This is a genomic window from Planctomycetota bacterium (assembly GCA_016207825.1).
Lineage (GTDB): Bacteria > Planctomycetota > MHYJ01 > JACQXL01 > JACQZI01 > JACQZI01.
Genome location: JACQZI010000007.1, coordinates 115343 through 173013 on the forward strand (window position 1 = coordinate 115343; position 57671 = coordinate 173013).

The window sequence follows — 57671 nt, forward strand, 5'->3', positions numbered from 1 at the left end:
GCTTCCGCCATCTTATGCACATTTTGCTTGGTAAGAATTGCTTCGCCTTCGCCTTTATAGGCAGCGGCTAACTCGTCGGCTAATCTCAGATGCATCGGCTTGCCTTTTTTCTTCCTGGTCGCCTGAAGGATCCATCTTAACGCCAAACTTATCTGGCGCTTCGGAGGAACGCTTACCGGAACCTGGTAGGTTGCTCCACCGATTCTTTTTGATCTGACTTCTATTTCCGGTTTTACATTATCAATGGCTTTATTAAATATATCCAAAGGAGAGGCATCGGTTATCTTTTTGCCCACCTCGTCCAGAGCCTGGTAAAATATTCTTGAAGATGTGCTTTTCTTGCCATCCCACATCATGGAATTAATGAATTTGCTCGCCAATTTTGAACTGAACTTGTGGTCCGGCTTAACAAATTTCTCGAATGATTTAAACTTCTTTCCCATAGTATATTATTTCGATTTCCTTCCGTATTTTGACCGGCTTTGCTTGCGGTTATCAACTCCGGCACAATCCAAAACCCCGCGCAGGATATGATACCTGACGCCCGGTAAATCGCGGACCCTTCCGCCACGTATCATCACAATAGAATGTTCTTGGAGGTTATGTCCTTCGCCCGGGATATAAGCGGTAACTTCTTTATTATTGCTTAAACGCACACGCGCTACTTTTCTTAAGGCTGAATTAGGTTTTTTAGGCGTCATGGTTTTAACTATAACGCACACGCCTCTTTTCATGGGATTACTGTCTAAAACCGGAGATTTTGATTTATAAACCGGCGCCCGCCTCCCTGATTTTATCAATTGGTTTATTGTCGGCATACTGTCTTTACCTCTTTTATCTTTTCTATATTAACCAAAACGTTTAAGTATACTACTTTTCCCTAAAGGGTCAAGAAAAATCACACCTCACTTAAAAATTATTTATACATTAAAGTTTTGACAATCCGCTAATCATCTGTTATCCCTAACAATTCCCCGGTGTGAAAACCGGGAAAATATCACTTTTATGGCAGGAAAAATATTCCCGTTTGAAGGCAAGGCAAAAAGGAACCTCGGCGCTTTTGCCGCAGGGGCCGCCTGCAACGATACCGGCGAGGAGATGTATTCGCCTTTTTTAAGCTATTACGCCGGCAATATCCTGGGCGTAACCCCGGCCCAATATGGCTTTATCGAAGGCATCTCGGAAGCAATCAACCGCATCCTTAAAGGGTTTACCGGCTCACTTTCCGACCGCTGGGGCCGTAAAGGCCCGGTCGTCCTGGGCTATATCCTCATCGTCACCTCGCGCCTCTTATTAAGCTTGGTAAGAGGTTGGGCAGGATTCGTTCCTGTCCGGGGCTTGAGGCAAGTCGGACGAGCACTGCGCGACCCGGCTCGTGAGGCTTCCATTGCTGATTCCGTCCCCAAGGAACAGCGCGGGCGGGCATTCGGATTCCTCAACGCCGTTGATACCGTTGGCTCAGTCTTCGGACCGTTCCTCGGACTCTTTATCCTTTATTCGGCTACAAATGGATTTATAGATTTTTCCTTTATCACCAACCTCTTCACCCCTTCAAAACTACAGAGTGAATTCACGCCGGAGGCCTATAAATGGCTTTTTATGTGGGCGGGCATTCCGACAATCATAAGCGGGTGGATTATCTGGCTCTTCCTTAAAGAAACAGTCAAGCCGGAACCACTCCTGAAAACGCCCCTCTTATACGAAAAGCCCTCTATTCTCGCCAGGATGATTTCCGTGTTTAAAAATCAATACGCCGCGGTCCGCACCTATTTCAGCCATAAAGAACTGCGTTTAGTCACCATCGCCCATATGGTCCTGGCAATCAGCGCCGTCCCCATGCAAATGATACTTTTCTATGTCTATTCCAAAGAATCGGGATTGGAAGCACCCATCTCCGTGGGCGCGTTGCTTTTCATCACCTTCTCACTTGTCGAATTTATATCATCCTATCCGGCAGGTATTATAGTGGATAAGCTCGGCAGGTTTAAAAGCCAGGTCCTGGCGAACGGCCTTTGCATCATCGCGCTATTCCTGCTTGCTTTTATAAAATCACCCGGCTGGCTTCTTTTACCCATAATACTTTATTCGGTTTTCCAGTCTATGTGGATGGTCTCAAGAAGGAGCATCATTGCGGATTTAGCACCGCAGCACGCCCGCGGGGAAACGCTTGGGACATTCTCCATGCTCTACGGAATAACCTCGCTTCTTTCCCCGATTCTGGTCGGCATATTATGGGATAGTATTTCAGCAACCTTTGCATTTATGGCAATGGCATTTATCGCAGTTGGCGCCACGGGATTGCTTTTCATGGCGGAAAGGAAGAAGCGATGAAACTACTCCGGAAATTCCTCAATTTGAGATTGTCACGCTCCTTCGGAACTCGTCCCGCCTTGCGGGAACGTCATTACGACCCCGATGGATATCGGGGGAAGCAATCTCAACTCGCAGGACGAAAACAAGTTGGGAAATTTCTCCGCGTAATCTGCATAATCTGCGTCACCGCCCTGCTTTTAGCCGCGCCCTGCTGCTGCAAGCGCGACCCTGCTGAATCGCTTAAAGCATATCCGGACCTGGTACAGCCTCAAAACGATATAGCCGGCTTAAGCAATTTCGCAAAGTTATCGGATAATGTCTGGCGCGGCGCCCAGCCGGAAGAAGAAGGCTTTATCCAGCTTAAGAAAATGGGCGTTAAAACCGTCATTAACCTGCGCAATTTCCATTCGGATAAAGATGATATTGCCGGATTAGGACTGCAGTATGTCGAAATACCCTTAAACGCCGGCGATACGGACGAAGCCAACGTGGTTAAATTCCTCAAAGCCGTAACGAATTCAGATAACCTGCCCGTCTTTTTCCACTGCCAGCACGGCAGCGACCGGACCGGCATGATGGCCGCCATCTACCGCATATATGTAGAGGGTTGGGATAAGGAAAAAGCAATTGCCGAACTGCCTGTCTTCGGCTTCCACGAAATATATGACGATATCCGCGACTACATAAATAAGCTTGATATCGAATCGCTCCGCAAAAAGGTAGAAGCCGCCCCGCCGATTAAGGCGAAAATTATCCCTTAACGCCAGATTCCCATCACAATAGCTCCGGAAACTTATTATAAGTAAAAACATTTTGCTTGACCACGAAAGCTTATTCCGTTATAATCTCTCTATAAACACAACAAGAGTTCGCCTGCTTTGAGATGACAGCAACCGATCAAATACTCTTTAAGGAGCAGAATATCTTATGAGGAAAATTTATCTCTGCCTGCTGGTATTGATTGTTTTATTGCCTGTCGCTGCCCTTGCAGAGCAAAAAGATCAAGTGCAAAAGGCGCAGCAGGAAAAACTGGAAAAGCTCTGCGCAGATGCGACCGCACTCTATCAAGAGCAGAAATATAAAGAAGCGTCCGAACTATATCAACAAGCCGGCAAACTGCAATACACCAGAAAAGATGACGTCACCGAAGCTTTTTATAATTTAGCCTGCTGCTATGCCCTACTGGATGAAAAGCCCAAAACGATTGATTCTTTAGCTAAGGCGATTAAAAACGGGTTCGACGACCTTGACAGGATAACCGATGAAAAAGCCTTCGAAACCATTAAAGATAACGAGAAGTTCAAGGCGCTCCTGGAAAAACTCCCTAAACCGATAGTCGTATCGGACATAAAAGTGACCAAAACCAAGAAGCTGGAAAAAGACCTGGCGAATGACCCCTGGGAAGAGGCATATGAACTGGAAACGGAGCATTTTAGGATAGCCCTTGATTTGCCAGAAAAAGACGGGATTGCCTTGGCTCAACAGATGGAGTATCTTCTTGAAACAATCTGCCGGGTTTTTAAGTTTGACAAAGCTCTTTGGAAGAAAGTCAAAAGGAATTGTTATTTATTCAAAGACCTGGAACACTTTAAGAATATCAGGGATAAAACCAATGGTGATAAAGGTGCGGCCGGCGGCTATGTCGGTGGAGAAACCCTGGTGGCCTGTTCGACGGTCCATGGTTACGGTTTCCTCGACTTGATTCCCTTGCACGAGAGCACACATTTAATCATGAATGTAATGCTGGCCGGTGGCAATCGCGGTATAAATAAAAACTTCTGGGCGGTTGAAGCCATCGCGGTTTATATGGGAAGCATGAAAGATGAGGGAAATAATAAATTCAGCTTCGGCAACGCTCCGCTTTGGGAATTGAAAAAGGTCTTCAAAGAAAGAGGAAATGAAGTGGCGGACCTTATCGATTGGGATAAACAAACCCTTTACAGCGGCGCCAATAAAAGCAACGCTTTCATATTGTCATACGGGGTCTGCCATTACCTTTTCAATGCGGAAAGAAAACGCTACCGGAATTCTTTTTGCGAATATATCAAGCTGGTTTATAAGAAAGCCACTATCGATAAATCTTTTGAGGACATGGTAGGCATTACGCCTAAGGAATTGCAGGAAAAGGTAACCGCGCATATAGACAGTTTAAAATAACCACAATCAGGCGCCGCAAATTAACCCGTAGCCATCGCCTCTGCTGCTAATTCTTCCTCAACGGGAAGCGGCTGACCACCACCGCCTCCTCCGGCACGATTACCTGGTCGCCCTGGCTCAATTGCCGCTTCTGTTTTTCCGGCTTCTCTTTTTCTATCGGCGGCAAGGGATAAATACGCAGGACCGTCCCCTTTTTGGCGTCATCCTTGTTATTGACTAGGACCAATCCGGTCTGGACAGTCCCAACTAATGTGCAGGAAGTGACCACGCCCAGGTATTCGCCCCTGCGGCTGACCACCGGGTCGCCCGGCTTTATCGAACGCGCGCCGGCAGAGGTAATCTGGAACCGGGCAATCCTCCGCTTGGTCTTGGCTTCCTTTTCCAGATAGGCCTTGCGCCCGATAAAGAACGGCTTGTGGCGCTTGACAAACGAGCCGTAAACCGCCTCGGTCGGTATTACATTATTGCCTCCGGACAGCTCATGCCCGTAAAGCGGCAGACCGGCTTCTGTCCTCAATGAATCGCGCGATGCCAGCCCGCATGGCTTTAATCCGAACGGTTTCCCCGCTTCCAAAAGCATCTGCCAGAGTTTTACCGCCTGGTTATAATCCACAAACATCTCAAAGCCGATGTCTTCTCCGGTGTATCCGGTCCGCGCCGGGGTTATCTTTACGCCGCCTTTCAGCATAAAATCGGCGAATGAAGAACGCTTAAGATGCACCAGCCGCTCCTTGTCCTTCTCGCTTTCCATCAAAGACTGCAGAATCTGTATCGAGTTCTTTCCCTGCAGAGCGATATTGGTCAGTTTTCCGTCCCGTAAATCGGCAAGCTGAACCGTTCCTTCCAGCTCCATATTCGGGTTATCGCGGTCGATTATCACCTTGCGCTCATTTACCGCTTTGAACCACTGCATAATCTTTTCCGCATTGGAGGCATTGACCACTATAATGTAATAATCCTCTTTGACCTTGTAAAGGAAGGCATCATCCAGCACATCCCCGTCCGGAGAAAGTATGTAAGAATAATGCGCCTGGCCATTACGCATCTTCGGTACGTAATTAGTCGTTACCAAATCCAGGAACCTCGTGGCATAGGGTCCTTTGATTTCAATCTTCCCCATATGGGAAACGTCAAAGAGCCCGGCCGCCTCGCGGACTGCTTGGTGCTCTTCGCTCGCGCGCGTGTACCAGACCGGCATGGACCATCCGGCAAACGGAATCATAAAGTTCTTCTTGGTAAGCTTGAGGTGCTCCTCATAAAGCGCCGTCTTTCTCTCCCCTTCATAAGGCTTCTCCTGGAATTCCGACTTTTTACTTGTTACTTGTGACTTGTTACTTTTTATTAGCTCCTTCTGACCGATGAAATAGGGCTTGTTCTCATTAAACATCAGGTTAACTTTTGCACCCTCAACCCTTAAACTCTTAAACTCTTCATCTCTTAAACTCTTAATGACCACCGGTCCTTCCACTTTTGAATAAATATCCGCCTCATCAAAGAAGATATAGCCGTCTGACAGGCCCTTTAGCAAGGTCATCAGCTTATCCGCCTTGGAGCCTTCCGGCTTCACGAGATAATGCTGGTAGCCTTCGGGCGTATCAAGCAGGCGCTGGATGGTGGAATCGGAAATCGTGGCGCCTTTTTCATTAAGGAAGGATGCCGCGACTTCTGCGTTTTCCTTCAACTCATACATATTAATGCCCACCAGGCTCTGCAGGAACGCCGTGGCGCGCTCCCCGATAATTTCTATCGCCTCTGTCTTATGGGCCTTTGAACTGCCGGCTTTATTGACCGGGAACTTCCTGGCCAGCTCTTCCACTTCCTTCCGCGCCTCTTCCATTATTTCCAGCTTTATCTTTCCGCGCGTTATCCTGCCGGAAGAACAAATAATCTTAAACGGTTTTATATTGGTCAGGACTTTATGGACAATCGCGGCGACCTTTTCCATCTCCGCTTTGCCCATCCCGCGCTGGGAAAGTATCGGCGTCCCCAAGCGGATGCCTCTGGGCCTGGTGCCGGTCTCGTCTCCCGGCAGGGCGTTTTTATTACAGGTGATTCCGCATAAATCAAGAATGTTGGATGCCACATCGCCGTCAATGTAAATATCGCCCGGCATTTTGGATAAATCAATCAATAGCAAATGAGAATTCGTCCCGCCGTAGGCAAGCGTAAAGCCGAGCTTCTGGAGCGCCGCGGCAAGCGCCTGGCAGTTATCCACTATCCGCTTCTGGAGCTCCTTGAATTCCTTGGTCGCGGCAAGCTTGAAAGCGACTGCCTTGGCAAGTATGTTATTAAGGTGCGGTCCGCCCTGCTCTCCCGGAAATACGCCGAAATCTATCCGCTTGGCGACTTCTTCGCTGGTGGAAAGGATGATGGCGCCCCTGGGCCCGCACATCGTCTTGTGAGTGGTCAGCGTGACGACATCAGCGTGCCCGACCGGATTCGGGAAAAGGCCGGCAACGACCAATCCGGATGGATGCGAGATATCCGCCAGGAGCACCGCCCCCGGACGGGAGAAATTCGGTATCTGGACCGGCACCGCGCGCGCGATTTCCGCCAGCTTCTTCCAGTCTATTGACCATGGATACGCGCTCGCCCCGGCGATAATCATCTTTGGCTTGTGCTCCATTGCCAGTTGTCTTATAAGTTCATAATCCATCTTGCCGGTTTTCATATCCACCGTGTACGGCACCACTTTATATTGGCGTCCGGAACGGTTAAAAGGGCTTCCGTGGGTCAGGTGCCCGCCGTAGGAAAGCGCCATGCCCATGACTGTATCGCCCGGAACGACAAAGGCATTATAGACCGCGTTGTTGGCGGCCGCGCCGGATAATGACTGGACATTCACGGATATCTTATCCGCCGGGACATCGCTCGTGGCGAATATCTCCGCCGCCCTTCTTTGGGCAAGGACTTCGACGATATTGCAGAATTCCGCGCCCTTGTAAAAACGCCTGTCCCCGTAACGGCGGTGGAAGGCAAGGTAGCGGTCGTGGTCTTTATCTATCAGGTTACGCTCGTAGGTAGTCATGCGGATGGAGGGGTAGCCTTCGGCATATTTATTGGAATAAGGGTTATTGAGCGCGTCCAGCACCGGCTGGGGGCAGATGCTTTCGGAGGCAATCATAATGAGCTTATCCTCCTGCCGTTTGGCCTCTTCGCTTATCAGGGAAGAAACCTCGGCATCCAGCTTGGAAAGCTCCTCATCAAACAGGAAATTGTCTTTGGTCTTCATGGCTTTTTTTCTCCCGTCAATTCGTTGCGTTGTTGATTCCATTGTGTATCTCCTAAAAGCGGATACTATACACCGATAATAATTTTATATCAAAATATTTCGGGGATATTTTATGGGTTATCAAAAACTTTTCTCTTGACTATTGATTAGGAGAAGATATAATCGGCGGAAAGGATGATGCTACCAGCGAAAGAAAAATAGAGCCCAAATTAGGAAAATAAATTATGTCAGAACCACAGGATGATATTAAGAGATTGTTACAACAAAACGGCTTAAGCTCGAGCGACTTAGTAAATTTAATGTCAAAAACAAGGCAGCTAATCGAGAAAAATAATTTTAAAAATAAGCACCAAACTTTAAATTTATATTGCAATTGGTGTTTACATATTAAACTTTCAGAATCTATAAATGGTTATCGCATTTTAGAAGGCATTGCCGATGCTTTTTTAGAACATGACAAGCATGGTAGCAATGTTAATGCGTGTGATCGCATATGTGAAATTATATCACTTAAAGAATTGAGGCATGAATTCATTTCTTTGTATAAAACGTTTGGGATTAATCTTTCCTTATTTGAAAGTAAGCAAATATGGAGAGGCTTTTGCGGGTTGCTTTTAAAAGAATTGATAGAAAAACCCATTGAATTTCCTGATAAACAAAAAATAGACAAATCTCCTAAAATAAAATCAATCCTTGATTCCATTATGAACAAGACTAAAGGAACCGATTTAGCACCAACTAAACTTTATTTGTCTTGCGACGCAGACCATTTATACTGGAATGTAGAATTACTAACTAAAAAACATGTGACAATTAAAGGGCCTCTTGCGTTGACAGAAAAAGATAAAGATTTTCGCAACCCATAAAAATGACTCTTTTGTAGTCAGTGACTCTAGGTGAGTGCCTCACACCGCCCGATAAAAACCGCTGTTTTCTTCCCCCCTGTTGGCACCTTTGAGGACCCAATTATCTCCTCCGAAGGGGTTTTTACTACCTTGAAGGGGGTTTTTACCCGCCCATAAGGGCGATATTTCCCTGAATATAACCCATATTCACTGGAATATGACTCATATTCACCGGAATATAACCTGTATTCACTGGAATATAACTTATATTCACCTAAATATAGCTTATATTCACTCCCCTTCGGCTTATATTTACTTCCCTACAACTCGTAGGTATGCCCCCAGACTTTGGGGATAGATACCTTTTCTTTTGGGATGAATACCTTTCGCTTTGGTATAAATACCCTTTCAGTTGGTATCTATACCATTCCTATCGGTATGAATACCTTTTCCGTTGGGATGAATACCTTTCACTCTGGTATGTATACCTTTTCGGTTGGTATCGATACCTTTTCAATAGGTATGAACACCTTTTTCGTTGGTATGTATCCCGATACTGCCGCCTCGCTCCCCGCTTGGTTCAGGGAGCTTAGTCTATCCGGGCGAAAAGGACCACGTAATTCTTACCATACGCCTTGGCGCATTTCGGGCAGGTGGTGTAAGAGAAATACATTTTCTTAAGCGTCTTGCCCTTGGACTTGACATACTCCGCCATCTCTTTCGCCCACTTGCCGGCATGGTGATACGGGCCTTCAAATACCTTTGTCATAAACGTCCCGGAGAGCTTCGCCATCTCGGCACCCGGAACATCCCCGGCAACATCAATATAGATATCCGCTCCCCAAAGCGATTTCTCATCCGTCAGCATCAATTGATGCGGCGCCTGCGCCTTGGCTTTCTCAATCAGTTCCAGATTCTTAACTATCTTTTTGCCCATGTTCAAAGGGATATGCAGGAAGCTCGTGACATGGTCTTTGACGAAGGCCTTGTCGCGCCAGCTGATTTCTTTATCCTGCCACGGTTCGGGATTAAACGGTTCGCAGCACCCGGTTGGTTTTATTGTTTGCGTTTCCATCTTTTATCCTCCCGCCTTACTTAATGTTTAACAGCGACTTATGATACTGGCAGAAATCACAGTCTTCCGTGTAATCCGGAATCTTATCTCCGTCCAGGCACTCCTTCGCCTTAATAAGCTCCTTTTCCACCCAGCCGTCATCGCCTTTATATGAGTGTATCTCTATCACGAATTCCAGACGGCAGTTGAACGCCTCTTTTTCCTTCTGTCCGTTGCAATAGACAAAGTATCCGGTATCCGCCACCTTAAAGCCGTTCTTCCGGAAAAGCCACTGGTAAATTTCCATCTGCCGCTTCCAGCCCGCGTGCCATTCCTCATTCAAGGAAAGCTCTCCCTTTTTCGCGGTTGATTTGTAATCGACGATGCTTAACTCGCCGCCGTCATTCGCCCAGACATCGTCAATAGCGCCGAAGACCAGGAAGTTTGTCTTGGCGTGGTGGTGCTGGATGCCCTTGAAATTATTGCGCCAGTCGTCCATATCTTCGTGGCGGAAGGGAATCGCCTTTATGCCGTATTTTTCCATCAGGGGATGGGCTTTCGCATCTTTGCGGTAGATATCGAACTCGTTTTTCAGGAGCCCGTCCACCGCCGTATTTAATGTAAAGGGGGGCCCGTCGGGCTGTTTTACCCCCAGCCGCCGGTCCAGATAAAAACACCGCGGGCAGGACATGAAGTTTTCCAGCTTGGTCCGGCTGAATTTAAACGGTTCCTTTGATTTCGGGTCGTAGAGACTTGATTTCCTCGGCATATTATTTCCTTCTATTTTATTTAATTCGCTTAATCACCAAAGCAGATGCCCAGTTCCCTGCCGGACTGTATCACGTCGGAGTCCAGAGGCACGGTATTAAGCGCCTTGACCGCTTCTTCCAGCGGGACCGAGGTGATATTGGGCGGACGCAGGCAGACCATCTGCCCGAATTTGCCTTCGGCAATTAATCTCACCGCGGCAGTGCCGAAACGGGTTCCAACTAATCTATCAAAGGTAGTCGGGTTTCCGCCCCTTTGCAAATGGCCCAAGACCATTGAGCGTGTTTCACGTTTGGTGCGCTTGGCGATTTCTTCCGCGACATAATTGCCCATGCCGCCTAATAATTCAACGCGCTCTGCTGAGGCACCGGCTTTGACAATCCGCTGCCCGCCGGTCGGCTTGGCGCCTTCGGCAACGACCACGATGCAGAAATTGCGCTTGGAGGCGTAACGCCGTTCGACCTTCTCGCAGACTTTATCAAAGCTGAACGGTATTTCCGGTATGAGTATGATATCCGCCCCGCCGGCAACTCCCGCGTTTAAGGCTATCCAGCCGGCATATCGGCCCATCAGCTCCACGACCATCACCCGTTTATGGCTCTGGGCGGTGGAATGGAGTTTATCCAGCGCATCGGTCGCCGTGGAAACGGCCGTATCGTATCCGAACGTGATGACGGTGGCTTTTAAATCGTTATCAATGGTCTTCGGGACGCCGACAATCGGGAGACCTTTGTCTTTAAGCTGTTTGGCAATACTCAAAGAGCCGTCACCGCCGATAGCCACCAGCGCATCCAGCTTTAATTTATGGAAATTCTTAATGATTCTGTTGGAGACGTCTTTGACGACGTATTTATTACCGACTTTTACTTTATGCTGGAAAGGGTTGCCGCGGTTGGTCGTGCCCAGAATGGTGCCGCCCATATTCAATATGCCCATGATATCCCGGTCCGTAATCTTTTTCGCCTTTGAGGTATGCAAGAGCCCTTCAAAACCTTCCTGTATGCCGATAACTTCCCATTTGCGGTTAAAGGCGCTTTTCACCACGGCGCGGATAACGGCATTAAGCCCGGGGGCGTCTCCGCCGCCGGTCAGAACCCCGATACGTCTTATCTTTTTCATAAAGACTCCCTTTGTAATGTTATAATGTTGCAGTGTTTTAATGGTACTATCGCTGAATATCTTTGGCAAGAAAATTAGGATTGGTCTATTTAAAATATCCCTCATATAAACGTCGGGAGATTTCGCCGGCCCCATAAATATCTTGACCCTTTGCCGGTAAATGTTTAAATAACATCTATTGAACTATTGAATCCTTGAACGATTGAACTTTTATTTATGGAATCTTTATCCAAGATACTGATTAATTACGGCTACCAGGAATTGGCCAAGCCGAAATATCCGCGCGTCCGGCACTGGCCCAGCGACGCCGGCAAATGCCTGCGCGCGCTCGTCTACCAATGGCGCGGGGAGAAAATCAAGTCGCCCAACGGCAGACTCTTCTTTATCTTCGCGGACGGCAATCTCCACCACGAGTTAATCGTCAAACAACTCGAAGAAGCCGGCGTAACCGTAACCATGAAAGAAGCGCCCCTGCGGGATACGGAGCGTAATATCTCCGGAAAACTCGACGCCCTTATAAAAATGGACAATAATTACTACGTCCTGGAAATAAAAAGCATCAGCCGCCGGGGATTTGACGAAGTCATGCGCTTGGGGGCAAAGGAAGAACACGTCCTCCAACTCCAGCTCTACCTTTATTACGTCCAGAATATTTTCAAGATAAACGCCAAGCAGGGAATTATCCTTTATAAAAACAAGGATACCAGCCACTTTGCCGATTTCCCGATTGATTACGACGAAACTTACGTCCAGGGATTTTTCAACCAGTTAAAGGTCCTGGAAACACATGTTAAAGAACAGTCTCTGCCGGACCGTCCTTATGAACGTGATGACTGGCACTGCAGTTATTGCGATTACCGGGAAACCTGCTGGGCGGGTATTCCGGCCAGACAAATCGAGGAAATCAAGGATGAAGAATTGGTCACGCTTTTGGGAGAGCTCCTATTTGCCAAGGAACAGAGGAAAGATTTCGAGGAAAAGGAAGAACTCCTTAACGAAAGGGTGAAACAGATATTGAAAGACCGCGGATTTACCGAAGGCAACCTGGGAAGCTACCGGGTGAAGTTCGAAGAAATGGTCATGCGCAGATTAAACCAAAAGAAACTGGCCGAGCAGCTTGGGGAAGATAAACTGCGCGAGTTTTATGAAGAGAAATCTTATCCCAAACTGACTATAAAAGAACTGGAGTATTAAAATATGCGCGCACTAAATATTACCATGTGGGTTATTCGGTTAGGGGCAATCCTGATAATCCTTTTCTGCCTTTTCGCCTTACTGACAGATAGAACGGAACTTTTAAAAAAGATGGCGGATTATTTTGTCCCGTTCATTCTTGTTTACTTCGTGGGGAGCATCTTCCAGATGTACCTGCGTTACCGGAACGCCGGTAGGTATCCCCCGCCTGCCGGTGAGGTAGGCCCGGAATTAAATCCGGACGACGAAAAAGGGTGTCCGAAATAAAACAGGAAACATGAGCGCGATAATCCGAACAATCAGGTATTTTACACTCTCCCCCCTGGAATACTTATTCCTGATGCTGCTAAACACTTACACTGTTCTCAAATCGGTTCTGGTGGAAGGGCATCACGGCAAAAGATTAATATTCCAGAATATAGCCCTGCAGATATATTTTACGGCAATCCAGGCGATGTCCATCATCATCATCACCGGCGTAATAATCGGCACGGCCGTCCTGGTAGAGCTGGCAATCATCCTACCGCGTTTCGGAGCGGAATCACACATGGAACGGATGTTTGTCATCGTAGTGGTGCGAGAACTTATCCCGATTATGACCGCACTTATCGTCATCGGGCGCTCCGGGACAGCCATGGCAACCGAGTTGGGAAACATGAAACTCAACAGGGAACTGGAATTAATGGACAGCGTGGGAATCAACACGGATTATTTCCTGGTCCTGCCCAGGCTTATCGGCATAATAGTTTCCATAATGTGCCTTACGATAATTTTCAACGTAAGCGCCCTGGTCGGCGGATTCCTTTTTGCCGGGATTTTCAAGCCGACCGCTATCGGTATTGTTTTCAAAGACCTGCTTCTGACCGTAGATTACCGGGATATTATTATTTCCATGCTAAAGGCGTTTTTGTTCGGATGGGTAATTGCGATTGTAAACTGCTCGCATGGCCTTTCGGTCAAAAGGTCTTTTACCGAGATTCCACAGGTAACTACAACTGGAGTGGTAAATTCAATTATATTTTGCTTTGTCATCAATATATTTATTTCGTTATACGTTTATTCCTCGTTTAATATATGACGCAACAAACAGAATGTTTCCTGGAATTTGAAAGAGTCTTTTTCCGGAGGGATATGGCCGTTATCCTAGATGATTTTTCCTTTAAAGCGAATGAGGGCGAATTCCTGGTGATTGTCGGCCGGGAAATCAGCGGTAAGACCACGCTCCTCAAATTATGCGCCGGCCTTTTTAATCCTGGTAAAGGGAAAATCAAGATAAGGAATAAACCGCTATCCGATTCTTCCTACCAGGAAATGCAGCGGTTCAGGCAGAAAACAGGTTTTGTATTCGAAGGCGGGGTTATGGTTAGCAATCTCAGCGTCAGGGAAAACATGGAATTACCATTACGGTACCATTCGTCTTTGAACGATAAAGCAATAAATAAAGAGGTAGAGAAATATCTTGAATGGTTAAAAATAACAATGTATGCTGATGAACGTCCGGCTGGCTTGCCGGAAGAAATAAAACTGCTGGCAAGCCTGGCGCGGGCGCTGGTAACGGAACCGGACCTACTCCTGATGGATGATGTTTTCAATTCGTTGAGCAACGTCAATGTCCAGAACGTTATTGATGTCCTTGAAGAAATACGCAATAAAAAACGTATGACCTGTTTATCCACAACAGGCCTGGTAAACCTTATGTCCGCATTTTTGGAAGAACCGCTGGCTGATTCGCTGATGTTGATAGAATCCGGGAAAATCACCCATCACGCCGGTGCTAAAGAAGTCTACGAAACTCTTAAAAAAGGAAACTGGTAACGAAGATGCAATATAAAGTCTCCAACGTAGAAAAAATGATAGGGGTTTTTGTCTTCATCTGCCTATTATTTATAGGCGGCTTTGTGGTCTTAAATATCAAGGAAGGCAAACTCTTTTCCAAAAGGATAAAACTTATCACCATTGTGGACAAAGGCTATGGTTTTACCGAAGGTTCGGTAGTAAAAGTCAACGGCATTAATGCCGGAACGGTGGAAGATATCAGGCTGGATGATTACAACAAGGTCTGGATTACCATGAGCCTTCCTAGAGAATTTGCTTATAATATCCATAACGACGCGGTAGTGGAAATAATCGAACCACTCGCCTTGGGAAGCCCGGAAATAAATATCCTGCCCGGCTCAAAAGATAAACCGCTCGTGCAAAACAAGGAAATACTCCCGGTCCATACCTCTGACGGCCTGGCGGCAAAGGTGGAAAAAAGCTTTACCAAGATAGAAAAAGTTATAGAGGATATCCACCAATCAATGGGCCCGCTCAAAGAAACCATAGAAAATATCAATAAGATTACGAAAAATATAGAATCAATCACCGCGAAAATAGATAAAGGCGACGGGAGTTTAGGACAAATGGTCAATGACAAACAATTATATAACAGCGCCAAAGACGCGGTGGATTCCACACGAACCATTGTGGAAGGCATTAAATCCACCAAAATCTATGTGGGCGGCGATTCCGATTATTATATCGGCCAGGACGTGGCGATAAGTAAATTACACTTAAGGGTAGTGCCCAGGGAAACCAGGTATTTCTGGCTGGGCGGCGCCATATTCAACCCAACCAGCGACAGCAAAATCACCATAAAAAGAGGCGACCTGAACTATAAAATTGTCCCGGAAGCCATTATCGCCCAGAAAATATTTGACCAGCGTCTGATCATCAGGGGCGGCCTCATGGAAGGGAAATTCGGCGGAGCATTAGATTATGTCCCCATCCCGGAAATAGGCGAAAGCCTGCTTTTAAGCATAGAGGTGCGCGATACATTTGACGATGATGATTTTAACGAGAATATAGATACTTTCCTGGTAAGGGTAAAGGCAAAGGTAAAACTGCTTAAATATTTCAGCCTGGAAGTGGGCGGAGACAACCTGATGGACGATGCCGGATTCTTTGCAGGCATCGGCTTTGAATATATGGATGAGGATATTTCCAAGATAGTCGGTCTTATCGGCGCGGGGAAATAGTTACTTGTCTTTTTTCTCCTCCAATTCAATCACCTCGGCTTTCTGGTTATAATAAGGAATTTCCCGGCGGATGAATTTGCCGTCTATCACAAAAGACGATTCCACCCCTCCGGCAACGGTTCTTACCCAACGCATTGTATATCCGCCGCCTTTAAAATTATCAGGAAATGTTTGCGAAACTTCTTCGACAAAAGCGCTCATCGGACCGCTTAAACAATCACGGAGAATAATTTTCCCGTTATCCGCAAAAGCGTTTACCCAATGGCCGCCTGAAAGATTTACACCATAGGCATTTCCGTAACCGGCATTAGCAAGCAAATATGCGCAGATATTGGTCACATTACAGCAATCGGCTTTTTTATCCTTAAAAACATCCGCGACTGTAGGTCTGTTTTTATCATAAGACATTTTGCCATACCAGGCTCTTGTTATTTCCATGGCGTTTTTGAATGCTTCAGCTGGCGACATTCCATCAAACCTAGGAATTTGTTCCATAAAATGCGGATCAAACTGATCTTTGGCTGACTCGCTGGTTATCGGCGTTCCCTGGCGGTAATTAAGAACCTCCAACAAAGAAACTATATCCTGAAAACTTCCGTCCTCTTCTTTTGATTCAGGATTAACTTTCGACCAGTTCTTCATTACTTCAACTAAAAAGTCACCAGCCTTTTCACGGCCATATCTATCCAAAAGGCAATTAAGATAAGTCAAGTTGTAAGGGGTTTCCAATGATTTCCGCAGAGTATTAATAATACGGGAAAATTCTTTCAGTTTATCTTCAAGTGAAATATAAAACTTCCGCTGGGATGGCGCGGCAAGGTAAACGGATTCGGACAAGCAAGGTTTTCCTAAAACGCCTTTTTCGGCATCGGTAAGGCATAAAATATCTTCTATTTGTCTTTGGAATTCAACCCAATCTTTATGAAACCACTCTATGCTTGCCACGCAAGGCAATCCCCCGGCACCAAACCGGTGCTCTTTGATTGCTTCCGGGTGTTTATTGATATAATCCAAGGAAGTATTTATATTCTCTTTTAACCAGGCAAGCTCTAATTTGACCCAGCCATTAACATCATTAATTCGTTTTAGAATGCTTTTTAATTCCACTAAAAACAAAGATGCGGATTTTTTATCAGGGCTCTTTTCTATCAGGCTTTTTAGAATATAGGAAATTTCATCAGGCGTCCTGCCTAATTGTTTCAATAGGCCGTTTTTATTGGGAATCGTAAATTTATCATCCTGGTTCAGCGCCGATTGGATGCCTTCCAATTGTTTCTGGCAATTATCCAGCTGGGCGAACAACGGTTCAATCTTCTTGGATTGCTCACCTATCCATTTTTCATATCCGGCGCAGGTTTTAATAAACTTATCGTTATCTTTAGAAACAAGGCACTGTTGCAAAGGGATTATAATTTTATCCAGATACTGCCAGAAAATCTCCCCCTGATTTATACCCTTGACACCTTCGTTGGTAATCCTAATGGAAGAGTTTTGCGAAGGGCTTCTTTTGCCCAGGTAGTATTCCTGGTGGAGCGCAGCCAGCTTTTGCCACTGCGCGAGGTCAATAGTAATTTCCCCTTCGGCCAATCCATACGGCGATAAAACAAGCATACTTAATAACAGAATTGCTGTAATAAATAATCTGCTCATTATTTCACCTCGCGATATTCGATGGAAAATAAGTTTCCTATTTCTATTGTTTTTATACCATCATCGGTCACCAGCAAAAAATCACCCTTGTGGTAATTAAGATAACTGCCTTTGACAACGGAATTATTTTTCAGGGTAATAATGATATAATTCCTTGTCTGCACGAACGGCTGAACATTTTCGGTAAGGGGGTTTTCTTCTACGGCAGGGATGTTTTCCACAGCACGAGCATTCGGTTGCGCGGCAGGCGAGTTTTGAACAAAATCTTCCGGCTTATCATTTTTAGGTTCGACAGGCGTTTCCATTGGTTTCATCTTTTTAACCGGGGTAATCTCTGCCCGGAGCGCTTTAGTTGCCCTCTTCAAAAACAATACGGCAAAACAAGCGTTAACCACATCGCCGCTGGCCCCACTCCAACTGCCGGATGCATTTTGGGAATTGACCAGTCTTTTCGCACCTTCCAGATACCAATCATACCTGCCGAATTTATCGACTTCGGCTAAAATCCCCGCCCGCTCAAAAGAATAATACGTGTATAAAGCCCAGCCAACCCGCAGGTCCAGGGTGGTGGTAAAACTATTTTCCATCCATCTAACCGCCCTTTTTATCCGCTGACAATCTTTATATTTTTCCTTCATATAATATTCCAATATAGCCAGGCTGCTGATGCCGCCGGCTGTCATAGAAGCATAACTTGCTTGTGTCCGCAATGACCCATAATTCCACCCGCCATCCGGATTTTGAGCACTTTCCCACCATTTTTTCGTAAGGGTAATAGTATCTTTAGGCAAAGCTATTCCGGCATCCATGCAAGCACGCAATCCCAATACCGCATATTGAGTATTTGAGTTGTCTCCACTGGGGACACCAACTATGGTTTTTCTTTTTATGATAATATCCGCTTTTATTCCGTTGCCAGTAATATACTCATCTTTTTGGGTTGTAGAAGGGGTAACCTGCGGTTTATTGCGGGGTGTTGTCTGGGCGGCAAGCTGGTTATTACCCACGTAACTCCATTGCCCGTTCTTACACTGGGCATCCACCAGCCATTGGGCACATTCGGCAATCCGTTCCTGGTACTTCTTAGCATCCAGTTTTTCCAAAGCCATCGCCTGGAGAGCTACATTATACGTGCGGTCAAGCGGGCTTTCAAGCATATTATTCAAAAGCCCCTTAAAAATATCATTAAAAGGAGATACTTCGCCGTGTATTAAGGTTAATAATATCAATTCGCGTGTGTTCGGCGGAAGAGGCGAAGTCAATAAATACCCGGTCCCTTTCGCAATCGCCTCGTCAATCTTCTTCTGGAGTTCTTTATCCGCCCCGCTCCCTTTATCCGCCGGGTAAACAAATGACGCATTAGTCAAAATCAAACCCAAGGCAATAAATGCAAAAACAATCCTCAAATACCGCATAAATTCACTTCGTTATTATTTATTAAAAGATACCTTCTTTATATCCTCATCAAGAATCAGGCTCGGCCCGGATTCACCTTCTATTTGTATAATATAACGATGGTCCTGGTAGCCCAGGAATCCAGCTTTTATTTCCGATCCGTCTTTCATATATATCGTTATTTCAGGCGAAACGTTATTTTCCGGAGTCTCCGGGTCATGTTTATCAGTTTGGCTCATCGCCGGTTCCAAAACTGCTGTCGCATTATTTTCAACCGGTTGCTCGGGAGTTTTTTCGCCCTCAGGACGCAAATAATTAGGCCCAAGCAAATAATTATCCTCCTCCAGTAAAGGAAAAAGCGACCATTGATTTTGTTTTGTCATGTCGTTCTGCCGGGGCGGATTATTAGCTCTGTTAACGGGGTTAGTCACAAGTATCCGATTAGTGGCTGATGCTTCCTGATCCAACTCAGGATAGATGATAAAAACCGCTGTCACACTGAGGATGATAATCCCGATAAGCACCCACAAAAACGATGTGAAAATAGCCTTGTCGTATGGTGGGGTTTTACGGGGCAATAATGTCGCTGGATTAATATAGGATAATTTACTGTAAAACCCGGAAAATATCTGTTTCGGGAATGATTTTTTGGTTAAAAGTTCGCCGGCCGGATTACCTGCAGAAACACCCGCAACAACCGGCTCCAGTTCTTTTGCTTCCTGACCATCCGGAATGAAACTGAATTCAATTACCGAATCGCCCACTTTTATCTTGGACTTATCATCCAAGCAAATTGTCTCGCCCGGTGTCATTTCCTGCCCGTTAAGGATGGTTTTATTACGCGTGCCCAGGTCTGTCAGGTAATACCGCCCGCCGCTTTTTTCTATCATGAAATGCTTACGAGAAATAAAACGGTCTTTTACTTTAAGGGTATTGGATGAAGAACGCCCCACGGTAATTTTGCCCTTATCAATTACCGAAACGGAAATACCCTCTTTTGTCAATACCAATAATTGGGCTTTCATAATTAACACGGAACCACGAAAGAGAATAAGGCACGAAAGTTTTTATATATTCCGTGTTTTCCTTTTCCATTTTCGTGATTTCGCGTTAATACCTCGCCGGGTCGTTTTCATCAAAGTTCAGGAGATACCGGTCAATAAACCGATGGATATCCGACATATCCTGCCATAGCGCCCTGAGGTGCCGTTTTTCATGGTCGTATTTATTGGTCCATGAAGGTTCCCAATTCGTGCTATAACCGATGCAACCTACTACGCTTGACAAAACGAACGTCAGCATGATAAAAACCCCTCCATAACGGCTTGTTTTACTATTCTTCATTTTCATCCACTCCTCTTTAAATTTATCTCTTAACCGCCCTTAAGGTGTTCAATACCTCTATCACTTTTTTATGCACGGATTTTGTGTGGGTAACCACCAAAAATTGGCTGGTCATGGTAAGCGAAACCTTCTTGTTATCTTCCCATAGTTTGGCTCCGGTTTGCGATTTTATAGCCTCTTCAATCTCCTCCTTGGTAACATTTTTCTGCTCTTTCGGAGGCATTGCCGGAGGAATCGGGAATGCGGCGCCTCCAGCACCTTGTAAGTTTGAATCCACATCCGGCCCTTCAAAATCCTCAGGAGGAGGTGCCAAAAGGTCGTCAATCCGGTAAATGACCGTCACATATTCTCCGGCAACCGTTTCATCCGGAGCCATTATAACCAACCCGCCGTCATCATAAAGGCATTTCAAATCATACATACTTATAGCCAAACGCAAAGCCATTTTCGCCTGAAGATTCTTAAGGGAAACAGAAACGATTTTTGTTTTGTAATCGCTGTAAACCTTGGAAGTCAGGCGGAAACGGATGAGCAAAGAATCCTGGAAATATTCCACAGCTTCGAAGATGGTTTTATCTTTAAATTCAAAGTTCATCTTAACGGATTCCAGGCGGTTTTTTATTTCCTGGTATGTTTCCGCCCATACCCTGTTAGTCTCTTTCGCATCTTCCTTTGGCTCCTCCTTTTTAACCTCATCCTTAACCTCGTCTTCACCCTTGTCCTTTCCCTCAATCTTTTCCTTCTTAACCTCATCCTTGCCCTTGTTTTTCTCTTTCTCAGTCTCTTCTGCAACTCCTAAGATACCGGTAAACAGGAAAATAAAAACAATCAACCAATTGACTTTAAATATTTTCATATCTATTTCTCCTTCGTAGCAGAAACGAAGTCCCCTAGCAGGATCTCGCATCCTACTGTTTTCACTTCTCCTTTTCCCTCTCCTTCTTTTCCCTATCTATTGACTTAATCCAATTCTCAAACCATTTTTTTATATCCAATCCGGGAAGCCCTAGATTCTTGTTATCTAACGGTTCTGTTACTATTCCAGCACCTCCGTCGGGGAATGTCAAATCATATTGCATATCCCGAAATGCCTTAAAAACGATACGACGGCTTTTGTCGTATTCATAAACGAGCACTTTTTTCTCTGCCGTATCAAGCACCCATAGGATAGTTTCCTGTAACGGAGTGCCAATAGTCTGCGCGACCATCCCGTTTGCGCATCCCAGATTTACGCCGCCGCTTTCGGCAATGGTGTATTGAACCGGCGCACGGCTCAAAAGCAAAAAGAGAATCGCCCCGCCCATAAATCCCATTATCGTGTACACCCATTTCTCTTTCCCCATAATCCACCTCCTGTAACACGAAAGCACAAAAGGGACGAAAAGACGAAAACACGAGAAAGTTTCGTGTCTTCGTGCCTCGTTTTCCGCGTTTTCGCGTTTATTTTCGGTTATCCATTACACAAACCATTTTATCCACTAAAGTAAATAGAATATCCAATTTCCGGTCGCCATCAATATCCGCCACGATAGGAGAAGATACAAACTTAAGAGGGCCGTGATTACTGCCGGCAACAGTCAGGTTAGAAAATTTAATTTCAATACGATCAACGCAAATACCCTCTTTGCCGTCTAACGCGTATAACGAACCGTCATCTGAGCCTATAAATACATCCAGCCCGCTTTCTGATTTCTTATCATAATAACCTGTCCGGCCGGAAGAATTCCTGAACATCGCCCACTCCGACTGATATGACCCCACGCGATCCTTGGTCGCCAGTGCCGGCGAGGAATAAACCCGCCCTTTAGTTTGGAATACCCACTTCGCATTGCCGTTACGGCTGTCCAGACAGTATATCTTCCCGTCCAGCGAACCGAAAATCACCTCCATGATATTATCCCCGTCGCAATCGCCGACTGCCGGACTGGAATAAATGAACCCGCTCGTTTCAGCTGTCCAGAGGACTTTCCCGTTGCGCCCGTTGAAGGCATATAATTTATCGCCGATGCCGATTACGATTATGGGGTTGACATTATGCGGAATAACCGCAGGAGACGAAACCTGGACGAATCCCCATCCGGACTGCTTTGTATCCCGCAGAATATTCCCCTCCCATTCGGTGTTTCCCGTCTTGCCATCCAGGCATTGTATCAGCGAATTATTCTTATTATTACCCGCGGTGATTATTTCCAGGTCGCCGTCGTTATCGACATCATAAGCCAACGGAGTGGCAATAGCCGGAGGCGCGGAAACGTATTTTGACCAGATTTTATTTCCCTTATGTGAAATGCAGTAAAGGTTCCCGCTAAGGTCAAGCGCGATAATTTCCGGCCCCTCAATCGCATCGTTCGTATCCACCGCCACAGGCGAAGCAATAAAGTTAGCCTTGCTTTCGCTTTCAAATCGCCAGATTCTCTGCCCGTTATCCTTAAAAAGATGGACCATCCATCCGGAAGTGGAACCGCCCACGATTTCTGTTGCCCCGTTGTAATTTATAATATTTGCGGAAGCCCGACCGGCATTATTATTTGTCTCGTATTGCCATTTATGCTTTCCGTTTTTCGTAACGCAGACATACCGGCCGGCGCTTGAAGTATTAGCATTGCCGCGGCTGAATTCGCCGGAGCCTTCTTCGGTTCCGCTGACGATATCCATCAAACCTTTGCCGGCAATCACGGCTGGAGATGAAATAAGCCACGGCGCAGTCTGGACGGATTGGTCTCCATGGCCCCAACCAGAAGGCTTATACAACTGGACCCCGTGTGTCGCTAGGAACCGGTATTCCCATTTAATCTTTAATACTTTCTGTCCGTTGGTAAGCGCACGCTTACCCGTTAATAAAACGCTTGAAACCAGCGGTGAACTCTTTCCTTTGGCGCCGGGGAGCTTTTTATTCAACCCCACAAGCGGAAGGAACGAGTTAAATTCTTTAACATATTCGGTCCGCTCCATATCAAGAGAATTAGCAACATCGCCAAGTGATTCTTCTTCGCCATCCTGATCGGCTTCAAGGGATTTTGATTCGGTTTCTTGGAGGATCGAATCATTTGCGGTGATTTTGGTCTCGTTAAGCAGGCTCTGGAGCAAGGATTCCATATTTGAGGAAGCCTCCAATGCCTGAGGAGCTTCCACCCGGTCGGATACAAACCGGATTCCCACAGGGCCCGCATGAAGTTCCGGCTTTGGCATGGTATGGAAAAATATCAAAAGCCCTATGGCAAAAACATGGATAACCAGGGAAGCTATCCAGAATAAGAAGCTTGAAAGCATACGCCTTATCAATTGTTTTATCTCTTTATGGATATCCGGGAAATAAGAAGGATGCACCATGACCAGCGCGCCAGCAGCGGAAACGCCCTCGCCTATGCCGTAATAGGATTTGAAAAATACCGGATTAGGCGCCAACGCTTCAAAAGTAATCTTCGGCACGGATAGCTCTTTAGGCGCGGCGATTTCTTTGGCAGGCGCTTCGGCTTCCGGCTCCTCTTTTGCCTCATCGGAAGATGGCGCAAACGCCAGGATAATTTCACCCAGCTTTATCTTGTCGCCTTCTTTAAGGGGATATGGACAATTGGATTTAACCGGGTCGCCGTTTAAAAGCGTCTGGTTTTTCCTGCTCAGGCTAACCAGGGAGCAAAAACCATTGGAGCACTCGATAATAAGCTGCTTGCGGGAGATAAAGCGGTCTTTTATCTGCAAATCAGCCTTGGAAGAGCGCCCGACTATGACGCGCTCCTTTTCTATCGGATATACGCTCAATCCCTCTTTACCAATAACAGTCAGTTGGTATTTCATAGTATTATTTTATTTATAGGCTCGGACTTTTGCTTCCCTTGGCTTATTGGTCCGGTTGTTCGTAAAGGTCAATATCTTATATTCCTTGGGAAAGCCCGCGCTGGTATCTATAAAGCCTTCCACTTTGCTTAAGGTATAATTGGTGCCTTCAATTTTATCGCCTTCCTGGACATTGAATTGCTTGGAGAAAACTATCTTGCCGTTCGCGGCGTATTTCTTAATCCGGACGGTGAATTTACCGGTCATGTTATTGTAATTAACGCCGCTCTCGTTATCTTTGCCGCCATCGCAATCGGGATAAGCGATTTCCGGGGTTAGGACGGAGAGCTTTCCGGAAGGGGCGCTTTCCGGATTGCCGCCTTCAGCCTTATCTTTGGTTAGAGAAGTCAGGTAATATTCATAAGTTGTTTCAGGCTGAATCGCGGCATCCGTATAATTTTCGGCATCAGCCGAAAGCTCGGCTAAAAACTTATAAACTTGCTCATCCTGCGCCTTACGGTAGAGTTTATAGCCAATTACCGTAGCCGTAGACTTGCTTGGCCCCCAAAAAATAACCACCGTATCCGGCTGATTGGAATTGACTTTAAGCGCCTCTATCGCGGGGGGCAGGATAATTGGGAGCGGCTCCTTGGGCGCTTCCTGATAAGTTACGGTATGGATGGTGTTTTTGTACATGAGGCTATTGCTCATTTCCGGGGCTGGGGGCAGGGTCATCCAGGCCTTTTGGAGGCGTTCCAAGTAATCGATTTTTGGGAGTTCGATTTTACTATCTGAACTAAGCACTGCTTCCATTTCCTGCAATTTGGCATCAAAGGCAATCTTTTCAGCCGGTTCGGCGGAATTAACCGCCTTTAAGGTTATGAGGCACAAAAGAATAACGGCTATTGCCAAGGCGCCTTTTTCCAGCCACATCTTTTTCATACTGCACCTCCTTTATTTATTAGTACACGGATTTAGAGGATTAATCTGTTTCATCCGCTTAATCAACCCCATTCTGTTTACAATCTCTATCAGTCGGGTGTCTCCGAATCTCGTCCCGCAAGGCGGGATGGGATGAGTGGAGCATATAAACGATCCCCCTATCGAATATTAAGCAAATACTATGCCAAGAAGCTTAAAAATAAGGAGTTAGGGCTAAAAAGCGTTTAAATCTATTTTAAAGCGGTTTTATTTCATTTTTGTTATAAAACTCAATATAAATGGGTTTTGGGAGTAAACAAACTTTGCGACATGTCAACAATCTTTACATTATAATACGGTAGGCAGAATCAAGGGTTATTGCCATCAGGAAAAACAGAGAAAACGCGGAGCAAAGCGACGTCCCCGCAGAGAGGATATACCGAATTATCAAACTGCTAAAACACAATCTCTGTCTTTACGTTGGAATGGCTAAAACTCATATATTGATTTGAAAGGATTCCCTTTTCTCTTTTCCACATCCAACGAGTAACAAAACAATCAGGCAAATAAATAATCCGATTGCTTTACCACAGTTTCTATTAATTGATTCATTCCGAAATGCGGTATAAATAAAGATAGATATCGTCCTTCAGAGATTCCGCCATCTGACGCTCGGAAAGCGCGCTTAAATCGCCCATCACCCAGATAAACGCCAAGTGGCTAAACGCATCCAGAAAATAATCCATTTGCACCGTCTTGCCTGTCAGCATTTCTTCATACGCCGTGTTTATCTTTATCCGGGCTTCCTGCAAATGATAGCTTCCATTAAATATCACATAATTGGGTTGCTGCATCTGGCCCAGGATATCCTTTTCACCCGATTCCGTTCCGGCATCCATTGTTTTAAGATACTTGATGGTTTCAATATACTGGTTATATTTATCCAGGAAATATTTACGGAAAAACTCGTTCCTTTCCATGTAGCCCAAGGCACGGGTCGCTGAAGCCAAAGACCACAGGTTTTCATCCAGCCGCTCTTTAGCCAGTTCCACCAGCCAACTGATATCAGCCCTTGGATAATCCTTCATGAACTTTACCGTTTTACTCCGGGCTTCCAGGTAGAATATTTTCGCCGATTCGTAAAAAGCAAACTGCTTGATATTATTAACAAAAGGCTCGGAGGTTAAAGAGATGATTTTCCCTGTCTTTTCAGATTTATCCGGAACGCCCGCCTGGTATGACATGATATCGCCCATGATAAGATCGCGGACGATAAGAAGCCAGCGCTCGGTTTCCGGCACGGTATTATTCTTTGATGCGGTTTCCGAATCAAGCGCTTTCCGGACAGCCAAGGCAAGTAAATCCGGTTTATCCGTAGCGTTTTCCTCCGGAATAAGCTTTTTTATATGGGATAATCTTTCTATCACGGAATATTCTATCTGCCGGCGGAGCACCGAAGGTCCTATCGAATAAAGCCTGTGGTAAACGGCCGCCTGCATGAACTGGTGTAACGCGTAAGGAGGGGCTTCATCCAAAGCGTTTAAGACGGCATCATATTCGCCCAGCGCTTTGCCCCACCTTCCTTCATCATAAGCATCATTGCCGGCATGGAAATGCTTCCTGGCGAGCTTATAATGCGTGGCGCAGTTTAATGAAAAGAGAAGGGTACACGCGATGAAAACCCATATTTTTCTATTCATCACTCCATCCTTCCTTCCCTATAAGCTTGACAAACACACATCCGGTAAGATTTTCGGCCCTTATTTCCGAACCGTTTTTGTTTACCCTGAAAAGTTTCTGGGAAAACTCATCTCCCACAGGCACCACCATTATACCTTTATCCGCTAATTGGTCAATAAGTGAATGAGGAATATCCGGAGCCCCGGCGGATACGATAATCCTGTCAAAGGGAGATTTTTCTTTCCAGCCGATTGAACCGTCAGATATTTTAAAGGTAATATTACTAAATCCAAATGTCTTTAAGATTCTTTCGGCGCCTACAGCCAATCCGGAAAGGCGTTCTATGGTATAAACTTCGCGGACTAATTCCGCGAGCAAAGCCGTTTGGTAACCGGAGCCGGTGCCTATCTCAAGGACTTTCTCTTTACCCTTTAGGAATAATTCCTGCAGCATATAAGCAACCATATACGGCTGTGAAATGGTTTGCCCGCAACCTATCGGCAGGGGACGGTCGTCATAAGCAGAATCCAAATGCTTTTCAGTAATGAATAAATGCCTGGGCACGTGCCGGAACGCGTCGATGACCCGTTGGTCGGTAATATCGCGTGAAACGAGCTGTTCCTCTACCATCCTGTGCCGAAGCTGAGTGTAATCGTGTGGCAATTATAAAAACTACCTCCTGGGAAAGCTTTATTTAATGGCAGGCAATCCGTTGAAGTATTTGTAAGTCATCCCGCCTATTTCAATAACATCGCCGTCTTTAAGGCGCTGGTCTTTGATATCGCTATTGTTTACCGTGCCGCGCGCATGGCTGGCGAAATTAACGAACCTGAACCCGCTTTCATCCCTCAGGATACAGGCGTGTTTGGGCATCATGGCTTTTAGGAAAGAACCTTTCAGGTGGAAATCGCAATCTTCATCAGCGCCGAAAAAGGTGGCGGTTTTTAAAAGCGAGAAATTACGGGTGCCGCGTTTGGCATCTTGAAAGACCAGATAACCCCGGATAGTGCTGCTTCTTTCCTTTTGCTTCAAATCGAGCTGGCGGCTGTCGATGGCAATAGTCATATCCATATCAAGTTTTTTGGGAGGCGGAGGCGGTGCGGCCGGTTTCTCTTTTGCCTCGGTAGGCGGAGTGCACGGTTGCGGAACACATTGCTGGGGGGCGCATGCCGGGACTTCATCCATTATTTTAAATAATATGGAATAATTCCACAAGCCTATTTCATCGCCGTCATTAAGGTTATACTGATTAACTCTTTTCCCGTTTACGTAAGTGCCGTTGCCGCTGGCCAGGTCTAAAACCACATAAGCTGGTCCGCGCTTTTCTATCCGCGCGTGGTGGCGTGAAACGCCCACGTTATCAATCTGGACATCGCAGGTCGGATCGCGCCCCAAGAGAACCGTATCTTTATTGAGCTTAAAGGTCTTGATGGGCTTGCGCTCAAAAGAAAGAGTTAATTCGATCATAGCTCCCTCCCTAATATAAACGGGGTTAAATTTTATTTATACGGGATAAACGCTTACGCGCCTACCGCCTTCAAATTTGACCTTGCCGTTAATCATCGCGAAAATGGTGTTATCGCGCCCGATTCCGACATTGCGACCGGGTTTATAGAGGGTCCCGCACTGGCGCACGATAATCGAACCGCTATTAACCGCTTCCCCTTCGAACCTTTTTATCCCGCGCCGCTGCGACTGGCTGTCGCGGCCATTCCGGGAAACACCACCGCCTTTTTTATGTGCCATAATTTCAGTCTCCTTAAGTTAAGTTCCCTGTTTGGGTTGCATATAAATTTATGATAAAATGGCGAAATTGTCAACTAAAATTCGGAATATTTCTCCGATTTTATTTTTATCACGGCCGGCGCATGCCCAGAGCGGAAAACACCCCTGCCTGAAGGAAAAAGGCTTCCGGCTAAATATGCCTCTTATTTTATATTTTTTATTTATTTATTTGACAAATCCGGCTAAAATAGTATAAAGTAAAAGATTACGTTATGAAGGGAGGAGTTTAAAGAAAGGAGGTAAAACAATTACTATTTAAACCGGCTTCCTTTATAAAAGGTTACTTACCAAAAACAGGAGAACAACTATAAAAAGGAGAAGGTTACATGGAACTTGCAGACAAAACATTGAAATGCGGTCTTTGTGGAAACGACTTTGTTTTCACGGCGGATGAACAGAAGTTTTTCCAGGAAAAAGGATTTCAGAATGAGCCGAAACGTTGCCTGGCTTGCCGTAAGGTAAAGAGACAGGAAAGGCGCAGGAGTTTCGGCGGCCGTGAAGGAAAATTCACGAAAACCGAAGTAACATGCGCGACATGCGGTAAAACGACAGAAGTCCCTTTTAAACCTGTACAAAATAGACCCGTTTATTGCAACGAATGCTTTGCCAAGATGAAAGCCGAAGGCACAGGCAATCAATAAATAAACGGCATTAAAAATAAAAACTATGGCTGGTATCAGAGTAAAAGTTGAAGGATCAATAGATAGGGCACTCAGGCAGTTTAAGAAAAAGTGCATCGATTCCGGGCTGTTGATGGAGCTTAAACGGCGCGCCTATTACGAAAAGCCAAGCGAAGAGCGCCGGAGGCTGCAGAAGAAAAAAGAACGGACTATCAAAGGGCCGAAGCTCTTTCTGAAGAATAAATTTTCTTTTGACCGCCCCAAAAGTTTTAGCAGGTAAAACAAAACCGCGTCCCGGTGTCATGTTGGGACGCGGTTAAAACTACTCGGATTCCGGTCTTTTTACACTGTCACCAATCTGAAACAAGCTGATGTCTTGGGCGGGAATACTCTGTGCGGTGGACCAGTCTTCCTCCACCCCATCCACTTCTATTTTCCCTATTGACTTTCTACCGCGGTAGATTTCCAGTTTCATTCCCTGATAAACCATATCTTTCCGCCCTATGGAAATGATTACTATGTTATTCTCCTTATTAACGGACCTGATTTCCCCTGAAATGCTTTTAATGGACGATGGCGATTCCTTGGGTTTTACTTTTAAAGGTTCGTTTTCCAGGTTATTTAATTCGGTTTCCAGCTCTTTGAGTTTTCCGCCTAATTCCTCCAACTCTGTTTTGATTTCGGCGTTTATCCGCAACTCTTCCTTTAGTTGAAGTTTTAGCCTGTCGCGTTCGTCAGTAAGCGCTTTTATCTCTTCCTCGTAATTCCCTTTAATGCGCTTTTCAGTCCTATTTAAATCCTGGCTCGAATTACGGCACCCGATAACCAAGCAGCAAACCGTTAAAAGAATCAAATCCAGTAAATTCATTTTCAACATACCCAGCCTTTTATCTATCAATAAACAATTCCGACTCGAAGTTCTGGAAATAAAAAGCGCCCTGAAATCCCAAGATATTTCTTATCGCGTTTTCCAGGGTGAATTCACCTTTCTTTACAGGATTACCCTTGAAATCATACTGGTAAGTGGAGCCGTTCTCCATAAAAAATCCGGACAGGCGCAGCGAAGCATCCATGATATAACATATCTTTTTAGGGGTTGGGTTGCCGGAAAAAACTATCGTGCTTTCTTCCAGGTAGCCGATAATTTCATGCTGCTTGGAATCAGCCAAGCGGATTTCCTTGCAAACCACATCGCGCTCCTCGTGCTTAATTTCCTTTTTCGAATAAGTCCTTTGCGGCTGGGTAATACAGGAAATATTTGCCAGTAAAACCATGGTAACAAACGCTAATAATATATTTTTCATGGTTATAATTCCTTTATCTCGTAAGCCCTTGAACCCACCCCTTTTCCTTCACCGTATTCCAGTTGGACATTGTAATCAAGATTCGGCCAGTGTTTCTTGAACACATCCTCGCCGGCATCCTTATTAACCAAATCTATGGTCGCCTGGTCTATGGCAATCGGGTCAAGTGACGCCAAAAGTCCCAAATCCTTGGCCATCGGCTCCCCGGTATTCGCCCCCATGCAATCGCATTGCTTGGTTATATAGAGAGCCGCATTCATGAATCCGGATTTTTTGCCTTTTAAAATCTCCGCCACGTAATCGACCATTTTCTTCTGGACATTTATGGATGATTCATCCCATGATATTTTAATCGCCCCTTCGGGGCAAACGCTGAAGCATTCGCCGCAGCCGACGCATTTGGCCGAATCTATTTTCATTTTGTCGTTCTTCATAAGTATGGCATCCGAAGGGCACCACCCGGCGCAGGTCCCGCAGCCGGAGCATTTTTCTGTAATAGTCTGCGGCTGCATCCCGGAATGCTGGGCGAGTTTTCCCCCGCGGCTGGCAAAGCCCATGCCTAAATTCTTCAAGGCGCCTCCGTAACCGGTTAAAAGATGCCCGGTCGGGTGCCCCATCCCGATAATCACGTCGAGGAAAGGAACGAGCCCGGCCAGATGGACATAGGTCAAAAACAAGCTCTTTGCCTTTACCGATACCTGATGCTCTCCCTTTAAGCCATCGGCCATGATTATCGGGCATCCGGTATTTTCCGGAGTGAAGCCGTGCTCGTATGCCATCTGGAAATGATCGACCGCGTTATTACGTCTCCCAGCATACAAAGTGGAAGTATCGGTAAGGAACGGTTTCCCTTTTTTCCCCTTAATTGCTTCGGTAACGGGCTTGACAAAATAAGGCTTGATATACCCTTTCCCGCCTTCTTCCCCGAAATGTATTTTTATGGCGGTAAAATCATCTTTCTTGATTAGCTTGCCGAAGCCTGCTTTATCCCACAGGAGACTGGTTTTCTTGGCAAGAGTTTCCCTGGGTTCGTTTTCCCTTGCCCGCACGAAATAAACAATGCTTCGCATCCTGCTTAACCCCCTGCGTTTTTTGCTACCAGGTTGCTTGCCCGGATAAGCGAATCGAACGTGCCCGCATCCGTCCACCAGCCGTCGAGGATATCATACCGCAGTTCTCCGCGTTTTAGATACGCGTTATTGACATCGCTTATTTCCAGTTCTCCGCGGCCTGAAGGTTTTAACGTTTTTACAATATCAAAAACCCGTTCGTCATACATATAAATGCCGATGACCGCGTAATTGGATTTAGGCGATTTGGGTTTTTCTTCTATTTTAATTATTTTCTTGTTCTTAAAAACAGGCACCCCGAACCGTTGCGGATCAGGCACTTCCTTAAGTATGATACGCGCTCCTTTTTTCTGGTGCTTAAAGCTCGTGACAAAAGGCTTGATGGACGATTCTATCAGGTTATCGCCTAATATAACCACGATTTTACCACAATCCGCGAAATGTTCCGCCAATGCCAATGCCGCGGCGATTCCGCCTTCGCCTTTCTGGTAAGCGTAATTTAAGCCTTTAAGCCCGAATTCCTTCCCGTTTTCCAGGAGCTTCAGGAAATCCCCGGCATTATTTCCTCCCGTAACTATCATAATATCTTTTATCCCGGCTTCCACCAGTGTTTTTATCGGGTAATATATCATCGGTTGCTTGTAAACGGGAAGCAGGTGCTTATTGGTAACCTTGGTCAAGGGGTAAAGCCTGGTACCTAATCCGCCTGCCAGAATGATGCCTTTCATAAATCACCTTTCTAAAATATTTATATAGACGTTTCTGCTGCGCGGGCCGTCAAACTCGCAGAAGAAAATCCCCTGCCAGGTTCCCAGAGCCAGTCGCCCCTCCTCAACCGGGATAAACTGCGAAGTTCCCGTCAAACTCGATTTAACATGGGCATCAGAATTGCCTTCCGAATGGCGGTAATTGCCGGATTCCGGGATTAACCGGTTCAGTGTGTTTATAATATCTTCCCGGACGCTCGGGTCGGCGTTTTCGTTAATCGTCACGCCAGCCGTTGTATGCGGAATATATACATGTGCCAATCCGTTTTTTATCTTGGTTTTAGCCAGCGCCTTTTGGATTTCTCCGGTAATATCAATCATTTCTGTCCGCGCCCTGCTTTTAACACTTATCGTTTCCATTTTATCAGCCACAGATTTCTCAGATTTATCTGACAACTATAAACTAAAAACTAACAACTACTCTATTTCCCCTTCGGTCGGGCTGCTTGCGCTTGCCGTTAAATACTTCTTTTCTATCCGGCCGGCGGAATATGCCAGATGCCCTGCCTCGCAGGCGAGTTTCATGGCGCGCGCCATCCTGACCGGATCTTTGGCTAAGGCGATTCCGGTATTAAGGAGCACCCCGTCCGCGCCCAGTTCCATGGCAACCGCGACATCGGAGGCCGTCCCGACCCCGGCATCCACAATCACCGGCACTTTCAGGCGGTTAATAATAATCCGGATATTATGTGGATTAACGATGCCAAGCCCCGAACCGATGGGAGCCCCTAAAGGCATGACGCACGATGCACCGGCATCCTCAAGCCTTAAGGCAGTAATCAAATCATCCGAGCTGTAAGGCAGGACGGTAAATCCTTCCTTGACAAGTATCTTGGTCGCTTCTATCAACCCCGATAAATCGGGATAAAGCGTCTGCTGGTCGCCGATGACCTCGAGCTTGACCATATCGGAAAGCCCCACCTCGCGCCCCAGCCGCGCAGTCCTGACCGCCTCATCAACCGTATAACAACCGGCGGTATTCGGCAGAATAACGTATTTCTTTTTATCTATGTAATCAAGCAGGGATTCTTTGGATTTATCATTAAGGTTAACGCGCCTGACGGCAACAGTAACACATTCAGTTCCGGATGCCTCAAGCGCCTCGGCCATCAACTTGAACGTGGCGTATTTCCCGGTGCCGACAAACAGGCGGTTCTTGAATTCGTATTTGCCTATCTTTAAAATATTGTGTTTCATATAAAATCTATTCTATGAGTGATAATCTCTTGCGTCAAGAAAATTTCGTTGCCACTAAGACACGAAGACACTAAGAATATATTTTTCTCCTATTTGTGCCTTAGCGCCTTTGTGGCTATTTATCAACATAAAAAGTATTTAATAACCCTATCAACTATTTCACCCTTATCAACACCCTCCGAAATATCTATCCATTCGACATCCTTAAACGACCTGAACCAGGTCATCTGTTTCTTAGCGAGCGCGTGCGTGCGTTTCTTGGTCAGCTCTTTTGTTTCCTCCAGAGAGATTTCGCCCTTAAGATGTTGCACAACTTCCTGATAAGCAATTCCCTGGATGGACTGTTCTCCGAGCATCTTTTTAGTCCATAATTCCTTAACCTCTTCTATCAATCCGTCTTTAAACATCTTATCCACTCTTTGGTCAATCCGCTTAAGGAGTGTTTGTTTTTCCCATCTCAAACCGACCAAGATTGCCGGATACTGCTCTTTTTTATCCTGCCCGGGTGCCCAGTGCGTCTGGAACGAGGACATGGGTTTTCCGGTTATTTCATATACCTCCAGGGCGCGGACGATTCGCTTGCGGTCGTTTTCGTGGACACTTTTCACGCGTTTCGGGTCAACTTTCTTAAGGCACTCGTAAAGAAAAGTCAAGCCTTTGTTATTGGCCTCTTCTTCCAGTTTTAGCCGTATCGCTTTATCTGCCGGAGGGCCCTCGAATATTCCGTATAAAAGGCATTGCAGGTATAACGGCGTTCCCACAACCAGAATAGGTTGTTTATCCTTTTTCCTTATATCCTTAATGGCTCCCTGGCAATCCATTAAAAACCGTGCTGTATCGTAGGAGTCTTGGGGAGAAACAATATCCACGAGGTGATAATGATATTTCTTTATCTCAAGCTGTGTCGGTTTAGCCGTGCCGATATCCATCCCTCGGTAGATTTTCATCGAATCCAGCGAGACGATTTCTGCACCGACGTAGGTCGGGGCATCCCCGCAGATTCGGGTGGAGGGGGCGCGTTGCTCCGAATTAATCTTATCGGCAATTACTTGGGTGATTTCCTTCTTGCCGGAAGCCGTCGGCGCTAAGATGCAAAAAAGCCTGTTCTTCTTCATAAGGGAAAGATTATAACATCAATCCCCTGCGGAGTCAATCTATGGAAACAAAAACACCCCGTTCCATTTTATTCCCCGACGTTACGTCGGGGTTAATAGGGAGTCCCTGCCGGTAGGCAGGGGGCGAATCACACCAATGAAACGAATAGGACGAATAAATCTAAGGTGTAGTTTCTTATTCGTGTGATTTGTTTTATTAGTGGCATTCGTGATTAAAAACCCTTAATTAACTAATTAACTGATAAACTGAGGTTTTTAATCATTGACTATTTATAAGGAAAAAGTAGAATAAAGTTGGTTAAGGAGTTTTTCTAAGTCTCGCATATTATGATAAAATCAAATATTTTATTATTTTTAACGGTGTTCATAGTATTTCTTATCCCCGGTAATTATTGTGTCACCGAAGAAAAGGCGGATAAAGAACAACAGGCGGAAATCGAAAAGCTGATTAGCCAGCTTGGGAATGACGATTATAACACACGGGAAGAGGCGCAAAAGAAACTGGAAGATATCGGAATACCTGCCGAACCGGCGGTAAAAGAAGCGACTAAAAATTGGGATAAAGAAGTCAGCATCCGTGCTAAACACATTCTTGAAGTAATCGAGATCAAGAAACGGTGGAAATTTTCGCAAACGTTCCTGAAAGAATACCCTAAAATTTACGGGGATTTATTAAGATTTAATACCGATGAGAAGTTTGATTTTATTATGAGGATAAGGAAAAGCGATGATAAGGGGGAATGGAAGGGGAAAGATATTATAACGACTCAGGATTTAGCTTATTTGATTGGTGAAGTTTTATCTCAGCCGGAAAAACTAGATTCTAATCAAAAAGAAAAGCTGGTTGATATATGTATGGGAGCAGTAGGCAATGAAATGTTTTATAAATATCCTGTTTATGAATCTGTTCCGTATATTGCCGTTTTGCTCAAGGATAAAGACGTGTCCATCAGGAAACGGGTGATTTCTTTTTTTGAACAAGCGGCCTTTGAATTACCAGAGCAGGATCGATTAAAAGAGATACTCCCTGTGTTATTGGATGCAACAAAAGATGAAAATATTGATGTTTGCCTTGGTTCTATTAAGCTTATTGATGACCTTTGCATTACAGAAGCAACACTAGAAACAATAAAGTTGCTGGACAGTAAAAATCCTGATGTACGGGCAAACGCTGCCATCGCCATTAGTGATTTTAGTGCGAAAGAAGCAATTCCCAAGCTTATAGAATTATTAAACAATGAGAATGATTCGGTTCGAAACTCCGCGGCTGAAGCGCTAGGTAAACTTAACGCCAAAGAATCCATTCCGAAATTAATAGGTCTATTGAATAATAAAGTGACATGTAAAAGTGCCGCTATTGCACTTGGTAAGCTAGGCGCAAAGGAAGCAATTCCTGAATTAATTAAACTATTAAGCTCAAAAAATGATTCTATCCGTGAATCTGCAGCGATAGCGCTTGGAGAACTTGGCGTAAAAGAAGCCATTCCCGAATTGATTAAACTATTAGATGAACAAGACGACTTTGTGCGAGGTTCTGCGGCTGAATTACTTGGAAATCTTGAGGCTAAAGATGCAATCCTCAAGTTAATTAAATTATTAGATGCTTCCGAACCTTTTGTGCAAGGTCGTGCCGCCGAATCACTTGGTAATCTGGGGGCAAAAGAAGCAACTCCTAAACTAATTAAATTACTAAGAGAACAGAATTATTTAGCATGCGCTTCAGCCATAGAGGCCCTTGGTAAGATGGGAGCAAAAGAAGCTATCCCAGAATTAATTAAACTATTAGATTCAAAAGACGGTTCAATACGCCCTTTAGCAATAATTGCACTTGGAAATCTTGAGGCAAAAGAAACGACTCCTAAACTACTCAAATTGTTAACTGACAAAGACTATTGGGTATGCGCATCAGCCGCGGAAGCCCTTGGTAAGATGGGAGCAAAAGAAGCTGTCCCGGAATTAATTAAACTATTAAGTTCAAAAGATGACTCAGCACGAAAATCCGCGATAATTGCTCTAGCTGATATTGGAGCAAAAGAAACTTTATCAGAATTAATCCTATTATTAAACGATGGAAACACAGAAATTCGCGGTATTGCAGCAATCGCAGTAGTTTCACTAGGGGGGAAAGAGAAAATATCAAAAGAAATAATAGAAGACATAAAACCGATTTTAAAATGGCGCGAGGATTACGCTAAACGTGCGTTAGTTGCATTAAAGAAATTAGGTGTATCTGAAGAAGATTATAAAGACTTAATTGAACCCTCCTCAAAGTAAAATTTTACCCATCTTTAAATTACGGGACACTACTGAATTCAAAATTTCCTTATCAGGCAAGTAAATACGAAATCTGGATTAATTTAGCCTTGTGCATTCCCTGCTTTTTACCGGGTGCATTTTAAAATTCATACCCGATTTTTCAGTTTTTCGATGGGGGTAGATAAATTTCTGGGAGGAGGCATATTATATTAATATAGGAATCCTACTACGTCTATATAGGAGCCCTATTACACCGGTATAGGAGTCCTATTACTTCAATGTAGGAGCCCTACTACTTCGATATAGGAGCCCTATTACTTCGATATGGGAGTCCTACTGCTTCGATATGGGAGTCCTACTGCTTCGATATAGGAGTCCTACTACGATTTTATAGGAGTCCTATTACGATTACATAGGAATCCTATTCCGTTTATGTAGGACTCCTATTACGGTGATATAGGACTCCTATAATAACTTAATATAAGGGATGATAATAATTTAATTCGGGAGGATAAGTTCTTATAGTAGGCAGGGGATAGGGTATCTATACCCCCCTCCGGTTATTTTGGCCGGATTTCCTGATAATTTAAACCAGCGTGATTAACCGGCTATTTTCCCCGAAACGCATTTAAACATAGATTCATTTCACTATATAGATATTTGGCTTTTTTTAGTTGCATCACCTCATATCCTGATTATAATAACTGCGATAAGTAATATTAACAGGTTTCCGGTAATAAATGGAAGTTCCGGATTGTGAAATCAGAATGTCTATGTTGCGAAAATAGAATGCCTGATTTGTGATTACCGGAAGATTAAAGTTGTGATGTTATGGCAAGGCGAAATGTTTTTATCGTATTAGACCGCTCTGAAATAACCACTCTTGAGCATTTTATGAAAAAGGCGGATTTCCGAACGCGCAAGCGCGCCCAGGCAGTCTGGCTTTCCCATAATATGAAAACCGTTGAACAAATCTCAAAGGAATTAAACTGCTCGGAAAAAGCGGTTTATACCTGGCTTATGAAATACAAAAAATACGGGATAAAAAGCCTGTCTGCCCGGGACAGGAAAAAGAAACTGGCTCCCGAACAGCTTGATGAATTGATAAGCTTAAGCGGATGGTCATTCATCCACAGCAAGGGCAAATCCAAGCAATGGGAAGCCCGGTGGAGTTTTAAAAAGATGTCTTTGTGGATAAAAGATAAATGGGGTATCACCCTTTCCCCCGAACGCGTCAGGCAGATAATTCACAAGAAGCTGGCGGGAATATAATTTCAATTCGTCCTTATTCGTCTTATTCGTGTTCATCTTTTTCTTGACACCGACCGCTTGTTTTTGATATAGTCTGTGGTTTTGGATTATATATGAAAACCACTTTAGCGAGAAACGAAACCGTTAAGCGGGATTGGTATATCGTTGACGCCGCGGATAAAATCCTGGGGCGTTTAGCCAGCCCCTTGGCCATGATTCTGATGGGCAAGCATAAGCCTATCTACACCCCGCACGTTGATACCGGTGATTTTGTCATCGTGGTCAACGCGGATAAAGTCAAGGTGACCGGCAAGAAATTCAACCAGAAAACCTATAAACATTATACCGGTTACGGCGGCGGTTTAAAAGAAGTGCCCATGACCAAGATGATGGCGAAAAGGCCGGAAGAAATAATTTTCCAGGCGGTCAAAAGAATGGTGCCTTCCACCAAGCTGGGAAAAAGCATGATTATGAAACTTAAGGTTTTTAAGGGACCCAAGCATAACCATCAGGCGCAAATGCCCAAGCCGATTGAAGAATGCGCGTGGTGGAAAGGCATGCAAACCTTGAAAACCGCTAAACATAAAACAACACAAATAGGATAAAATATGACAGAAGCATTTACATTTCACGGGACAGGACGCCGCAAATCAGCCAAGGCACAGGTAGTCCTTAAAAAGGGCACCGGTAAAATAATGGTTAACCAGATGGACTACAACAAATATTTTACCACCATGCAGGAACAGGCAAACGTCCTGAAACCGTTGCAATTGCTTGACCTGGTAAACCGCTACGACGTAATTGCCAAGGTGAACGGCGGCGGCAAACACGGGCAGGCAGGCGCTATCGTCCTGGGTTTGGCACGCGCCCTGAAAAAGGCGGATGTAACTCTTGAACAAAAGCTTAGGCATGAAGGGCTTCTGACACGCGACCCGAGGATGAAAGAACGCCGCAAATACGGCCTGCGCAAGGCGCGCCGGGCTCCTCAGTGGACTAAACGCTAATCATCGCTTTCATATCATTGTAGCGTTTTTGCAATTGGGCGTAGCTTAATCTCTTCAATCTTTCCAGCCCGAAATCTTCTATGGTGAATGAAGCGACCGAATTGCCGTAGAGAAGAGATTTCTTTATGTTGCGGATGGAAATATCATCAGTCTTAGCCAGGTAGCCCATCATCCCGCCGGCAAAAGAATCCCCCGCGCCGGTCGGGTCGCAGACCGTTTCCACTGGATAGCCCGGTATGGCGAAGAAATCTTTCTTAGTGATAAGGAGAGCGCCGTGCTCGCCCTTCTTGATAATCAAGAGTTTCGGCCCCCATTTCAATATCTCGCGCGAGGCGGCAACCACATGATACATTCCGGTAAGTTGTTTCAACTCGTCGTTATTCAATATTAAGCCGTCTATTTTCTGAATCAGCTTGAGCAATGCTTTTTTCTCGCGCTCTATCCAGAGGTTCATGGTGTCCGCGATGACCAGTTTCTGGCGTTTCATCTGCGACATAACTTTCATCTGCAGGACCGGACTGCCGTTTGCCAGGAATAAGTATTTGGAATCCTGGTAGGATTTCGGTATGACCGGATTGAATGTGCCGAAGGTGTTAAGGTCAACGGAAATAGTTTCCGCCGCGCACATATCGCCGACATACCGCCCGTGCCAGCAAAAGGTCTTGCCTTTTTCCACCTGCAAGCCTTCAAGATTGATTTTACGTGCCTTAAGGAACTCCAGCTCCTGCTCAGGAAAATCATTCCCGATAACGCCGACTAACCTGACCGGACAAAAGAGGCTGGCGCTGTAGGAAAAGTAAACAGCCGAACCTCCCGCGATATCGCGCTTCTTGCCTAACGGGGTCTCCAAAGTATCCAGGGCTATCGAACCGACAACTAATAATGACATTTTTATATCCTTCTTTTATTACTCGATTCACATACTCTGCCTCATCACACCGCTATTGTCAATAATTTTAAATAGATTTCATTATTTGACCTTATTTATAATCATTGTATACTTGAATCAATATGATATTTTTACTTCCCGGAATGGGCGCCAACCATAAAATGTATACCGAATCCGAAGGCTGGAAAGAACTTAAGGATGCTGTCTTCCCTGATTGGCCCAAATATAACGGCGAAACTAATTTCGCCGCAGTGGCGCAAAGGCTTATTAAAGAGCATAAAATTACATCTTCCGATTATGTGGGAGGTTCTTCATTGGGAGGCATGATTGCCATTGAAATCGAAAAGATATTAAATAACCCGAAAATCATTTTATTGGGAAGCGCCTTAAATAAATCAGAGGTGAATTCGCTGTTGATAAAATTATCCCCTATAGCGGAAATCACGCCGTTAAAACTCCTTCAGTTATTTACGGATAATATCAGGAACAAATTAGTGGAGATGTTCACGGGAATAGATACGGAGTTTATCAAAGCCATGTGTCTGGCGATAAATAAATGGGAAGGGTATTCCGGCCCGCTGGAAAAGCTTGTGAGGATTCATGGCAAAAGGGATATGATTATCAGATGCCCTGAAAAGTGTTTCGCTATCCCTGACGGCGGGCATCTGATTGCCATGACGCATCCAAGGGAATGCATCAGGTTTATAAAAGAAAATCTTTAATCATCCAGATTCTCCAACAATAACACTTGGAAGCAGACAATATTTGACCTTGCTATGTTTTTTCCTTATAATCTAAGTTAATGAAAAAGATATTGATGATAGCCGGCGAGGCTTCGGGCGATTTATACGGCTCCCGCCTGATTGACGCGTTAAAGGCGCAATCAAAAGAGAGCCTGCATATCTTCGGAGTGGGCGGGGCCAAGATGGTTTCCGCCGGGATGAAGCCGATAGCCGATTTATCAGGCGATTCCGGCACCGGGCTGGACCCTTTAAAGAAGTTTTCCCTTTTCGCCCGGGTCTTCCGCAGGGTTGTCATCATGGCAAAGAACGAGAAACCGGATATCGCAGTATTGATTGATTTGCCGGATTTCAACCTGCGGCTGGCGAAAGAGCTTAAGAGGCTGAATATCAAAGTGGTTTATTATATCAGCCCGCAAATTTGGGCGTGGCGTGCAGGCAGAATCAAAACCATTGTCAAATACGTTGATAAGATGCTGGTGATTTTCGGGTTTGAAGAGAATATATACAAAAAAGCAAAGATACCCGTTACCTTTGTCGGTCACCCGCTCCTGGATATACTGGAAGATGCTAAAACTGATAAAAAAGACGCGAAAGGTAAATTGGGATTTAAGATAGATGAACTTATCATCAGCCTTTTACCGGGAAGCCGCAAGAACGAGGTGAAACGCCACCTGCCTATCATGCTTAAAGCTGCCGGTTCAGTAAAGAAAGAGTTCCCCGATGCCAAATTCATCATCGGATGTGCGCCGGACATTACCGGGACGATGATTGAGAAACATACTAATAAGGCGGAGGACAAGTTTGAAGTGAAACCGGTTTTCAACCGGACGTATGAAGTAATGCAGGCAAGCGATTTGCTGATTACGGCATCCGGCACGGCAACGGTGGAGGCGGCTATTTTCGGAACTCCCATGATAGTTATTTATAAAGTATCGTTAATCACCGCGTCAATATTCGGGCCGCTTATCAAAACGCCTTATTACGCCATGGTCAACCTGATTGGGGGCAAACGGTTGGTGCCGGAACTGATGCAATCTAAAGCTAACCCCGATAATCTTGCCAAAGAGGCAATAAGACTATTAAAGAATAACAACCTTAAAGAAATGTCACAGGAGCTTTCGGCTATCCGCGGAAAACTTGGGATGCAAGGCGCAAGCAAGAAAGCGGCTGAAGAAATACTCAAATTATTCCCAGATGCCGGGTAATTGGTAACCGCACGGGCACTTGCCCTTCTTTGTTTCATTCTTAAGAATCTTGAATGCCAGGCGTTCAATCACCAGCTTTTTGCATTTAGGGCAATAAGTGTTATTGCCGTCATGCGGGGCAACATTGAACGTGTAGACATATTTTAAACCGGCATCCTGCCCAATTTTACGCGCATCGTCTATGGTTTGTAAAGGAGTCGGCGGAAGGTCTTTCAGCTTGTATTGCGGGACAAACCTGCCGAAATGGATGGGCGTATCTTCACCGAGCGTCTTTTTTATCCATTCGCACATCTCTTTTATTACCTTCATGTCATCGTTGTAGCCGGGAACGACCAAATTCACTATTTCCAGCCAGCGCTTCTCGAACTTTATGGTTTCCATGGTATTAAGCACCGGCTTCAGGGTCTGCCCGCAAATCTTTTGGTAGAATTTATCATTGAATGCCTTGAGCGTAACGGTGAAACCCTGAACATTCTTGCAAATATCTTTCAAAGGCTGGGTATTGATAAAGCCGGAAGTGCAGACGAGATTAAGGATTTTCTTTTCGGCAGTATAGGCGGTGACTTCCTTGACGTATTCCGGATAAACTGATGGTTCGGTAAAAGTAAAAACGATTGTTTTGCATTCTTTATCCTTAGCCGCATCCAGTATTTTCTCCTTTGGCATATCAAGATTATCCAGACGGTCCGGACGTTCCATTGCCATATTCCAATTCTGGCAATAAAGGCATCTTAGATTGCATCCGCCCACACCGAGCGCCACGGTATTGGTACCGGGACGGATATGGAAGAAAGGCCCTTTTTCTATCGGGTCTATATTCAAGACGCACGGATTATTATACGCCAGCGTATATAGAGTGCCTTTTTTATTTATCCGTGTATTGCATACCTGTATTCCGCCGTCCTTTAGGATATGCATGTTAGGGCATAAGGTGCATTGGACTTTTCCTCCGTCCAGTTTTGTATAATATTCAGCTTCTTTAAACGAAGACGTTTGGGCCCAGAGGTTCTCATGAAAATCAAACAACGCCTTCAAAGCAGGCGGCAAAACAGCCATGCCTATGCCGAGTTTGGCAAGGCTTTTGAAAAACTCCCGTCTTGAAATTGGCTCTGTCATGATAGCTTATTTTTTCTTGCGGTTCTTGGCGTTCGAATCGTCCTGACCACCCAAACCCGGATCATCCAGGTCTTTTGCCGGAGGCGGGGTAAAATTCTTAACCACTATCAACTTGGCTTCCAGTATGCCGAGCATTTTGGGATTAAGGAAAAACCGCCCTATCCTATCCAGTTTGGGCTTCCCTTGATTGCGGTATTCGGTAATTTCCTTAAGTTGTTCAGAAAGCTCCTCGGCTTTATTCTTTATCAGGAACTGGGAAGCCAATTCGTCCTTGTTCAGCTCGAACTCCTCGTCGCTCATGCCGCGCGCTTCGTCAACCAGCCCGAAAAGGCGCGCTTCTTCCTTGGCCTTTTCTTCATCGGTCAGCTTGCCGTGTTTTTCCTCGAATTTCTTGAACTGTTCCTCTAAAATCTTCTTGCGCTTTTCCTCATAAACGGCGGCGCGGACGGAACGGATTTTTCTCAATATGGCTATTTCCCTTTCATTGGACGATGCCTGCCCGGCCCTGACCGGATTCTTCTGGCTTTTGGGAGGCAACAAGCACGGTTTAAAGGTGTTGATTACTTCCTTTTGGGCTTCAGTCAGGATTTCTTCTATCTTGCTTTGATACGCGGCCTGTTTTACCTTGAATTCTTCTTGGAGCTCTTCAGCTTTATCCACCGTGGCATTCGCCTTACTACCCGTTTCCGGCGAGATATTAGACCCATGGGTGATTAAATCTTTCTTAAGCTCATCCAGCGACTTTTCCAAATCAGCCGCGACAATTTCCCCTTTTTCCTTATATGATTCCCTCAACTCATCCAATTCCTTTAACACGTTGATTATTTTACCAAACTGTTCCTCGGTAAGGTTAAGCCCGTTAATAAGATTGGTCAGGCTTATTTCCTCTCTTAAGGATTTGGATTTCTCCTGAATATCTTTCTCTTCTCCACGGACAATCCCGGCAAAAGCCAAAAGGCAACCAAACACGGCTATAATTAGCATTCTTTTTCCCATAAAAACTCCTTTCTTCACATAATTCGCTATATAATAAAACACTCATTCCGCCAAAATGTTTCTTTCAAAATATTATATATACGAAAATATCCAAAAGATTATCTTGACGCCGTAAACCGGGGTATGTAGAATATCCTGCATAATCGTATCAGGAAAGGAGAAACAATGCATAAAATACTATTGGCAAGCTCATTAGTTATCATAGCGCTTTTAATCGGAAGCGTCAATCTGTCTGCAGAAGAACCTTCCAGGGCATTTGACGTAAAATACCTCTTTGAAACTACAGGCACGGACTGGGAAAAAAGCCAGGGGCTGGAACTGACCGCCAGGTGGCCCGTATCCAAAAAAATGCATTACCCGAAGCATGGCATCAGGCACGGGTATGTTTACGCGGAAGGTTTTCTTGACATACTGCCTTCGGAACTAAAAAGCGGCATAACCATCGACGGTAACCCGGTTAATATCGAAGGTGATTGCGCCACAAAGGTTTTAGGAGGTTCCGCATTTATCACCAGCCGGAGCGAAGTTAAAAAAGTAACTTGGTATCTGGGAGGCGGAATCGCTTATTATATGCACGATTTTTCCGCTTCGACCCGCACTAAAAATAATCTTTCCAGCACTGTTTCAAAAATACTCACCCAGCGCGGAGTAACCCTTTTAAGCTACAGTTCAAATATCGAAATCGAGAATACCTTTGGTTTTCATATTAACATAGGAATGAACATAGAGTTAAACACTAAGACATCTTTGGATTTGAGCTACAGATTAAATTCCGCTTCCGCGGACATGAAAATCACTTCATCTATGAATACATCCGCCGGTTCTGCGGCAAGTTCGGAAACATTTACCATAAACAGGGAAGGCATGCTGGGGATAGGATTGACTATCCGTTTCTAACTGCTGTTTTGGTTAATACGTAAAAACTCCCCCGCTCAATTTCTGTGCGCGAGCGATTAATCGGGGATTTCTTGACGGGCGTCAAGGAATGCTTCCGCATCCTGATAAACCCGCTCACCATATAACCTTTACTGAAATACGCTGTGAAAATGGCGCGTGTTTTTGCCCTCCAGTCTTTTGCCAGAGAAAGATTCTTATTCTGTATTGACTTTATTTCCGGAGGTATTTCCGCAAAAAGTAATTTTCCTTTCAGATTCAAACGCGGCTTGCCGCAAACCAGTAATCCTTTTTTATTAAATCCGGTATGGTTAATAACTGCATCTTCACTCAGTCTTCCAATCTTTTGAACATTTAAACACTTGAACTCTTTATTAAGCCACCACTCGGCAAGGAAACGGTCCGTTTCTAACCCTTTATTAAGAACACTTGAACTGGTACCGTAGAGATTAATATAATACTCCCTGGCGATAATACCCAGCTTATTGATATTAAAATGGGCGTTCAGACTTTGCAATGGGTCGAATGTCCAGGCCATAAGTTTTATCCCCTGTTTCATTGCGGCGGCGCGCTGGGCAAGCTTTAAGCGGTAGCCTATATCGCTGTTACGATATTGCGGTAAAACCGCCAGCATCCGTGAAGAATGGATTAACTGGTTTTTCCCTCCCTTTGGCTTTCTGATGCCGGCAAACCCGAAGACAAAACCTATCATCCTGCCTAATTCGGTAAATGCGCCCAGGACGATTCCCCCGTTACGGCTTATGGTAATAAGCTCGTTTACCGGGATGATTTCCCTGTCCTCAAACCGCCAGACGGTTTTCTGGATTTGCTCACATTCGTGGAATTCCTTGACTACTTTTAAAGGATGGATGTAATAATTACGTTTCACTATAACTCTATTCCCTTAACCGATTTAATTCCCTTTTGGAACGGGTGTTTGATATTCAATATCTCACTTACCAAATCAGCCATTTTGCATACCTGTGGGGTCGCGTTTCTGCCTGTTAAAACGAGGTGCATCTTATCCGGCTTTCCTTTGATAAGCTTTAACACATCATCAACGCTTATCAGTCCATAATCAATCGCGTAGTTTATCTCGTCAAGAATGACCATGCCGTAGTTTCCGGATTTAATCCGCTCTTCGGCAATCTTCAACGCCTCTTCGGCGGCTTTACGGTGCGCGGGGTCGGGATTCTTCGGGTCGATGTGGCATAGGAATTCGCATTCCGGGCAGTTGTAACGGCTCTTATCGTTTTCCGGGTAAACGCAATCCTTTCCGGATTGTATTATTTCAAAGTCAGGAGAAAGCCTTTTGGCGGATTTTATTTCCCCGTAAGCACGCGAGCTTTTAAGGAACTGAATCATCAAAACTTTAAGCCCGCCGCCTAAAGCGCGCAGGGCCATGCCCAAAGAGGCGGTGGTCTTGCCTTTCCCGTCGCCAGTGATGACTACCACTAAACCTTTTTCCATGGATTATAATTATAATAATTCAGCGCCTTATGTAAACAAAATGCGGACGTCAACTGGCTGAAGTGAAAACGAAAGCCGGGAATAATTCGCTCAATCCGATTGCCTTACCACATCATTTTATCGGCATACGCGGCATCTTGGGCTGGTCCGGGTTAGTGGATATCGGAGTAAACGCAAGGAAATCGCCTATGCCGCTTGAGAGCAGTTTTTCAAAATCCACCTGCCCCTGCTTATTGAGCTCTATCGGGATAATGGTTTTGAATGTGAGTTTATCGTAACGCTTTAAAGCGCGGTTGGGCGTATTGAATTTATATTCCGCATGGGCACGGCCCAGAATAATTACTATCTGCGCCTCAAGATCATTTACTTCCTTCAGATAATTGGCAATGGATTCGCCGAAGGTCTCGTCCCATACGCATTGTCCCCAATACAACCGTTCTATTTTATCAGGAGTCATTATGCCGCTCTTAATCATACCACCGAATTGGGCAAGAACATATTCGCGGTGCTCGACATTGGATGTATCGATATCTTTTGCAACGAGCTTCTTTTCATCGTCGCTAAGGCCGTCCCAGCCTTTCTGGTAATATTTTTCTTTAAGCGCATTATCCACGTTCATAGCTACCGCTTTAATGCCATTTTTACCGATGAATTTCCAAATCGGCTGGTAATGGCGATACCAATTGCCGAATGTTTTGGAAATCGTTTTAAACAATTCTTCCTCGGTTATTTTGCCTGCCGAAAACTTATCCGCTTCCGGTTGCATCGGGCGCTGGAGGAATTCAAAACCCACTGCGACCTTCTTGTTATTCTTATAAAGCGCGGAAATGACATCCAGCTGGAGTTTATGCTGTTCGGTGCTGGTATGGCTTTCCCCGGTATAGATCGCCTGGATGCCTTTCAGCCGCTGAATCATCGTATCGAAATCTATTATTTCTTTTGCGGAAACATCCACAAACTTGGTGTAAAGCTCTTCAATGCTAAGGTTTCTTAAGTTTGCCGCGGTTGCTTCCGGGAATACGGCTTTGGGTTCCGGTTCAACCGGCTTGACCGGTTCGGGTTTTACGACCGGTTCCTGAACCGGTTTTTCTACTGGCTTGGAATCGACTTGGGAAGAAGGCTTGTCTTCATCGCCTGGAGAAACGCTTTCCTTATTTGAGCCGTTAGAACATTGGCTTATAAAGGGAAGAATAACCATTAATCCTACCATCAGCAGTATCCACATATTCATGTTCTTCATTTTTCTCTCCTTTTCTATTTGTTAAATCACTACTATTTACTTTTCCCGCCTAAAAGTCAATAAAAATGAATGAGTTTCTGCAATATTTTGTTGACAATATTTTTCTTTTCGCTATATTATGACGAAAAATCCAAGATGAAATCATCCCTTAAGGCTGTTCTGGTTTTAGAAGACGGTTCAATCATCCACGGGCTCGGTTTCGGCGCGGAAAAAACCGTTAAAGGGGAGCTTGTTTTCAATACCGGAATGACCGGCTATGAAGCCGCCCTGACCGACCCTTCCTACAACGGCCAGATCCTGATGATGACCTATCCCTTAATCGGCAACTATGGCGTCATGCCCGAGACCGATTGGGAATCTGAAAAGATTCAGACTGAAGGATTTGTCGTCCGGGAAATCTGCACGCAACCCTCCCACCGCTTTTCTGAAAAGACCATTGACGCCTTTCTTAAAGCGCATGATATCCCCGGCATCTACGGAATAGACACGCGAGCACTCACCATAAAAACAAGGCAGTCCGGCACCTTAAGGGCAATCCTTAAAACATACGAGGGCGATTTGCCTGATTCGGAAAAGGAAATCCTTTGCTACGAGGCACGCGTGATGCCCGCCCCGGAGCGCTATAACCTGGTCGCCGAGGTCTCCTGCAAGGAACCGAAGTGGTTTGCACCTGAATCCGGGCATACAAAAAAAAGAGTAGCTCTGATAGATTGCGGGGCGAAAAGGAATATCATCCGCGAGCTCACTGCGCGCGGCTGTGAAGTGGCCTTATTGCCTTACGATATATCCCCGGAAGAAATAGATAAACTAAATCCTGATGGAATCCTGGTATCCAACGGCCCCGGCGATCCGGCGCACCCGGAAATAATCGCCCGCACGGTAAAGGCCATCCGCGCCGTCTGCGAAAAATATCCGATAATGGGCATCTGCCTGGGCCACCAGATTCTGTCGCTGGTTTTCGGCGCGCGCACCTATAAGCTGAAATTCGGCCACCGCGGCGCCAACCAGCCGGTAAAAAATCGACAGGATAACCGCGTTTATATAACTTCCCAAAACCACGGATTCGCCGTTGACCCGGCTTCCTGCCCTAAAGAACTGGAAATTATCGGGATAAATGTCAGCGACGGCACGGTTGAAGCGATGGAACACAAAAAGCTCCCGATTTTCTCCGTGCAATACCACCCGGAAGCCTCTCCCGGCCCATGGGATAGTAAATATTTATTTGACCGTTTTATAAAACTATGCCAAAGCGCAAAGACCTAAAAAAGCTGATGCTTATCGGCTCGGGGCCCATTGTCATCGGGCAGGCGGCCGAATTCGATTTCTCCGGCTCGCAGGCCTGCCGCTCGCTTAAGGAGGAAGGCTTTGAGGTAATCCTGGTCAATTCCAACCCGGCAACCATTCAGACTGATATTGATTTGGCGAATAAAGTTTATATGGAACCCCTGACCGCAGAAGTCTTGGCAAAAATCCTGGCAAAGGAAAAGCCGCAGGGGATTCTTTCCGGTATGGGAGGCCAGACCGCGCTTAACCTCTGCTCAGAATTATCGGAAAAAAGCGTCCTGAAAAAATACGGGACGGAATTACTGGGCAGTTCCGCCGAATCAATCGCCGCCTCCGAAGACCGCGACTTATTCCGCAAATTAATGAACGATATCAACGAGCCCATCCCGCGCAGTTTCGCCTGCAATTCCCTGGCGCAGGTTCTGGAAACGGTCCCCAAAGTCGGCGGCTACCCGGTCATCGTCCGCGCCGCTTATACGCTCGGCGGCACCGGCAGCGGCGTCGCGGAAAACCGACAGCACCTTGAGGGAATCGTGACTATGGGGCTGGCTTATTCGCGCATCAAGCAGGTCTTGATCGAGGAATGCGTCTTGGGCTGGGCGGAATATGAATACGAAATCATGCGCGACGGTGCCGATAACTGCATTATTATATGTAATATGGAAAACTTGGACCCAATGGGCATCCATACGGGCGAAAGCATCGTGGTTGCCCCCTCGCAAACCCTTTCCGACCGCGACCACCAGATTTTCAGGAACGCCTCGCTTAAAATTATCCGCGCGCTGGGCATTAAAGGCGGTTGCAATATTCAGTTCGCTTTTAACCAGCTGACCGGCCAATACCGCGTGATTGAGGTTAATCCGCGCGTCTCACGTTCAAGCGCACTGGCATCCAAGGCGACCGGCTACCCGATTGCCCGCGTCGCAGCCAAAATCGCCGTAGGGCTTAACCTGGATGAAATTCCTAATCCCGTCACCGGGAAAACCTACGCCGCGTTCGAACCGGCGCTGGATTACGTCGTCATGAAAATCCCGCGCTGGCCGTTTGATAAATTCCGCACCGTCGAGCGCCGCATTGGGACGCAGATGAAATCCACCGGCGAAGTCATGGCCATCGGCCGGACGATTGAGGAATCCATCCTTAAAGCCATCCGCAGCCTGGAAACGGATAAAATCGGGCTCGAGGCCGAAGCCTGGTCGGAAGCGACGCTGGTAAGCGAACTGGTCGAGCCGACCGACAAGCGCCTCTTCGCCATTGCCGAAGCATTGCGCCGCGGCTATAAGCCCAGCACCATTTCCGACCTGACCAAATGGGATATCTTCTTCATCCATAAGATAGAAAATATGGTCCGTGCGGAAAGAAAGCTCAAAGCCGCAGGCATTAAAGGATTGACCAAGGATTTCCTGTTGGAACTCAAGCGCACCGGCTTCTCCGATGAATACATCGCCTCTGTCATTGGCAAGGAAGAAAAAGATATCCGCGACAAACGGCACGAACTCGGTATTTCCCCTACATATAATATGGTCGATACCTGCGCCGCGGAGTTCGAGGCCGCCACCCCGTATTTTTATTCAACATACGAGAACGGAGAATTCAACCGCAGAGACGCAAAGGACGCAGAGAATAAATCAGAAATCCAAAAAATCCTGATTGTCGGCGGCGGACCCATCAGAATCGGACAGGGAATCGAATTCGATTACTGCTGTGTCCATGGCGTCCAGACTATCCGGGAAGAAGGCATAAAAGCAATCATCGTCAACAATAATCCGGAAACCGTCTCGACCGATTTCGATATATCGGATAAACTCTATTTCGAGCCGCTCACACTGGAAGACGTTTTAAACGTCATCGAGGAAGAAAAACCCTATGGCGTCATCCTCCAGTTCGGCGGTCAGACCTCGGTAAACCTGGCAATGCCTTTGCAGGAAATATTATCCAAGCGCCCGGATTTAAAGACGCGGATTCTTGGGACGCCGCCGGATTCAATCGATATGGCTGAAGACCGTAGCCGCTTTGAAGCGCTCATGAAAAAGATGGGTATCAACCAGCCGCCGGCCGGCACGGGTTACTCTTTCGAGGAAGTAAGGAAACTCGCCGAACAAATCACTTACCCTGTTCTCGTCCGCCCCAGTTACGTCCTGGGCGGACGCGGGATGGAAATAGTCCATAACGAAAAAGAGCTTGAATTCTATATGGCATCTGCCGTCCGGGTTTCCAAGAAACACCCGGTCCTGGTGGATAAATACCTCTCGAACGCCATAGAAATAGATGTCGATGCGGTATCGGACGGCAAAGATGTTTTTATCGGCGCCATCATGGAACATATCGAGGAAGCCGGCGTCCATTCGGGTGATGCCACCTGCGTCATCCCGCCCCAGACGCTCTCTAAAGACATCATCAATGAAATCAACCGCGTCACCCGCGAAGTCACCCTCGCCCTGAAGACCGTCGGTCTTATAAATATCCAACTGGCAATTAAGGATAATCTTGTTTACATGATAGAAGCCAATCCGCGCGCCAGCCGGACCGTTCCATATGTCTCCAAAACCATCGGAATCCCGCTGGCGAAAATCGCCACTAAACTGATGTTGAATAAAACGCTTAAAGAACTCGGCTTGACCGAAACTCCCACTCAGAATTACGTCTCTGTCAAGGCGCCGGTCTTCCCCTTTATGAAACTGCCGGGTGTCGATTCCATCCTCGGCCCGGAAATGAAATCCACCGGCGAGGTCATGGGAATAGATAACTCCTTCGGGCTGGCCTATTACAAGGCGTTCCTGGCAAGCGGCAACCTTTTACCTTTGAGCGGGCAGGTATATCTCACGGTCTGCGACAGCGATAAGGAAAAAATAGTCCCGGTCGTCCGGAAACTGGTTGATAATGGCTTGAATATCATTGCAACCAAAGGCACGGCCGAGTTTTTAAGGAGCCATAATGTCCCGGCAACCACGGTCTGGAGAATCAGCGAGCGGCAGACCCCCAACGCGCTTTCCCTGATGCGCGAAGGAAAGGTGCAATTGATTATTAACACCCCCACCGAAGGAAGCGGACCCAAGCGCGACGGATATAGGATGCGCAGATTGGCGGTGGAATCCGGGATTCCCTTTATCACCACGGTCACCGCGGCACGCGCCGTTGCCAATGCCATCGAGCTCATGAAAAAGGGAGAGCTCAAAGTAAATTCCCTTAATGAATACCTGAGTAAACACTCCAATAAAATAACCGCTCCAACCGAACAGGCTTCGCAAACACTTTAGGTTTGCTAATCCATTGTAAAAATACGGAGCGTAGCGACGTCCCGATAAATTTTATCGGGATATACCTTAATGTTAATCTAAAAGACTTTACTTAATCCGTGTTTTTTGCTATCGTAATTAATTATGGCGGAAAATAATAACGCTTCTCAGTCGCAATCCGGCGGCGCTTCCATACCCGGTTACCAGATTCAGGGCAAGCTCGGCTCGGGCGGGATGGGCATCGTCTTTAAGGCGCTTGACATCAAAAACAACCGAACGGTCGCTTTGAAACTCCTTTACCCAAAGACGGTCCAGAATAAAACCTTCCTCGACCGCTTCGCCCGCGAGGCAAAACTCCTTATGAAGTTCGACCACCCCAATATCGTCAAGGGCTACCAGGTGGCGAATTACAAAGGGCTTTACTTCCTCGCCATGGAATATATCGAGGGTAAATCCGCCCAGCAGCTACTTGATGAAAAAGGCCCTTTCAAGGAAGACTTCGCCACCTACACCATCCTCCAGGCCGCCAAGGCACTGGAGTATATGCAGAAAGAGGGTATTATCCACCGTGATGTCAAGCCGGATAACCTCCTGATTACGCCGGATAATAAAGTAAAACTCTGCGACCTCGGCTTTGCTCAGCCGATTGGCTGCGCGACGACAGAGACATCCACAGATACAACCTGCGGGACTCCGCAATATATGTCGCCGGAACAGGCAAAGGGAAAAGCGGATATCGATATCAGGAGCGATATTTACTCGCTCGGCGCGACTTTTTATCATCTCGTCATCGGCAAGACCCCGTTCCAAGGGACCGATAATATGGAAATCATGGCAAAGCAGGTTTTGGACAGCCTGCAATCAGACGAGGTAAAAAACAGGCGTTTATCCCCCTTAACGCTTTATTTCATAGAAAAGATGATGGCAAAGGAAAAGGAAATCCGCTACCAGAACCCGACCGAGGTCATCGAGGATATCGAGGCGCAGACCGCCGGCTTCAAAAGCCTGTTTTACGAGAAACCCGCCACGCCGACTCAACCGAAAACAACGGAAACGGAACCGAAACAACCGACCCGCATGAGCCGTCTGGAAGAAATACGCAAGAAATACGGGAAGAAGTAATTTAAAACTAACCACAGAGAAAGACCGAGAATAAAAACCCTTTTGTCTACTCTGTGCCCTCTGTGGTTATCTCTTTTATTTGACCTCCCCTCCCTATTTTTGATATAAATCTAACCTTAATAACTTATCCGGATAGATTACCTATGAAAACCGATATATTACGCAGGAAATTCCTCTCATTCTTCGAGAGTAAAGGGCATACCGTAATGCCTTCGGCGCCCTTAATCCCGGAAAACGACCAGACGCTCCTTTTCACCGGAGCCGGGATGAATCCCTTCAAGGAATTCTACCTCGGCAAAACCAAACCCCCTTTCCCGCGCATCACCACCGTCCAAAAATGCATGCGCACCGTGGATATCGAAAGGGTCGGCCGGACCGCCGCGCACCATACCTTCTTTGAAATGCTCGGCAATTTCTCCTTCGGCGATTATTTCAAGCGGGAGACCATCGCCTGGGCATGGGAATTCCTGCTCAAAGAACTGAAAATACCGGAAAGCCGTCTCCTCGTTTCCGTTTATAAAGACGACCAGGAATCCTACGATATCTGGCTAAAGGAAATAATGCTCCCGCCGGAAAAGATATATAAACTGGGTGCCAAGGATAACTTCTGGCCCTCGAACGCACCCCTTGACGGTCCCAACGGACCCTGCGGCCCCTGCTCGGAAATATTCTACGACTTCGGCAAAGAACACGGCTGCGGACTGCCGACCTGCAGTATCGAATGCGATTGCAACCGCTTTGTCGAGATATGGAATCTTGTCTTTACCCAATTCGACCGGCAGGAAGACGGCTCTTTGAATCCGCTCCCCCAGAAAAATATCGATACCGGAATGGGTTTGGAACGCCTCGCCGCCGTGATGCAGAACGTCATCAGTAATTTTGAGATAGATATCTTTAAGCCCCTGATAAAAGAAACCGCTGCCATCCTGAAGGTCGAATACGATACAGACCGCGAGGAAGGCGCCCGGATAAAAAGGATTGTTGACCACGCGCGGGCTCTCGTCTTTACCTCTTCAGAAGGATTATTGCCATCCAACGAAGGCCGCGGATATGTCGTGCGCCGGATTCTGCGCCGCGCCGCGCGCGACGGCCGGACGCTCGGAATGAAAGAGCCTTTCATTTATAAGCTTGTTCCGGCGGTCATCAATGTGATGAAAGAAGGCTACCCGGAATTACCCGATAAGGAAAACCACATCGTCCGCATCATCAAGGCGGAGGAATCCAAGTTCCTGGAAACCGTCGAACAGGGCATGGCATTGCTGGATGAAATCATAAACACCCTCGCGCCCAAGGGGATAAAACTCTTCCCGGGCGATGAGGCGTTCAAACTCTACGATACCTACGGATTCCCCATGGACCTGACCGAATCAATCCTGCGCGAACGGGGCTTCAAGCTGGATTTGCAGGGCTACGAAAACGCCATGAAAAACCAGCGCACGCGCTCGCGCGCCTCTTCCCAGATAGCCCAGAAGATATTCGCGGAAACACCCATATCGGAGGTGAAAAGCTTCCTTAAGGAAACCAAGTTCGTCGGCTATGAAGTGACCGAATCCCCCGTCAAAATCGTCGCCATCCTCTCCGGCGGCAAGCTGGTTCCAGATGCAACGAAGGGAACGGAAGTCTCCGTAATTACGGAAAAGACGCCCTTTTACGGCGAAAGCGGCGGGCAGGTCGGTGATACCGGAATCATAAAAAGCGATGCGGTGGAAATATCCATAACCGATACCCAGCATATAGAGGATTACATCATCCATATCGGCAAGGTCAAGAAAGGCTCGGTTAAATCGGGCGAAGTGCTGACCGCTCTGGTGAACCTCGCGCGCCGTAAATCCATCGCGCGCAATCACACGGCAACCCATATTCTCCAAAACGCTTTGCGGAGCATTGCCGGAGAGCATATCGAGCAATCAGGGTCGCTGGTCGAACCGGAACGCCTGCGCTTTGACTTCGCGCATTTTAATCCGCTCTCTCCCGACGAGCTTAAGCTCATCGAAGACCGCGTGAACGATAAAATATTGGAAGGCCTTTCGGTAAATACCCGGCTTCTCACTTTGGAGGAAGCCAAAAAGCAGGGAGCTCTGGCATTCTTCGGCGATAAATACGGGGAAAACGTCCGCATGGTCGAAATCTCCGGTTTAAGCCGCGAGCTCTGCGGCGGCACCCACGTTTCTAATACCGGCGAAATCGGCATGTTTAAAATCATAAGCGAGGCATCAATAGCCTCAGGCACGCGCCGTATAGAAGCGGTCACCGGCACCGGAGCCATCAAACTCTTCCGCGAGGAGGAACAGATTCTAAAAGATATTACGGGATTATTGGAAACCGTCCCGGCAAAGGCAATCGCTAAGACAAAGACGATGCTCGCGGAAATAAAGACCCTGCGCCAGGAAACGAGCAAGTATTGCCAGCAGAATAACCAGGAACTCGCCAAGGAATTTCTCGCCCGCGCGCAGGATTTGAAAGGCATAAAAATAGTCGCGGAACTGCTTCCGGATAAAACCGTAGATGATATGCGCCTGATGAGCGATTCTTTGATGAATAATCCAAGCCCCGTCATTGCGTTTATCGGGACGGAGGCAAATAAGCGCGCGACCATCATACTGGCAATCTCGCCGAAACTCGCGGAAAAGGGGCTGGACGCGGTCGGCATCATCAAGGAAGTGGCGGTAACGATAGGCGGCAGCGGCGGCGGGCGCAAGGACTTCGCGCAGGCAGGCGGCAAGGAACCGGGGAAACTGAAGGACGCCCGCGACCAGTTCCTGAAAATAATTGCTCAAAAGTTATAAGTTACAGGTTACAAGTTATTGTGCAGAAACAGGGCGTTCGCTCCGCTCCGCAAGCTAATGAACAATTGAACTATTTAACAAATGAACTCGGAGTCCCGATTTATCGGGACGGACGTCCCCGAAAGCTAATGAACTATTGAGCCGATGAACAAATGAACCCGGAGTCCCGATTTATCGGGACGAACGTCCCCGAAGCCCGCCTAAGCGGGAGAGCGGGATAACTTCATATGAATTTAATCATCAACGGTCAGCAAAAGGAAATGCCGAACAATCTCACCGTATCGGCGTTATTAACCGAACTCCGTATAAACCCGCTGGGCGTGGCGGTGGAACTGAATCTGAAGATTATCAGCCGGAAGCTATAATCTATTGCGTTAGCGTAATTCTCTTAATTAACCGAATAAATTGTTGACTCAAAAGGTGTAATTTACTACACTTATCGGTGTAATAAGGAGAGCTCATGATTCCTCTACGAAGCGGGATAACCATTAAACTGCTTGATTATTTCTTCCTTAATCCGCAGGAAAGCCTCTATGTCAACGAGTTAAGCCGGAAGCTGGACATGGATAAAAGGAATCTGGTAAAGAAAATAAGGCAATTGGAAAGCGAAGGTATCTTAAAAAGCCAAGCCAGGGGGAATTTAAAATTATATTCCGTTAATAAAGCCTATCCTTTATACGAAGAGCTCAGAAAAATATTCCTTAAAACAATCGGGCTGGAAAGCAGGCTGAAAAAAGCCGCCAAGTCGGTAAAAGGCATCAGGGAAGCTTACATTTACGGCTCTTATGCCGGCAATAAAATGGAAGCTCACAGCGATATTGATTTATTGGTTATAGGCGTCCATAACATCGCACAACTGCAGAAAGGGATTAACCTTTTGCAAAAGGAAACCGGCCGTGAAATAAACACGGTTAATATGGATGAAAACGAATACTGCAAGCGGATTAAGAACAAAGACCCGTTTATTCGCGGCATCTTAAATAAAAAGCATGTCAGGATTATATGATAAAATTCGATGATAAATACTTCAGCCGGTTTAAATTTACGGATGAACAGGTGCGGAAAAACATGGATAATGCCGAGAAGGATTTGGCAATCGCCCGGAAAGACCAAATACCCGAGGTGAAGTTTAATTATGCCTACAGCGCGTTTATTAAATCCGGCATCGCTCTCTTAAGTTATCATGGGGCAAAAGTTAAAAGCGTGCCCGGGCATCACATCAAAATAATTGAGACAACGGCGGAGCTGTTAAAAGATGAAACGATTAACGACCTGGGCAATGTAATGCGGTCTAAACGGAATCGGGATTTATACGACGGCGGGATAGAGGTTACCGGAAAAGAATGCCGTGAATACATTGGCTTTGCGGAAAAAGTGATTGCGAAGATAAAACAACTACTCCTGAACGAATGAGCCCGGAGTCTCGATATATCGGGACGGAGTGGGATAACTTCATATGAATTTAATAATAAATGGCCAGCAAAAAGAAATGCCCGATAACCTGACGCTTTCGGCATTATTAACCGAACTCCGTATAAACCCGCTGGGCGTGGCGGTGGAACTGAACCTGAAAATCATCCCCAAGACCGATTACGCCAAGACGCAGTTAAAAGAAAATGACAAGCTGGAGATTATTTCGTTTGTCGGGGGAGGATAAAGGGAGTTACAGGTTAGAAGTTATATACTTAACTTAAGGCGTCCACAAACTTCATGTCCCATTACCAAAATCCTGCGGTTTATTGACTTCACCTCTGCGTTAATGTATAATTATTAACACTCTAAATAAAAGAAAGGAGCCTTATGGAAAACTTTTCAATGAAGAACGAGATATTCAAACTGTTGATAACCAACAATGTCC

Annotated in this window: 58 protein-coding genes (2 of these 58 running past the window's edge); 27 read left to right on the forward strand and 31 right to left on the reverse strand. The window is 46.0% G+C overall.

The window, feature by feature from the left end:
* Both rpsG and HY811_02250 read right to left on the reverse strand, forming a co-directional pair.
* Nucleotides 1–443, reverse strand: partial view of a 30S ribosomal protein S7 gene (rpsG, locus tag HY811_02245; GenBank protein MBI4833626.1) — the 5' portion only. Its footprint begins 31 nt before the window's first position; only the first 443 of its 474 coding nucleotides appear in the window; it begins with the start codon at nt 441–443; its stop codon lies off the left edge, out of view.
* A gap of 6 nt (nt 444–449) precedes the next feature.
* Nucleotides 450–818 (reverse strand): 30S ribosomal protein S12, encoded by a 369-nt coding sequence (locus HY811_02250; protein ID MBI4833627.1) that lies wholly within the window; start codon nt 816–818, stop codon nt 450–452.
* Between the two features lie 187 nt (nt 819–1005).
* Between HY811_02250 and HY811_02255 the strand changes: the two genes are divergently transcribed.
* From HY811_02255 to HY811_02265, 3 genes are all read left to right on the forward strand, one after another.
* Nucleotides 1006–2331 (forward strand): MFS transporter, encoded by a 1326-nt coding sequence (locus HY811_02255; GenBank protein ID MBI4833628.1) that lies wholly within the window; start codon nt 1006–1008, stop codon nt 2329–2331.
* On the forward strand, nt 2328–3074 hold the full coding sequence (locus HY811_02260; GenBank protein MBI4833629.1) for a tyrosine-protein phosphatase: 747 nt from the start codon (nt 2328–2330) through the stop codon (nt 3072–3074). Before HY811_02255 ends, HY811_02260 begins: the two co-directional genes overlap by 4 nt.
* Nucleotides 3075–3240: 166 nt before the next feature.
* Nucleotides 3241–4470: a hypothetical protein gene (locus tag HY811_02265; protein ID MBI4833630.1), complete on the forward strand. Its 1230-nt coding sequence runs from the start codon at nt 3241–3243 to the stop codon at nt 4468–4470.
* 46 nt (nt 4471–4516) lie between these two features.
* Here the strand turns inward: HY811_02265 and gcvT are convergent, their stop codons facing one another.
* Complete coding sequence (gene gcvT, locus HY811_02270; GenBank protein MBI4833631.1) at nt 4517–7744, reverse strand: glycine cleavage system aminomethyltransferase GcvT; 3228 nt, start codon at nt 7742–7744, stop codon at nt 4517–4519.
* 182 nt (nt 7745–7926) lie between these two features.
* Between gcvT and HY811_02275 the strand changes: the two genes are divergently transcribed.
* Nucleotides 7927–8568, forward strand: a complete 642-nt coding sequence (locus tag HY811_02275; protein MBI4833632.1) for a hypothetical protein — start codon at nt 7927–7929, stop codon at nt 8566–8568.
* A gap of 568 nt (nt 8569–9136) precedes the next feature.
* Here HY811_02275 and HY811_02280 read toward each other — a convergent pair.
* The 3 genes from HY811_02280 to HY811_02290 are packed head-to-tail and all read right to left on the reverse strand — an operon-like array spanning nt 9137 to nt 11488.
* Complete coding sequence (locus HY811_02280) at nt 9137–9622, reverse strand: hypothetical protein (protein ID MBI4833633.1); 486 nt, start codon at nt 9620–9622, stop codon at nt 9137–9139.
* Nucleotides 9623–9638: 16 nt separating this feature from the next.
* Complete coding sequence (locus HY811_02285; GenBank protein MBI4833634.1) at nt 9639–10370, reverse strand: PD-(D/E)XK nuclease family protein; 732 nt, start codon at nt 10368–10370, stop codon at nt 9639–9641.
* 29 nt (nt 10371–10399) lie between these two features.
* Nucleotides 10400–11488, reverse strand: coding sequence for a 6-phosphofructokinase (locus HY811_02290; protein MBI4833635.1), 1089 nt, complete (start codon nt 11486–11488; stop codon nt 10400–10402).
* Between the two features lie 216 nt (nt 11489–11704).
* Between HY811_02290 and HY811_02295 the strand changes: the two genes are divergently transcribed.
* From HY811_02295 to HY811_02315, 5 genes are read left to right on the forward strand one after another with little or no spacing between them, the layout of a single operon-like run.
* Nucleotides 11705–12682, forward strand: coding sequence for a Dna2/Cas4 domain-containing protein (locus HY811_02295; GenBank protein ID MBI4833636.1), 978 nt, complete (start codon nt 11705–11707; stop codon nt 12680–12682).
* A gap of 3 nt (nt 12683–12685) precedes the next feature.
* Entirely contained in the window at nt 12686–12949 is a 264-nt protein-coding gene (locus tag HY811_02300; protein ID MBI4833637.1) for a hypothetical protein, read from the forward strand.
* A gap of 10 nt (nt 12950–12959) precedes the next feature.
* Nucleotides 12960–13760 carry an ABC transporter permease gene (locus HY811_02305; GenBank protein MBI4833638.1) on the forward strand — a complete coding sequence of 267 codons (801 nt, stop codon included), beginning with the start codon at nt 12960–12962 and terminating at the stop codon, nt 13758–13760.
* Complete coding sequence (locus tag HY811_02310) at nt 13757–14497, forward strand: ATP-binding cassette domain-containing protein (protein ID MBI4833639.1); 741 nt, start codon at nt 13757–13759, stop codon at nt 14495–14497. Before HY811_02305 ends, HY811_02310 begins: the two co-directional genes overlap by 4 nt.
* A 5-nt stretch (nt 14498–14502) precedes the next feature.
* Complete coding sequence (locus HY811_02315) at nt 14503–15699, forward strand: MCE family protein (protein MBI4833640.1); 1197 nt, start codon at nt 14503–14505, stop codon at nt 15697–15699.
* Here HY811_02315 and HY811_02320 read toward each other — a convergent pair whose 3' ends face one another.
* The 12 genes from HY811_02320 to rpmA all read right to left on the reverse strand — a co-directional run bounded on the left by HY811_02320 (nt 15700) and on the right by rpmA (nt 28209).
* The gene (locus tag HY811_02320; protein ID MBI4833641.1) at nt 15700–17349 is read right to left on the reverse strand and encodes a hypothetical protein; all 1650 of its coding nucleotides are present in this window, start codon (nt 17347–17349) and stop codon (nt 15700–15702) included.
* Entirely contained in the window at nt 17349–18764 is a 1416-nt protein-coding gene (locus tag HY811_02325; protein MBI4833642.1) for a terpene cyclase/mutase family protein, read from the reverse strand. Before HY811_02325 ends, HY811_02320 begins: the two co-directional genes overlap by 1 nt.
* Before the next feature lie 15 nt (nt 18765–18779).
* The gene (locus HY811_02330; GenBank protein ID MBI4833643.1) at nt 18780–19769 is read right to left on the reverse strand and encodes an FHA domain-containing protein; all 990 of its coding nucleotides are present in this window, start codon (nt 19767–19769) and stop codon (nt 18780–18782) included.
* Nucleotides 19770–19854: 85 nt separating this feature from the next.
* Nucleotides 19855–20094 carry a hypothetical protein gene (locus HY811_02335; protein ID MBI4833644.1) on the reverse strand — a complete coding sequence of 80 codons (240 nt, stop codon included), beginning with the start codon at nt 20092–20094 and terminating at the stop codon, nt 19855–19857.
* A 16-nt stretch (nt 20095–20110) separates the two neighbouring features.
* Nucleotides 20111–20944 carry a hypothetical protein gene (locus HY811_02340; protein ID MBI4833645.1) on the reverse strand — a complete coding sequence of 278 codons (834 nt, stop codon included), beginning with the start codon at nt 20942–20944 and terminating at the stop codon, nt 20111–20113.
* 61 nt (nt 20945–21005) lie between these two features.
* The gene (locus tag HY811_02345; GenBank protein MBI4833646.1) at nt 21006–21431 is read right to left on the reverse strand and encodes a hypothetical protein; all 426 of its coding nucleotides are present in this window, start codon (nt 21429–21431) and stop codon (nt 21006–21008) included.
* 97 nt (nt 21432–21528) lie between these two features.
* The gene (locus HY811_02350; protein MBI4833647.1) at nt 21529–23883 is read right to left on the reverse strand and encodes a PQQ-binding-like beta-propeller repeat protein; all 2355 of its coding nucleotides are present in this window, start codon (nt 23881–23883) and stop codon (nt 21529–21531) included.
* A gap of 9 nt (nt 23884–23892) precedes the next feature.
* A complete protein-coding gene (locus HY811_02355; GenBank protein ID MBI4833648.1) occupies nt 23893–24804 on the reverse strand; it encodes a fibronectin type III domain-containing protein in 912 nt (303 codons plus the stop codon).
* Between the two features lie 587 nt (nt 24805–25391).
* Nucleotides 25392–26483, reverse strand: a complete 1092-nt coding sequence (locus HY811_02360; protein ID MBI4833649.1) for a hypothetical protein — start codon at nt 26481–26483, stop codon at nt 25392–25394.
* Nucleotides 26476–27093 (reverse strand): protein-L-isoaspartate(D-aspartate) O-methyltransferase, encoded by a 618-nt coding sequence (locus HY811_02365; protein MBI4833650.1) that lies wholly within the window; start codon nt 27091–27093, stop codon nt 26476–26478. Before HY811_02365 ends, HY811_02360 begins: the two co-directional genes overlap by 8 nt.
* A 60-nt stretch (nt 27094–27153) precedes the next feature.
* The gene (locus HY811_02370) at nt 27154–27930 is read right to left on the reverse strand and encodes an FHA domain-containing protein (GenBank protein ID MBI4833651.1); all 777 of its coding nucleotides are present in this window, start codon (nt 27928–27930) and stop codon (nt 27154–27156) included.
* A 36-nt stretch (nt 27931–27966) separates the two neighbouring features.
* Nucleotides 27967–28209, reverse strand: coding sequence for a 50S ribosomal protein L27 (gene rpmA, locus HY811_02375; protein MBI4833652.1), 243 nt, complete (start codon nt 28207–28209; stop codon nt 27967–27969).
* Between the two features lie 365 nt (nt 28210–28574).
* Between rpmA and HY811_02380 the strand changes: the two genes are divergently transcribed.
* Nucleotides 28575–28889, forward strand: a complete 315-nt coding sequence (locus tag HY811_02380) for a zinc-ribbon domain containing protein (GenBank protein MBI4833653.1) — start codon at nt 28575–28577, stop codon at nt 28887–28889.
* A 25-nt stretch (nt 28890–28914) separates the two neighbouring features.
* On the forward strand, nt 28915–29148 hold the full coding sequence (rpsU, locus tag HY811_02385; protein MBI4833654.1) for a 30S ribosomal protein S21: 234 nt from the start codon (nt 28915–28917) through the stop codon (nt 29146–29148).
* 42 nt (nt 29149–29190) lie between these two features.
* Here rpsU and HY811_02390 read toward each other — a convergent pair whose 3' ends face one another.
* The 7 genes from HY811_02390 to miaA all read right to left on the reverse strand — a co-directional run bounded on the left by HY811_02390 (nt 29191) and on the right by miaA (nt 34321).
* Entirely contained in the window at nt 29191–29745 is a 555-nt protein-coding gene (locus tag HY811_02390) for a hypothetical protein (protein MBI4833655.1), read from the reverse strand.
* 10 nt (nt 29746–29755) lie between these two features.
* A complete protein-coding gene (locus HY811_02395; protein MBI4833656.1) occupies nt 29756–30172 on the reverse strand; it encodes a hypothetical protein in 417 nt (138 codons plus the stop codon).
* Nucleotides 30173–30174: 2 nt separating this feature from the next.
* A complete protein-coding gene (locus HY811_02400; GenBank protein MBI4833657.1) occupies nt 30175–31242 on the reverse strand; it encodes a DUF362 domain-containing protein in 1068 nt (355 codons plus the stop codon).
* A gap of 5 nt (nt 31243–31247) precedes the next feature.
* Nucleotides 31248–31970, reverse strand: a complete 723-nt coding sequence (locus tag HY811_02405; protein ID MBI4833658.1) for an NTP transferase domain-containing protein — start codon at nt 31968–31970, stop codon at nt 31248–31250.
* Between the two features lie 3 nt (nt 31971–31973).
* Entirely contained in the window at nt 31974–32369 is a 396-nt protein-coding gene (locus tag HY811_02410) for a YjbQ family protein (GenBank protein ID MBI4833659.1), read from the reverse strand.
* Nucleotides 32370–32426: 57 nt separating this feature from the next.
* On the reverse strand, nt 32427–33206 hold the full coding sequence (locus HY811_02415; protein MBI4833660.1) for a thiazole synthase: 780 nt from the start codon (nt 33204–33206) through the stop codon (nt 32427–32429).
* 122 nt (nt 33207–33328) lie between these two features.
* Nucleotides 33329–34321, reverse strand: a complete 993-nt coding sequence (gene miaA, locus HY811_02420; GenBank protein ID MBI4833661.1) for a tRNA (adenosine(37)-N6)-dimethylallyltransferase MiaA — start codon at nt 34319–34321, stop codon at nt 33329–33331.
* Between the two features lie 327 nt (nt 34322–34648).
* Between miaA and HY811_02425 the strand changes: the two genes are divergently transcribed.
* The 4 genes from HY811_02425 to rpsI all read left to right on the forward strand — a co-directional run bounded on the left by HY811_02425 (nt 34649) and on the right by rpsI (nt 38832).
* The gene (locus tag HY811_02425) at nt 34649–36595 is read left to right on the forward strand and encodes a HEAT repeat domain-containing protein (protein ID MBI4833662.1); all 1947 of its coding nucleotides are present in this window, start codon (nt 34649–34651) and stop codon (nt 36593–36595) included.
* 813 nt (nt 36596–37408) lie between these two features.
* On the forward strand, nt 37409–37849 hold the full coding sequence (locus HY811_02430; GenBank protein MBI4833663.1) for a helix-turn-helix domain-containing protein: 441 nt from the start codon (nt 37409–37411) through the stop codon (nt 37847–37849).
* Nucleotides 37850–37941: 92 nt separating this feature from the next.
* Nucleotides 37942–38433, forward strand: a complete 492-nt coding sequence (rplM, locus tag HY811_02435; protein ID MBI4833664.1) for a 50S ribosomal protein L13 — start codon at nt 37942–37944, stop codon at nt 38431–38433.
* A gap of 3 nt (nt 38434–38436) precedes the next feature.
* Entirely contained in the window at nt 38437–38832 is a 396-nt protein-coding gene (gene rpsI, locus HY811_02440; GenBank protein MBI4833665.1) for a 30S ribosomal protein S9, read from the forward strand.
* Here rpsI and HY811_02445 read toward each other — a convergent pair.
* Nucleotides 38822–39721, reverse strand: a complete 900-nt coding sequence (locus tag HY811_02445; protein ID MBI4833666.1) for a sugar kinase — start codon at nt 39719–39721, stop codon at nt 38822–38824. The genes rpsI and HY811_02445 overlap by 11 nt on opposite strands.
* Nucleotides 39722–39843: 122 nt before the next feature.
* On the opposite strand from HY811_02445, the gene HY811_02450 reads away from it, so the two are divergent.
* Entirely contained in the window at nt 39844–40443 is a 600-nt protein-coding gene (locus HY811_02450) for a hypothetical protein (protein MBI4833667.1), read from the forward strand.
* An 80-nt stretch (nt 40444–40523) separates the two neighbouring features.
* A complete protein-coding gene (gene lpxB / locus HY811_02455) occupies nt 40524–41669 on the forward strand; it encodes a lipid-A-disaccharide synthase (protein ID MBI4833668.1) in 1146 nt (381 codons plus the stop codon).
* Here lpxB and amrS read toward each other — a convergent pair.
* Complete coding sequence (amrS, locus tag HY811_02460) at nt 41649–42785, reverse strand: AmmeMemoRadiSam system radical SAM enzyme (protein MBI4833669.1); 1137 nt, start codon at nt 42783–42785, stop codon at nt 41649–41651. The genes lpxB and amrS overlap by 21 nt on opposite strands.
* 6 nt (nt 42786–42791) lie before the next feature.
* Nucleotides 42792–43781 carry a hypothetical protein gene (locus tag HY811_02465; GenBank protein ID MBI4833670.1) on the reverse strand — a complete coding sequence of 330 codons (990 nt, stop codon included), beginning with the start codon at nt 43779–43781 and terminating at the stop codon, nt 42792–42794.
* A gap of 165 nt (nt 43782–43946) precedes the next feature.
* Here HY811_02465 and HY811_02470 point away from each other — a divergent pair, with 165 nt between their 5' ends.
* Entirely contained in the window at nt 43947–44678 is a 732-nt protein-coding gene (locus HY811_02470; protein ID MBI4833671.1) for a hypothetical protein, read from the forward strand.
* Here the strand turns inward: HY811_02470 and HY811_02475 are convergent.
* The 3 genes from HY811_02475 to HY811_02485 form a co-directional block, all read right to left on the reverse strand.
* On the reverse strand, nt 44665–45564 hold the full coding sequence (locus tag HY811_02475; GenBank protein MBI4833672.1) for an acetyltransferase: 900 nt from the start codon (nt 45562–45564) through the stop codon (nt 44665–44667). The genes HY811_02470 and HY811_02475 overlap by 14 nt on opposite strands.
* Entirely contained in the window at nt 45564–46145 is a 582-nt protein-coding gene (locus HY811_02480) for a cob(I)yrinic acid a,c-diamide adenosyltransferase (protein ID MBI4833673.1), read from the reverse strand. Before HY811_02480 ends, HY811_02475 begins: the two co-directional genes overlap by 1 nt.
* Nucleotides 46146–46257: 112 nt before the next feature.
* Entirely contained in the window at nt 46258–47385 is a 1128-nt protein-coding gene (locus tag HY811_02485; protein MBI4833674.1) for a ChaN family lipoprotein, read from the reverse strand.
* Between the two features lie 135 nt (nt 47386–47520).
* Between HY811_02485 and carA the strand changes: the two genes are divergently transcribed.
* The 9 genes from carA to HY811_02530 form a co-directional block, all read left to right on the forward strand.
* Nucleotides 47521–48648, forward strand: coding sequence for a glutamine-hydrolyzing carbamoyl-phosphate synthase small subunit (gene carA, locus HY811_02490; GenBank protein MBI4833675.1), 1128 nt, complete (start codon nt 47521–47523; stop codon nt 48646–48648).
* Complete coding sequence (gene carB / locus HY811_02495) at nt 48627–51926, forward strand: carbamoyl-phosphate synthase large subunit (protein MBI4833676.1); 3300 nt, start codon at nt 48627–48629, stop codon at nt 51924–51926. Before carA ends, carB begins: the two co-directional genes overlap by 22 nt.
* Before the next feature lie 123 nt (nt 51927–52049).
* On the forward strand, nt 52050–53027 hold the full coding sequence (locus tag HY811_02500) for a serine/threonine protein kinase (protein ID MBI4833677.1): 978 nt from the start codon (nt 52050–52052) through the stop codon (nt 53025–53027).
* A gap of 143 nt (nt 53028–53170) precedes the next feature.
* On the forward strand, nt 53171–55813 hold the full coding sequence (gene alaS, locus HY811_02505; GenBank protein MBI4833678.1) for an alanine--tRNA ligase: 2643 nt from the start codon (nt 53171–53173) through the stop codon (nt 55811–55813).
* A gap of 227 nt (nt 55814–56040) precedes the next feature.
* Nucleotides 56041–56178: a sulfur carrier protein ThiS gene (gene thiS, locus HY811_02510; protein MBI4833679.1), complete on the forward strand. Its 138-nt coding sequence runs from the start codon at nt 56041–56043 to the stop codon at nt 56176–56178.
* A 95-nt stretch (nt 56179–56273) separates the two neighbouring features.
* Nucleotides 56274–56819 (forward strand): nucleotidyltransferase domain-containing protein, encoded by a 546-nt coding sequence (locus HY811_02515; GenBank protein MBI4833680.1) that lies wholly within the window; start codon nt 56274–56276, stop codon nt 56817–56819.
* Nucleotides 56816–57226, forward strand: a complete 411-nt coding sequence (locus HY811_02520; GenBank protein ID MBI4833681.1) for a hypothetical protein — start codon at nt 56816–56818, stop codon at nt 57224–57226. The genes HY811_02515 and HY811_02520 overlap by 4 nt, the downstream gene beginning before the upstream one ends.
* 43 nt (nt 57227–57269) lie before the next feature.
* Complete coding sequence (thiS, locus tag HY811_02525) at nt 57270–57470, forward strand: sulfur carrier protein ThiS (protein MBI4833682.1); 201 nt, start codon at nt 57270–57272, stop codon at nt 57468–57470.
* Between the two features lie 143 nt (nt 57471–57613).
* Nucleotides 57614–57671: the beginning of a hypothetical protein gene (locus tag HY811_02530; protein ID MBI4833683.1), read on the forward strand. The gene runs 446 nt beyond the window's last position; only the first 58 of its 504 coding nucleotides appear in the window; the start codon lies at nt 57614–57616; the stop codon falls past the right edge of the window.

What these genes read in the sequence shown, in the direction of transcription:
- HY811_02380 (MBI4833653.1), top strand. Translation starts at nt 28,575, where the DNA reads ATGGAACTTGCAGACAAAACATTGAAATGCGGTCTTTGTGGAAACGAC.
- rpsI (MBI4833665.1), top strand. Translation starts at nt 38,437, where the DNA reads ATGACAGAAGCATTTACATTTCACGGGACAGGACGCCGCAAATCAGCC.
- miaA (MBI4833661.1), bottom strand. Translation starts at nt 34,321, where the DNA reads ATGAAGAAGAACAGGCTTTTTTGCATCTTAGCGCCGACGGCTTCCGGC.
- HY811_02365 (MBI4833650.1), bottom strand. Translation starts at nt 27,093, where the DNA reads ATGGTAGAGGAACAGCTCGTTTCACGCGATATTACCGACCAACGGGTC.
- HY811_02330 (MBI4833643.1), bottom strand. Translation starts at nt 19,769, where the DNA reads ATGAAAGCCCAATTATTGGTATTGACAAAAGAGGGTATTTCCGTTTCG.
- HY811_02310 (MBI4833639.1), top strand. Translation starts at nt 13,757, where the DNA reads ATGACGCAACAAACAGAATGTTTCCTGGAATTTGAAAGAGTCTTTTTC.
- HY811_02255 (MBI4833628.1), top strand. Translation starts at nt 1,006, where the DNA reads ATGGCAGGAAAAATATTCCCGTTTGAAGGCAAGGCAAAAAGGAACCTC.
- carA (MBI4833675.1), top strand. Translation starts at nt 47,521, where the DNA reads ATGAAATCATCCCTTAAGGCTGTTCTGGTTTTAGAAGACGGTTCAATC.
- HY811_02325 (MBI4833642.1), bottom strand. Translation starts at nt 18,764, where the DNA reads ATGCGGTATTTGAGGATTGTTTTTGCATTTATTGCCTTGGGTTTGATT.
- HY811_02390 (MBI4833655.1), bottom strand. Translation starts at nt 29,745, where the DNA reads ATGTTGAAAATGAATTTACTGGATTTGATTCTTTTAACGGTTTGCTGC.
- amrS (MBI4833669.1), bottom strand. Translation starts at nt 42,785, where the DNA reads ATGACAGAGCCAATTTCAAGACGGGAGTTTTTCAAAAGCCTTGCCAAA.
- HY811_02340 (MBI4833645.1), bottom strand. Translation starts at nt 20,944, where the DNA reads ATGAAAATATTTAAAGTCAATTGGTTGATTGTTTTTATTTTCCTGTTT.
- rpsU (MBI4833654.1), top strand. Translation starts at nt 28,915, where the DNA reads ATGGCTGGTATCAGAGTAAAAGTTGAAGGATCAATAGATAGGGCACTC.
- HY811_02295 (MBI4833636.1), top strand. Translation starts at nt 11,705, where the DNA reads ATGGAATCTTTATCCAAGATACTGATTAATTACGGCTACCAGGAATTG.
- HY811_02370 (MBI4833651.1), bottom strand. Translation starts at nt 27,930, where the DNA reads ATGATCGAATTAACTCTTTCTTTTGAGCGCAAGCCCATCAAGACCTTT.
- lpxB (MBI4833668.1), top strand. Translation starts at nt 40,524, where the DNA reads ATGAAAAAGATATTGATGATAGCCGGCGAGGCTTCGGGCGATTTATAC.
- HY811_02345 (MBI4833646.1), bottom strand. Translation starts at nt 21,431, where the DNA reads ATGGGGAAAGAGAAATGGGTGTACACGATAATGGGATTTATGGGCGGG.
- HY811_02315 (MBI4833640.1), top strand. Translation starts at nt 14,503, where the DNA reads ATGCAATATAAAGTCTCCAACGTAGAAAAAATGATAGGGGTTTTTGTC.
- carB (MBI4833676.1), top strand. Translation starts at nt 48,627, where the DNA reads ATGCCAAAGCGCAAAGACCTAAAAAAGCTGATGCTTATCGGCTCGGGG.
- rplM (MBI4833664.1), top strand. Translation starts at nt 37,942, where the DNA reads ATGAAAACCACTTTAGCGAGAAACGAAACCGTTAAGCGGGATTGGTAT.
- HY811_02280 (MBI4833633.1), bottom strand. Translation starts at nt 9,622, where the DNA reads ATGGAAACGCAAACAATAAAACCAACCGGGTGCTGCGAACCGTTTAAT.
- HY811_02250 (MBI4833627.1), bottom strand. Translation starts at nt 818, where the DNA reads ATGCCGACAATAAACCAATTGATAAAATCAGGGAGGCGGGCGCCGGTT.
- HY811_02320 (MBI4833641.1), bottom strand. Translation starts at nt 17,349, where the DNA reads ATGAGCAGATTATTTATTACAGCAATTCTGTTATTAAGTATGCTTGTT.
- HY811_02500 (MBI4833677.1), top strand. Translation starts at nt 52,050, where the DNA reads ATGGCGGAAAATAATAACGCTTCTCAGTCGCAATCCGGCGGCGCTTCC.
- HY811_02355 (MBI4833648.1), bottom strand. Translation starts at nt 24,804, where the DNA reads ATGAAAAAGATGTGGCTGGAAAAAGGCGCCTTGGCAATAGCCGTTATT.
- HY811_02465 (MBI4833670.1), bottom strand. Translation starts at nt 43,781, where the DNA reads ATGGGAAAAAGAATGCTAATTATAGCCGTGTTTGGTTGCCTTTTGGCT.
- HY811_02285 (MBI4833634.1), bottom strand. Translation starts at nt 10,370, where the DNA reads ATGCCGAGGAAATCAAGTCTCTACGACCCGAAATCAAAGGAACCGTTT.
- alaS (MBI4833678.1), top strand. Translation starts at nt 53,171, where the DNA reads ATGAAAACCGATATATTACGCAGGAAATTCCTCTCATTCTTCGAGAGT.
- HY811_02260 (MBI4833629.1), top strand. Translation starts at nt 2,328, where the DNA reads ATGAAACTACTCCGGAAATTCCTCAATTTGAGATTGTCACGCTCCTTC.
- HY811_02450 (MBI4833667.1), top strand. Translation starts at nt 39,844, where the DNA reads ATGATATTTTTACTTCCCGGAATGGGCGCCAACCATAAAATGTATACC.
- HY811_02410 (MBI4833659.1), bottom strand. Translation starts at nt 32,369, where the DNA reads ATGGAAACGATAAGTGTTAAAAGCAGGGCGCGGACAGAAATGATTGAT.
- HY811_02425 (MBI4833662.1), top strand. Translation starts at nt 34,649, where the DNA reads ATGATAAAATCAAATATTTTATTATTTTTAACGGTGTTCATAGTATTT.
- HY811_02470 (MBI4833671.1), top strand. Translation starts at nt 43,947, where the DNA reads ATGCATAAAATACTATTGGCAAGCTCATTAGTTATCATAGCGCTTTTA.
- HY811_02430 (MBI4833663.1), top strand. Translation starts at nt 37,409, where the DNA reads ATGGCAAGGCGAAATGTTTTTATCGTATTAGACCGCTCTGAAATAACC.
- HY811_02480 (MBI4833673.1), bottom strand. Translation starts at nt 46,145, where the DNA reads ATGGAAAAAGGTTTAGTGGTAGTCATCACTGGCGACGGGAAAGGCAAG.
- gcvT (MBI4833631.1), bottom strand. Translation starts at nt 7,744, where the DNA reads ATGGAATCAACAACGCAACGAATTGACGGGAGAAAAAAAGCCATGAAG.
- HY811_02290 (MBI4833635.1), bottom strand. Translation starts at nt 11,488, where the DNA reads ATGAAAAAGATAAGACGTATCGGGGTTCTGACCGGCGGCGGAGACGCC.
- HY811_02445 (MBI4833666.1), bottom strand. Translation starts at nt 39,721, where the DNA reads ATGTCATTATTAGTTGTCGGTTCGATAGCCCTGGATACTTTGGAGACC.
- HY811_02485 (MBI4833674.1), bottom strand. Translation starts at nt 47,385, where the DNA reads ATGAAGAACATGAATATGTGGATACTGCTGATGGTAGGATTAATGGTT.
- HY811_02360 (MBI4833649.1), bottom strand. Translation starts at nt 26,483, where the DNA reads ATGAATAGAAAAATATGGGTTTTCATCGCGTGTACCCTTCTCTTTTCA.
- HY811_02405 (MBI4833658.1), bottom strand. Translation starts at nt 31,970, where the DNA reads ATGAAAGGCATCATTCTGGCAGGCGGATTAGGTACCAGGCTTTACCCC.
- HY811_02415 (MBI4833660.1), bottom strand. Translation starts at nt 33,206, where the DNA reads ATGAAACACAATATTTTAAAGATAGGCAAATACGAATTCAAGAACCGC.
- thiS (MBI4833679.1), top strand. Translation starts at nt 56,041, where the DNA reads ATGAATTTAATCATCAACGGTCAGCAAAAGGAAATGCCGAACAATCTC.
- HY811_02350 (MBI4833647.1), bottom strand. Translation starts at nt 23,883, where the DNA reads ATGAAATACCAACTGACTGTTATTGGTAAAGAGGGATTGAGCGTATAT.
- HY811_02520 (MBI4833681.1), top strand. Translation starts at nt 56,816, where the DNA reads ATGATAAAATTCGATGATAAATACTTCAGCCGGTTTAAATTTACGGAT.
- HY811_02300 (MBI4833637.1), top strand. Translation starts at nt 12,686, where the DNA reads ATGCGCGCACTAAATATTACCATGTGGGTTATTCGGTTAGGGGCAATC.
- rpmA (MBI4833652.1), bottom strand. Translation starts at nt 28,209, where the DNA reads ATGGCACATAAAAAAGGCGGTGGTGTTTCCCGGAATGGCCGCGACAGC.
- HY811_02515 (MBI4833680.1), top strand. Translation starts at nt 56,274, where the DNA reads ATGATTCCTCTACGAAGCGGGATAACCATTAAACTGCTTGATTATTTC.
- HY811_02400 (MBI4833657.1), bottom strand. Translation starts at nt 31,242, where the DNA reads ATGCGAAGCATTGTTTATTTCGTGCGGGCAAGGGAAAACGAACCCAGG.
- HY811_02335 (MBI4833644.1), bottom strand. Translation starts at nt 20,094, where the DNA reads ATGAAAATGAAGAATAGTAAAACAAGCCGTTATGGAGGGGTTTTTATC.
- HY811_02265 (MBI4833630.1), top strand. Translation starts at nt 3,241, where the DNA reads ATGAGGAAAATTTATCTCTGCCTGCTGGTATTGATTGTTTTATTGCCT.
- HY811_02395 (MBI4833656.1), bottom strand. Translation starts at nt 30,172, where the DNA reads ATGAAAAATATATTATTAGCGTTTGTTACCATGGTTTTACTGGCAAAT.
- thiS (MBI4833682.1), top strand. Translation starts at nt 57,270, where the DNA reads ATGAATTTAATAATAAATGGCCAGCAAAAAGAAATGCCCGATAACCTG.
- HY811_02305 (MBI4833638.1), top strand. Translation starts at nt 12,960, where the DNA reads ATGAGCGCGATAATCCGAACAATCAGGTATTTTACACTCTCCCCCCTG.
- HY811_02275 (MBI4833632.1), top strand. Translation starts at nt 7,927, where the DNA reads ATGTCAGAACCACAGGATGATATTAAGAGATTGTTACAACAAAACGGC.